Origin of the sequence: Rhodococcus sp. ARC_M6, from assembly GCF_022810305.1 — a bacterium.
Classification (GTDB): Bacteria; Actinomycetota; Actinomycetes; order Mycobacteriales; family Mycobacteriaceae; genus Rhodococcus_F.
This window is the reverse complement of sequence record NZ_JALGQH010000014.1, coordinates 56,716-112,600: the sequence shown is the minus strand read 5'-3', so window position 1 is coordinate 112,600 and position 55,885 is coordinate 56,716. Positions and strand designations below refer to the sequence as shown.

Here is a 55,885-nt window from a genome sequence, read left to right as displayed (position 1 = left end):
CAGGCGTGAACGAGGTCAACGTCGTCGTCGTGGCGTCGGAAACCTTCAGTCAGCGCAACCAACGCATGTCGGTCGCGGACTCGGTGCACATAGTGCGTGATCTCGTCGCCGATGCCCGGTCCGCCGGCATCGGGGTGTCGGCCACCATCGCCACCGCGTTCGGTTGTCCGTTCGAGGGGGAGGTGTCCGAGTCTGCGGTCCTTGCCCTGGCGGGGCAGATGGCCGAGTTGGGGGTGGACGAGATCGCGCTGGCCGACACGATCGGGGTGGGAGTGCCTGCCCAGGTAGCACGATTGGTCGCAGGGGCCGCGGCGATCGCGCCCGGAATTCGGTTGCGCGCCCATTTTCACAACACGCGCAACACCGGCTATGCAAACGCTGTCGCGGCAATCGATTCAGGTGTGACAGTGTTGGATTCGTCGATCGGCGGAATTGGCGGATGCCCCTTCGCTCCGGATGCCACCGGCAACATCGCGACCGAGGATCTGGTCTATCTCCTCGACCGCAGTGGAATCGCCACGGGTGCTCTGCTTCCCGAATTGATCACGGCGTCAGACTGGCTCGGCGGGGTACTCGGGGCTCAGGTTCCCGGCCAGCTCGCCCGCGCCGGCGGTTTCCCACGCTGAGACGCCGAACAACTCGTCCACCTCGTCGCTGCTGGTTACCGCGAGGTGGGCGAGAAGTACATCGCGGCCCTGAAGGACGTGCTCGTGCATAAGTGCGGACGCCCGGCTTCCATCGCCGGCGACGATCGCGTCGCGAATGAGCTGATGGAACAGGTGCGACCGCTCGGTCTGGGCGCGGTCGTACTGGCGGAATGCCTGGAAGACCAATGGAACGTCGGTGGTCCGTTCGAGCAGGCGACTCAGTCGCTCGTGCTTTGCACCGGCCATGATGGCTCGGTGGATCTGGCTGTTTGCCGTGTCGACCGCTCGAACTTGCTCGACAGGGTCAACCGAAGTGAGTGTCAGGGCGAGCGCAAAAGCTTCGATCCCCGCGTCGAGAACCTTCTGAGTGGCGGGGTCGATGCGCGAGGCAGCCAGTTCCGCGGCATACGCCTCGAGTCGGGCGCGAAGTCCGTACAGGTCCGAGACATCCTCCACCGACAGGGTTCGGACGATGGATCCACGGTTCGGCTCGCTGAGCACAAGACCTTCGGCCTCGAGTCTCCGAAGCGCCTCGCGCACCGGTGTGCGGGACAGCGAGAACTGCTCGGCGATCCGTTGTTCGATCAGACGCTGGCCAGGCTTGTAGCGTCCTTCGACGATCGCCTGACGGATCTGGGAGTAGGCGACCTGACCCGGTGCCTGCGGTGTGGTTGCCACGGTGCCTCTTCGTTTGATGTGGGTTTGATGCGAAACAAGCCTATCCCGACAGACTTTCTGTCTTTGTATGCAGGAGTGGCGTGTTTCAGGGATATTATCGAGCATTGTCGCCAGATTGTGTACAATTTCGCCATGACTACAACTTCCGGTCCGCTCAGCGGCCTGCGCGTGCTCGAACTGGGAAACTTCATCGCCGGCCCTTTCGCGGGCCAGTTGTTGGGCGATTACGGGGCCGAGGTGCTCAAGATCGAGGCGCCCGAATCTGGTGACTCGATGCGGCGGTGGGGTGTCACGGTGGACGGCGAAAGCCTGTGGTGGCCCTCGATTGCCCGGAATAAGAAGTCGGTGGCGATCGACCTGCGCCAGCCTGACGGGCGCGAATTGGTGCGCAAGCTGGTCGCCGAAGCTGACATCGTTCTCGAGAACTTCAGGCCCGGCACGCTCGCGAAGTGGGGGATGGACTACCCGACCCTCTCGGAAATCAACCCGCGCGTCATCCTCGTTCATGTCTCGGGGTTCGGTCAGAACGGGCCGCGCTCGACGGATGCAGGTTTCGGCAGCGTCGGTGAGGCGATGGGCGGAATCCGTCACACGACAGGCAATCCCGGACTACCTCCGACCCGCGTGGGCATCAGCCTCGGGGACTCCTTGGCTGCTCTGTTCGCAGTGATCGGAACCCTTGCAGCGGTCCATGAGCGGTCTGTCAGTGGCCGGGGTCAGGAAGTGGACGTCGCGATCTACGAGGCAGTGGCGGCCTTGATGGAATCAACGATGGCCGATCATGAAATCGGCGGAATCACCCGCGGGCGTACGGGATCGGTGCTGCCCCGCGTGGCGCCGTCGAATGTGTATCCCACGTCGGACGGAGCTGAGGTCATCATCGCCGCCAATGCCGATACCGTCTTCCGTCGGCTCTGCACTGCAATGGGTCGTCCCGAGTTGGCTGACGATCCGAAGTTCGCAACCCATGGCCCGCGCGGCGACAACATGGCTGAGATCGACGCCATCATCGGTGAGTGGACATCGACGATGAGCGGCGATGTGCTGTTGAAGACCATGGAGGACAACAGTGTTCCGGCCGGCCGAATCTACACGGCACCGGACATGCTCGCCGATCCGCAGTATGCCGCGCGAGACATGGTGGTCCGCCTCGTCAACCAGTTCGGGGTTGCAGTTCCCGCCGCCGGCGTCGTACCTAAGTTCTCCCGGTCGCAGCCGGCCACTCCGGTGCCGGGGCCTGGTCTGGGCGAACATACTCGGGAAGTCCTCGCCTCGCTGGCCGGTGTCGATGACAGTCAATGGGCTGACTTGGAGTCTGCCGGTACCGCCGTTCAAGCGACCAACTGACGTGACGACGAAGGCCTCCCGTCGTGACTGCGCGACAGGAGGCCTTCGTCTGAGCACGTTCGATCAGACCTGGGGGTCGACGGTTCCCGTCGTCAGAGACGGTGCACCGGCAAGTAGCGGTCCGAGGTCGGTGATAGCTCCCTCGCCGGCGCGGAACTTGCGGTATTCGGCGTCGTGCTCGGCCGATTCCCAGGTTTCGATGAATCGCCACGTGGTGGGGCTTTTGCTGTCGACGACCGTCGTCACGGAAATGCAACCGGGGAATGCTCGTGTTTCCTTGAGTACTCGCGTCATGACAGTACGTGCGGCATCGAGGGAATCAGGCTTGAATGAAAGTTCCAGGATGGCAACAAGTTCCATGTTCAGTCCTTACGTAGTGGGTAGTCTTCATGAAGACTAGCGGGTCATTCCCCGGAGAGGTCGGCGGACAGGTCGGCGACAACGACGCCGTCGGGAATTCGAACTTCCTCGATGAGTTCGGGGCGATCGTCGAATTCGAGTTTCAGAGCTCGGCAGATGGTGGCGTGCATGTCGTACATGCAGGTGATGTACGTCAGTTCCATGATCTGCTTGTCGGACAGGTGCGTTTTCAGGACTGCGAATACCTCGTCAGGTACGCGGCCGCCGTCGTAGACGAGTCCGTCGGTGTATGCGAGGACGGCACGTTCGATGTTGCTGAACAGGTCGCTGACCTGCCAGTGGGGGAGGGCCGCGATTTTCTCCTCGGTCATGCCCAGGGAGCGCATCTGCTTGCAGTGCTGGGAGAAGACGAATTGGCTGCCGCGTGCGTATCCGGCGCGGGCCTGGCCGAGCTCGCGCAGGAGTGGATCGAGGTCTGCATTGCGGTACAGAGCGAATCCCTTGACGGCATGGCGGAACACGTCGGGGGACTGAGCAAAGACGGACCACCAGTCGCCCGGGGTGCCGTGGATGGTGCCGTGATCGACGGCGGGGTCCTTGTCGGCGCCGAACAGACGGTCGTAGAAGAAGAGGATCTTCTCGTCGGTTACCTCGGAGCGGGGGATTTCGCGAAGACGCGGCATGCTGGTTCCTTTCGGGTTTTCAGAAATCTTTGGGTATCAGGAAGCGCTGGGAACGGTGCGGTCTGCGGCGGTCTTCGGTGTGTGTGCTACATCAGCCTCGGTGAATTCCTTGGTCCAGCAAGCAAATTCGAGAAGGACGCCATCGGGATCCTGGAAGTAGAAGGAACGGACGAAGGTTCCCTCATGGATCTCTCGCGACGCGCCCTCCGGGCTGTCGTCGTGGTTGAGGGTGATGCTCAGCGGCACGCCGTCGGCCTTGAGTCGCTTACGGTACTCGTCGAACTTCTCCGGCGGGACGGCAAACGCGACGTGATTCATCGAGCCGACAGCGCTGACGAGTTCGTCCCGGTCAGGCAGTCCGGCCGGTGCCGAGATTCCGGGAACTGCGTCGGGCGCATCCGCCAGCCAGAAGAACGCCAGCGTGTCTCCGTTTCCACAATCGAAGAAGAAATGCTGTCCGAGGTTGCCGGGAAGATCGAGCGTCTTGACGAGCGGCATACCCAGGGTTCCCGAGTAGAAGTCGACAGTGCGCTGCATGTCCGAGCACACGAGCGCGAGGTGATTGATTCCGCGGAATTCGAACTTCGGATTGGCGTTCATTGCGATCCTTTCGGGGGAATGGCATGGCGCGAAACGGGGCAAGAATGTGACTTGACAGTCATGTCATGTTCTTGGATAGTTTGTCCATACACACGTCATCTGTCAACACCCGGCTCCTTGCGGGCAGGGTCGGAGACAGTAGCTTGTGTGCTGTAACTGCCTTGAGGAGAAGCATTTTCGCATGAAGGACTTCGCAGATCGCTTCTTTGCCGCCGTCTCCGGTGGTGATGAAGCGACACTCACCGAACTGTATTCGCCGGACGCGCGCATCTGGCATAACGACGACGGGCTGGAGCAGACGGTTGCGGAGAATCTTCGCACCCTGCGCTGGCTATCCCGCACCCTCGAGAACTTCCGCTACGAAGACATCCGGCGCTACATGCTGCCCGACGGATTTGCTCAACAGCACGTCGTGCGCGGCACTCTTCCGGGACACGGCCCACTCGAGATTCCGGCCAGCCTGTTCGTCCGCGTCGAAAACGGACTGATCACTCGCATCGACGAGTACGTCGACTCGGCCGCCACCCGGCCCCTGCAACTTGCTGCTGCTACAAGGAGGCACTCATGACTGTGAACCAACCCGAAGGCGACATCGCCGAACTGCGTACCCGGTTGCGCGCTTTCATCGACGACGAGGTGATCCCGGTGGAATCCGTCCTCGCGAAAGAGGACGAGGCCGCCCACAAGACTCTCGGTCAACTGCGCTCGCGCGCAAAGGAACTAGGCCTGTGGGCGCTCGGGCACCCGGCAGACGTCGGCGGCGGCGGAGTTCCGTTCCTGGACTTCGTCTACCTCAACGAGGTCATCGGACGGTCCGAATTCGGCCAGCTGGCAGTCGGTTCGGTATCCATGCAGGACACCTTGATGTTGCGCAAGCACGGCACCGACGAGCAGAAGCAGCGGTGGATCCCGCCGATCGTCGCGGGAGAGTTCCTGCCGTCGGTCGGTTTGACCGAGCCGGATACCGCAGGCTCCGATCCCACGCTGATCGAGACCTACGCGGAACTCGACGGCGACACCTGGGTTATCAACGGGCACAAGTGGTTCACCACTGGTGTGGCGAACGCGGGGTACTGCTCGGTCTTCGCTCGCACGGAGCCTGAGTCGACGCCCCGGCACTCCCGGATCAGCGCGATCATCGTGCCGACCGACACCCCCGGGTTCGAAATTGTCCGGTCGATCCCGACCATGGGCCACGACCCCAGCGATCACTACGAGGTCCGGCTCACCGACGTTCGAGTGCCGGCGGCCAATCTCCTCGGCGAACGGGGCAAGGGCTTCGTCGTCGCCCAAGACCGTCTCGGACCCGGCCGCATCTTCCATTGCATGCGCTGGCTCGGTCAGGCGCAGCGCGCATTCGAGTTGATGTGTGAGCGCGCGAATACTCGCTACGTACATGGGTCGCTTCTTGCCGAGAAAGGCGAGATCCACCGGTACATAGCGGAATCCGCGGCACAGATTCAGGCAGCCCGTCTGATGACCCTCGACGCGGCCCGTGTGATGGATTCCGGCGAGGATGCTCGAATCCAGATCGGTCTCGTGAAGTTCTGGGGAGCCCGGATGCTGCACGACGTCATCGATCGCGCCATCCAGGTGCACGGCGCACTCGGACTGACCGCCGACACCCCACTCGAACGGATGTACCGCCAGGCGCGCTATGCGCGCGTCTACGACGGTCCGGACGAGGTACACCGCATGTCGACTGCGCGTCGACTGCTACGCGACCCCAGTGCCGCGCCATGGCTGTGACTCACGCTGCCGGCAGTCTCGGTGACGGAATCCTGCTTGCGCTCAGTGACGCCTTCGGCGCTGAAATGACCGTCGGCGAACCTCGTCAGCTCACCGGTGGCGCGAGCCGTCAGATCTGGGCGGTCGAGGTTTGCGATGTGGACGGCCGATCGCAGGACGTTGTGCTGCGACGGGATCCACCCGGGCACGGCGACGCCGACCGGATGCGAGCCGAGGTGGCATGCCTGCGGGCAGCCTCCGCAGTCGGAGTTCCTGTTCCGGCTGTCCTTGCATCGGGGGATACGGCACCGGGCATAGATGCCCCGTATCTGGTGATGGACATGGTTGTCGGTGAGTCGATCCCGCGTAAATTGCAGCGGGATCCCGAGTTCGACGAGGTGCGGACGCATCTCGCCGAGGACATGGGTTACGTGCTCGGACAGATTCACAGTGCCGACACCGGGACTCTCGGGATGCTCGACAGCAGCGACCCGTTGGACGCGCTCGAGGCTGTGTACCGGGGTATGGACCAACCTCGTCCCGCCGTTGAGGTTGGACTTCGATGGCTTCGGGACAACCGGCCGGCCAAACGTCCGGAGGCGTTGGTACACGGCGACTTTCGGCTCGGTAATGTGTTGGTCGACGGCGCCGGAATTCGCGGAGTGCTGGACTGGGAACTTGCTCACCTCGGTGATCCGATCGAGGATCTCGGCTGGCTCTGCGTGCGCGCGTGGCGTTTTGGCGCGCAGCTGCCGGTCGCGGGGATAGGTACCCGCGAACAATTACTCGATGGTTATGAACGCGCCACGGGCATTCGGCCGTCGGACACTGAACTGCACTGGTGGGAGGCGTACGGCACGCTGCGGTGGTTGGTGCTGAGTCAGTTCCAGTCGCAGCGGCACCTCGGTGGCGCCGAGGAGTCCATCGAACTGGCCGCGATCGGACGACGAGTGTGTGAGTCCGAGTACGACCTGCTTCTGATTCTCGGTCTGCTCGACGACGTCGCGTCGCTACCGGACGTGACGGCTCCGTCGTTGCACGACCGTCCGAGCCTGTCGGAGATTCTCGAACTCGTCGCCGACACTCTTCGCGATGATGTTGCTCCAGTGCTCGACGGGGTGAACGAACGCGAAAGGTACCTGCTGAGGATCTGCGTCAACCTGCTGGGCATAGCAGGACGGGAGCTCGGTGCCGGCGACAGCACGGGGGAGTTGGCGGACTTGCTCGCAGCTCTCGATTGCACATCCGAAGCTGACCTTGCCGATCGAATTCGGGTAGGCGTCATCTCGTACTCGGATGCAGCCGTTGGTCGGCTGATCTCGACCTCGGTACTTGCCCGGCTGCGCGTGGCGAATCCGCGGCACTTGCTTCGGCTGTCGCACAACTGATTTCGAATTGGACTCGACCCTTCCCGTGTGGCATGTCTACGCTGGAGGGGTCGAGCGCTTTGTATTCGCCGAGTTAACATGACTTGACAGTCATGTCAGTTTCTTGGAGACTCATGACGGTGAGTAAGTTATCTGCCGGCACACCCTCAGCGCCGCCGTCCGTCGACACCCTGACTGCGCGGGGTCGAAAGACGCGGGACAGCGTGCTCGACGCAGCGCGCAAGGTCTTCGAGGACGTTGGGTTTCTCGAAACCCGCGTCGAGCAGATAGCTCAGGAAGCGTCAGTCTCCTACGGAACCTTCTACCGGTACTTCGAGTCGAAAGACGACGTGTTCCAAGAGTTGAGCACCAGGCTCTTCGACGACGTGCATCGCCGTGAACCTCTCGATCCCGACCTGTCTCCCGCGGAGAGATTGATTGCCACCAACCGGCTGTACTACCAGGCGTACCGCCGCAATGCGAAGCTCATGGCCATTGTTGAACAGGTCGCGACATTCAACACCGAATTTCGCGAACTTCGCCACGAACATCGTCGCCAGCTGATCGATCGGACGGCCCGGGCTATCGCTCGCTGGCAGGAGCAGGGCGACGTCCGAGCATCCCTCGATCCGGTCATGGCTGCCCGCGCTATGGCGGCGATGGTCGACCACACCCTGTATCTGTGGTTGGTCCAGGGCGACGAGGCGGACGAGGTGAGCCTGCTCGATACTTTGGATCAGATGTGTATCGGCGCACTCGGTCTCGAACTTGGTGAGTCCGAGACCGAGCGCATCGGTCCGCTCGGCCATCAGTGACGTGAACGGCCTTGTCCGTCAATCCTGTTCAAGGATCTCGAGTCAGCGAAACTCGGCGGCGATGTCCCGGCCAATGATTTCCTTCATGATCTCGGTGGTGCCGCCGTAGATGGTCTGAATCCGGGAATCGACGTAGGCACGGCCGATCGGGTATTCCATCATGTAGCCGTAGCCCCCGTGCAACTGCACGCAGCGGTCGACGATGCGTTTCTGAAGTTCCGTCGCCCACCACTTGCTCATCGACGCATCAACTGCCGTGAGCTCGTCGGCATTCAACGCGATAACTGCACGGTCGATATGTGATTCGGTCACCTCGATTTCCGTACGCATTTCCGCAAGGGCGAATCGGGTGTTCTGAAGATCGCCGATCGGCTTTCCGAACGCCTTTCGTTCGAACACGTAGTTCTTGGTCCACTCGTAGGCCGCGCGGGCAGCCACGATTGCCGACACTGCGATGGAGATCCGCTCGAGCGGAAGGTTTTCCATCAGGTGCTGGAATCCCTTGCCTTCGGCGCCGAGGAGGTTCTCCGCCGGAACGCGCACGTTCTCGAAGACAAGTTCTGCGGTGTCCTGAGCGGCCAGTCCGACCTTGTGGAGCTTGCGTCCGCGGGTGAACCCGGGAGCGCCGCGTTCGACGGCAATCAGTGAGAAGCCCCTCGACCCGGCGTCCGGATCGGTGCGACACACGACGATCACAAAATCGGAGTGGATTCCGTTGGTAATGAACGTCTTCTGGCCGTTGATTACCCACTCGTCGCCGTCCCGAACTGCGGAAGTCCGAACGCCTTGCAGGTCCGAGCCGGCACCGGGTTCGGTCATGGCGATCGCGGTGATCACCTCACCGCTAGCCATTCGAGGCAGCCAGCGGGCCTTCTGCTCCTCGGTGCCGAGATGCAGGATGTACGGGACGACGATGTCGTCGTGCACACTCAGGCCGGAGCCGAACGACGTAGTGCCGGTGCGGGCGAATTCTTCGAACGCGACATGCCGGAACCGATAATCGGTGACGCCCGCGCCGCCGTATTCTTCGGGGATGTTGAGGCCGAGGATGCCGGCCGCGCCGGCAGCGACCCACGCCGTGCGGTCGACAAGCCGATCCTCTTCCCACTTCGCGTAGTGAGGTTCGATCTGACGGGCGAGGAATTCGCGGACGGTTGCGCGGTAGTCCTCGTGGTCGGCTTCGAAGTGCTTACGTTGCATCGGGTTTCTGCCTCAGGCTCGGTGTTCAGGCACGTCGGGTGGTGATGGGAACCCGGCGTGTGTAGGGCGATTGTCTTGGAGCGGAAGGTGACTCGATTGAGGTCAGCGTCCCTGCCATGCCGGTGGACGCTTTTCAGCGAAGGCCTTCGGGCCTTCCTGGGCGTCAGCGCTGGTGAAGACCACTTTCATGGCCTGAGCGTTCTTGTCCCACGCGTCCTGCTCCCAATCCGAAGAATTAGCAGTGCGGTGGATCATGGCCTTCGACTCGCGGACCGAGAGGGGGGCGTTCGCAGCGATCTGTTCGGCCAGTTCGAGGGCCAGTTCGAGGGCTGTACCAGCCGGTGCCACCCGGTTGACCAGGCCCAGGGCCAGTCCGTCGGCGGCACTGATGGGTTCGCCGGTGAGTGCGAGTTCGAGAGCGATTTTGCGGGGAATCTGCTGCTGCATGCGAATCACGCCGCCGGCTGCGGCAAACAGTCCGCGCTTGACCTCCGGCAGGCCCAGTTGTGCCTGCTCGTCGATGACGGCGAGGTCCGACGCAAGGACGAGTTCTGTGCCGCCGCCCAGCGCAAATCCGTTGACTGCGGCGATGGTCGGCTTGCTCACCCAGTGCTGGGCGTACCCCGCGAAGCCCCACTCCGGATGGCCGTCGGCATCGAGTGACGCGCCGCTACCGAGTGCTTTCAGATCGGCGCCCGCGCAGAAAGCGCGTCCGGCGCCGGTGATGACGATGACGCGGACGTCATTGTCCGTGTCGGCCTGCTCGATCAGTGTGCCGACGGCTGTCGCCAGCTCGCCGTTGACCGCGTTAAGCGCGCGTGGACGATTCAGGGTGATGATTGCGATTGGTCCTCGGCGCTCGTAGAGAGCGGCGGGCTCGGCAGTGATCGATTCGTCGGCCACAGGGACTCCTTAAATCTGTACTATGGTTACTTAACGCTCGCTAAATAGCTACCATCTGGGCGGCCGCAGGTCAAAAATCTGGTTCTCGTGTCCAGTGCTACGTAAAGGAATTCGCCATGACCACCGTCGATCCCGGTGTCGTTTGCACTGTCGAGGACAACATTCTTCGCGTCACAATCAGCCGCCCTGCCAGCATGAATGCCGTCAATGTCGAAACGCTCGACGCGATAGTCGATGCATTCGAGCGGCATTCGGACGACCCGCACGTACGGGTCGCAGTTCTCGCCGGTTCCGGGCGGGCCTTCTGCACCGGTGCCGACTTGGCGGGCGTGGATCTGTCCAGCCCGTCGTCGCCCGAGACCATCGACGCAGCCAATCGAGTCGTCGCCACCATTCGGGCGTTTCCGCGTCCGGTGATCGGGGCTGTGCGCGGTCCGGCTGCCGGTGTCGGAGTGTCGCTGGCGTTGGCCTGCGACCTCACGGTGACCTCCGAATCCAGCTACTTCCTGCTGGCCTTCGCCAGGATCGGGCTGATGCCCGACGGTGGTGCCACGGCACTGGTTGCGGCATCGGTCGGTCGCGCGCGAGCGATGCGGATGTCGCTGTTGGCTGAGCGGCTTACTGCATCGGATGCTTTGCAGGCCGGGCTCATTGCCCAGGTGTATGCGGACGGTGAATTCGATGCGGAGGTCGAGGTTCTCGCTCGCCGTCTGGTCGACGGCCCGGCAACTGCCTTTCATCGGACGAAAGACGCGATCAACGACGCCACGCTCGGTCAACTCGACGCTGCTTTCAAGCGCGAGCGATCGGGTCAGCTGGAACTGCTGGCGGGTGCCGACTTTGCCGAAGGTGTCAGCGCTTTCCAGAACAAACGTCCGGCAAAGTTCGGGCGGTAGTTGCGGGCATCTCCTGTGAGACGCTGAGCCCTAGCAGTGTTCGCAATGCGTACTGGGGTTCACAATACGCACGCTTCGCGCTACTGTCATAAACATGATGGACAAAGTCATTCCCACTGCAGCCGAGGCCGTCGCGGACGTGCCGGACGGCGTAACTATTGCTGTCGGAGGATTCGGGCTCGTCGGAGTGCCGGAAATCCTCATCAATGCACTGCTCGAGCAAGGCGCGACGTCGATCGAGACCGTGAGCAACAACTGCGGTACCGACGGCTTCGGGCTTGGTGTGCTCCTCGAACACGGGCGGATCCGCCGGACTATCAGCTCGTACGTCGGCTCCAACAAGGAGTTCGCCCGCCAGTACCTCGGCGGTGAATTGGAAGTCGAACTCACGCCGCAGGGAACACTCGCCGAGCGCATGCGCGCCGGCGGAGCGGGTATTCCGGCATTCTTCACTCCGGCGGGTGTCGGTACTCAGGTTGCCGACGGTGGCCTGCCACTGCGCTACGACGGTAATGGCGGCATCGCACTTGCCAGCCCGCCCAAGGAAACTCGCGAGTTCGACGGTGTTACTTACGTGATGGAACGCGGCATCGTCGCCGACTACGCACTCGTTCATGCGTGGAAGGGTGATCGCCACGGCAACCTCGTCTACCGCGCGAGCACACAGAACTTCAATCCTGCTGCGGCAACGTCGGGTCGGATCACCATCGCTCAGGTAGAGCACCTCGTCGAGCCGGGCGAACTCGATCCTGCCGAAATTCACACCCCCGGCATCCATGTTCAGCGAGTGGTCCACGTCGGCCCCGTGAACGTCGGCATCGAGAATCGGACGGTACGAGCATGACCGCAGTGACACCCACCAAACTCACCCGTGAAGAGATGGCGGCGCGAGTCGCACGCGAACTCGAGGACGGGCAGTACGTGAACCTCGGCATCGGCATGCCGACCCTGGTTCCGAATTATCTTCCGACTGACATCACCGTCGTATTGCATTCGGAGAACGGCGTTTTGGGTGTCGGACCGTACCCGACCGAAGATGAACTCGATCCGGAATTGATCAATGCAGGTAAGGAAACCATCACGGTTCTCCCTGGTGCGTCGTTCTTCGACTCCTCGGCCTCGTTCGGCATGATCCGCGGCGGTCAGGTAGACGTCGCGGTGCTCGGTGCCATGCAGGTCAGTGCAACTGGTGACCTCGCGAACTGGATGATTCCCGGCCACATGGTCAAGGGGATGGGCGGCGCGATGGATCTGGTCCACGGGGCAAAGCGCGTCATTGTCATGATGGAACACGTCTCCAAGATGGGTGAGCACAAGATCGTCGAAGAGTGCTCACTTCCGTTGACCGGCAAGGGTTGCGTTCAGCGGATCATCACGGACATGGCTGTTATCGACGTGACTGCCGACGGTCTGGCTCTGGTCGAAACGGCGCCGGGTGTGAGCGTCGACGACGTAGTTGCTGCGACCGGTGCGAAACTGATTCTCTGACGGAGGTTGATACGGCGCGGGTTCGCATAGTTCCCGCGCCGATCAGTCGAGGAATGCCAGATCGATTCTTCGTGAGATGCCGCGTGCCGCAGCAATCAATGCCGGGACCAGTGGAGCTGGATCATGCTCTACCGGAACGACAATCGACACGGCCGCGACGACGGACCCCCGACCTTTTCGGACCGGTGCGGCCAAGGCGAGTGTTCCGGCGTTCAAGTGCTCACGGCAGGTGACAAAGCCGGTGCGTCGGATGTCGTCGAGTTTGGTGCGCAGCACGTGTTCGGAGGTAATGGTTTGAGGGGTAAACGATTCCAGCCCTCGGTCGAGTACTCGATCAAGGAGTTCGGCACCGCCGTGGGCCAGCAGAATCAATCCTCCGCTTGACGCGTGGAGGGGCAACCTCCCGCCGGCTCTGCCGATCACCGAGACAGCAGAGTGTGCCGACAAGCGTTCGAGATACAAGGCCTCGACGCCCTCACGAACTACCAGTTGCACGTTCTCGTGAGTGGCTTCGTAGAGGTCTTCGAGGAAGGGCAACGCCACGTGCCGCAAACCGTGAGCGCCCGGCGCCAGTGCCCCGAGTTCCCAGAGGCGCACACCGATCTCGTACTTACCGTCATCCATTCGCTCGAGTGCGCGATGGACGATCAGTTGCCCACACAATCGGTGAACAGTCGGTAGCGGCAGACCGGTACGCCGACTGATCTCGGATTGGCTCAACCGGGGAGAGCCGGCGTCGAATGCGCCGAGCACGGTAAATGCGCGGCCGATCAGGGAACGGTCATCGACTGTCACCTCTTTATTGTGACTGACAGTCGACGACCATTCGAGCCGGCACTAGAAGATCAGGGGTGTGCCGACGTAGTTCTCGGCGATCAGTGTGCGGCCCGCGACAGAACGGGTCACCATGTCGAGTTCAGCCAACTGGCGGCGGTGACCGAAACCTGATTCGTCGGGCAGTCGATGGAGCATCGACGACATCCACCACGAGAAGTGCTGCGTCCGCCAGATTCGCGGAAGGACCGTCGCGGTGTAGGCCTCCAACAGCTTTCGATCCGAGTTCACGAAGAAGTGGTCCATCGCCTTCGAGAGCACAAAGACGTCTGCGATGGCAAGATTCATGCCCTTCGCGCCGGTAGGTGGCACGGTATGTGCGGCGTCGCCGGCGAGGAACAGATTGCCGTGCTGCATCGGCTCGCAGACGAAACTGCGGAACTGAAGAATCGACTTCTGAAAGATCTTGCCGTCCTTGATCTCTGCGCCTTCGCCGTCGACGCGCTGGTGCAATTCATCCCAGATTCGATCGTCGGACCAGTTGTCCACGGAATCGTTGGGGTCGACCTGAAGGTAGTGGCGCTGAACGTCGGGAGTGCGAGTGCTGATCAGTGCGAAACCGCGCTCATGATTGGCGTAGATCAGTTCGTCCGATGACGGCGGTGCTTCCGCGAGGATTCCGAACCAGGCGAACGGGTACTGGCGGAAATGATCGGTCCGTACCGTGGATTCGGGGATGAGCTTCCGCGTTTCGGTTCGAGAACCGTCGCAACCGGCTACAAGAGCGCAATCGAGCTTTTGCTCGTTTCCGTCGGAATCGACGAAAGTGATACTCGGGGTATCTGATTCGTGGCCGTGGACGCGGGCTTCGGAGACTCCGAAGCGAATGTCGCCGCCGTCTGCAAGGCGACGTTCGATCAGATCCTTGAGTACCTCGTGCTGGGGATAGACCGTGACCGCGCGACCATCTGTCAATTCGTCGAACGCGATGCGATGTCCGCGACCACCGAAACGCAATTCGATTCCGTGATGCTCCAACCCTTCTCGCTTCAACCGGTCACCGAGACCGGTGTCCACCATGAGATCGACAGTGTTCTGCTCGAGTACACCGGCACGGATCGTGCCTTCGACCTCCACGCGGGTACGGGATTCGAGTACCACGGAATCAATGCCCTGCAGGTGCAATAGGTGCGAGAGCATGAGGCCGGCCGGGCCACCTCCGATGATTCCGACCTGGGTGCGCGTGGTGGCCATGTGAAGACTCCTGGTTGTGCTGAGGATTGGTTTTGGCGATTCCCACTACCTTCGCCTCTCAGCTCATGGCCTAGCTAGTGTCAATTTCACTGAGTGAAAGTTTACTTTTTCACGCTCGCAGTATCGTCCTCGGCGTTTCGAGATATGTAGTGATTTCCTGAGGCTCTCGAGGTTGAATCTCGTTCGGATACAAGAAAAGTCGGTAGACGAGAATGTCTCGTCTACCGACTCTTGCCTACTGGTCCGGACGTCAGGGGGCGTCAGTACCGATGTTGCGGGTCGAGGAGATCGCAACCAGACCGATCAGGCCGACCAGTGCAAAGGCGTAGAAGCCCCACGGCACTGCGTATCCGGCACCGAGCAGTGCGCCGCCGAGGATCGGGCCGCAGATTGCGCCGAGACGTCCGACGCCGGCCGACCATCCGAGGGCCGTCGCGCGGATGTGCGCGGGATGGTTTGCGCTGGTGAAGGCATACACGAGCACCTGGGCGCTGAAGACGAAGCAGCCGGCCAGGAACACCATGACGTAGATGGCGCCGCCTGCCTTGACACTGAGCAGCGCCAGGAAGATGGCCGCACCGGTGAACCACACGATGGCAGCCGTGCGGGGGCCGACCTTGTCGGCAACGCGGCCCGCGACGAGCAGGCCGACGACGGCACCGGCATTGAGGATCAGCAGGAACGTCAGAGCTGCACCGAGTTCGTAGCCGGCCTCACGCATGATCGTCGGTAGCCAGGTGTTGAGGCCGTAGACGAGAAGCAGACCCATGAACGAAGTGACCCAGATAGCGATGCTGTTCCGCAGGAACTTCGGCGAGAAGAGCATCTTGACCGGGTTGGTTGCGCTTGCGACGGGTGCATCAGCGGATGCATCGGCGGCCGGCGCGGCCTCGAGTACGAGTCCGTACTGCGCGGCGATTTGTTCGGCCTCTTCACGACGGCCGTGGGCGAGCAGGTAAGCCGGCGATTCCGGCAAGTACTTGATCATCAACGGAATCAGCACCAGCGCCGGTGCTGCGCCGACGATGAACATCGAATGCCAGCCGAACGGGTCGATCAGCACGAGGGCGAGAGCTGCGGTGGCGACGGCTCCGACGTGGTAGCCGGTCATCAGCATCGTGGAGGCAGAGCCTCCGCCTTGCTTCTTCGAGAATTCGTTCACCAGGACCAACGCGGTGGGAAGTGCGCCGCCCAGGCCGATTCCGGCGAGGAAGCGGAGCGCTCCGAAGATGAACGGGTTGGGTGCAACTGCGCACAGCAGCGTCAACAGCGAGAAGGCCGCGACCGAATAGATCAGTGCCTTGCGTCGACCGATGATGTCGGTGAGGGTGCCGATGGTCAGTGCACCGATCGTCATGCCGACGAGGCCGAACGTCGAAATGATCGTGATCGCGCTTGTGCTCAGATTCCAGTCGCCGTACTCGCGCAGCGAGGGGATGACTGCACCCAGGACCACGAGGTCGAATCCGTCGAGGAGGACGGCGATCCAACACAGTGGGGCGACCCACATCGCGGCGCGAACGCGTGTCGCGGGTCGTTCGATAGTGCTCATTGCTTTCTCCAGGACATAGACGGAAGAGCCATTGTTCGTATAACGAACACATGTTCACGGGTTGTTCGCATGATTGTTGAGTGGCTCACATACGAATGTCAAACCGCCCATATGCAGGGAAACCGGTCAGTTTCCTCAAGGACGCCCTGGAGATGCGGCCGTCGCCGGCGTCCGGCAGCTGGCCTTGTGTGGTGACGGGGCCGGTCTGGATTGTGCCGTTACCTGACTCCGAGAGTGCGGAACTGAACGCTGATTCTGGGGCCGAGTGCGCGGGCGCTCTTGGGTACGCAGTGCTCCCACGTCCGTTGGCATGAACCGCCCATGACCAGAAGATCGCCATGACCGAGGTTGAAGCGGATCGATTCACCACCGCCGCGCGGCCGAAGCAGTAGCGGGCGGGCTGCGCCGAGCGACAGGATGGCCACCATCGTGTCTTCCGTGCGACTACGCCCGGTGTCGTCTCCGTGCCAGGCGACGCTGTCGGAGCCGTCGCGGTAGAAGCACAGGCCGGACGTGGTGAACGGTTCGCCGAGTTCGTCGCGGTAATGCCGGCTCAATGCGTTTTTCGCCTCGGCGAGTAGGGGATCCGGTAGAGGTTCGTTCTCGTTGTAGAAACGCACCAGACGGGGGACATCGACGACACGGTCGTACATCTGGCGTCGTTCGGCGCGCCAGGGTACGGAATTCTCGAGGTTGTCGAAAACTGCTGCCGACCCCGTCAGCCAAGCCGGCCGATGATCGACCCACGCGCCTGCTGTGAGGCGGCGTCGCTGCAGGGTGTGGTCGAGATCGGCCAACGAGACGCCGAGGTCACCGTTGTCGAAGAGCGACGGTTGCATCATGGCGGTCATAGGATCCACGGTACACCCGTTATCGAACATATGTTCTATAACTGTGGCGGAGCTTAGCCGCTTCAATGTCGCGGATTCTCTGCTGGAGGTGGAGGGCGGCCCACCTCCCGGCGAGTGACAGCCGGGCGGCAGACCTACTTTGCGGCAGACCCCTCGCTCCGAAATTGCGGCCGCTCTCGTTCTGTACCCACGAAGTTCGGCGGCGAAACCTACGCAGATTCAGCTGCCGCCGCAGATTGCGCTTGCCAACGCTCCTCGATACGGCCCAACTTCCATACCGCGACGGCTACGAGCCAGGTGACGACGAATAACCCCACGATGATGAAACCCATCGCACCCAAATCGAGATTTCCGACGGCACCCAGAATTCCGGTATCGATATCGAGTTTCTCGGTGAAGATCGAGATGATTTCCTGTGTTCCGATGAGTAGAGCGACTGCGACGGACAAGCCTGTGATCACCATGTTGTAGTAGATCTTTCGGACCGGCTGCGCAAAGGCCCAGCCATAGGCGAAGTTCATGAACGATCCGTCGATCGAGTCGAACAGAGCCATGCCTGCGCAGAAGAGAATTGGCAGGACCATGATCGAGTACCAGGGCAATCCGGTCACGGCGGCGCCGCCGGCTATCACCAGGAGTCCGACTTCAGTGACGGTGTCGAAGCCCAAACCGAAGAGCAATCCCACGGGGTACATGTGCCAGGGTTTGCGCACCATTTTCATGACCGGTCCCAGAATCTTGTTCAGGGCTCCGCGGTTGTCCAACTCCTTCTCGAGTTGCTCCTCGTCGAAATTTCCCGCCTTGTATTTGGTGTAGACGCGGTGAATCCCGATGAGCGACACAAGATTCAGGACGCCGATCAGGATGAGGAAGGTGCCGGAAATGGTGGTTCCAAATAGGCCGGTCCACTTTGCGAGATCGGAATTGTCGTCGGAGAGGCTCGAGGCCAACTGACGGACGCCCAGCGCAAGCAGGGCTACGAGAACGAAGACGATCGTTGAGTGCCCGAGTGAGAACCAAAACCCTACGGACATAGGTTTTTTACCGTCGGCCACAAGTTTGCGTGTGGTGTTGTCGATGGCCGCAATATGGTCGGCGTCGAATGCATGGCGCATTCCGAGCGTGTAGGCAGTGACGCCGAGTCCGATGCCGAAGACGCTGCCTTCGATCGTGTAATGACCAGGGACTACCAGGCCGAGGAGGACGCCCCAGCCGAGGGCGTTGAGCGCCACTACTGTGACAGTCATTCCGATGATGCTGCGACGCTGGGGGCGGTCCAAGCTCCGCCACGCGCCGATGATTCTTGTCCCTGTCGCGTTTGTCGTCGTCATCGAACACCGCCGATTTCGAGTTGTGGACCGATTTGCACCACTGAAATCGTATATGTGTTCAGCTGTTCAGATAAGGGTATTCAGGTTACAAATTGCCCATCTGGGAGTAAAGGTGCTTTGCTTCCGGATGGGCAGTGAGTCACGCAAAAACGGTATTGACCATGCCCACGTACAAGGCTGTGCCGACGACGATGCTCAGGACCGCATTCTTGCGCCACAAGTGGATTCCGGCGGTGACCGCGACGGCAACCAATTCCGGAATCCCGTGCGACGGGCCGGTGACCGAGACGTTTTTCAGCGAGTACATCACCAGGATCAGCATGATCCCGGCCGGCATGTAGATGCCGAGGTAGGCGACGAGCGCCGACGAACGGAGAGGTTTCAACACTGCAAACGGTATGGCGCGCAACGCGAATGTAACGATCGCCATCGTCGCGACGGCACTGAAGATGTACGTGGTGTCAGGCATCGGTGCTCGCCTTGTGCTGAATTGTTCGCTGGTTGACGACGTAACGGACGATCAGGAACGCAACAAACCCGCCCATTGCGATCGGCAGGACGTGCTCGGGTGCGATCAGACGAGCCAGCAGAGCGCAGGTTACTGCTGCCGCGGGAATCACGAATCCGCTCTGGGCGCGCATCGCCTCGATCGACAAGACGACAAACAGTGCTGTGAGCGCAAAATCCAGGCCGACAAGGGAATCGGGAATCCACTGCCCGGCCGTAGCTCCGAGAATTGCGCCGCCAACCCAGTAGCTGTGCAGGAAGAGTTGGGAGAAAACGATGACACGGCCCGACAGCGCTTTAGGGTCGGTGGTGACCGACATTGCGTAGGCCTCATCCGTGAGGGCGAACATGCTGTAGAAGCGCGCGAGAGGATTCTGCACCTTGTTCAGCGGAAAGCTCAACGCGTAGAAGACATGTCGAAAGTTGACCAGCAATGCCGTCAGTGCGATGTATGGCAGCGGGGTCATTGCGGCAACCATGCCGACCGCAATGAACTCGAGTGATCCGGCGTAGATCAACGAGGTGAAAACTATTGCCCACCAAGGATTCAGGCCCTGTTGTACAACAAGGACGCCGAGGGCAACGCCGAGCGGCAACAGGCCGATGCCGACCGGCAGTGACAGCTGAAAGGCGCGTTGCCACGCCGGGCTCTGAGAGTGGGCATCGACGGCAGTTGTGTCCGTCGATGTTGATGATTCGATCACCACGAAAATGTAGTACAAAATGCGAGGTTTACGATTGCCCAGAATGCGCAAATTTTGAATTCTGCGCAATAATATCCGCATGGATGCCATGGATGACGCAATTTTGTTCCACCTCCGTCAGGACTCCAGTCTGACCAACACGGAATTGGCTGATCTGGTGGGGCTGACGCCGTCGCCGTGCCTACGTCGGGTCAAGAAACTCGAGGCCGACGGTGTCATCACCGGCTACCGGGCTGTTGTTAGTCCGGAAGCCCTCGACCGGGGGTTTCAGGTGATCGTGACCGCGGAGATCAGCGTCAACGACCAAGCCACCATCGAGGATTTCGAATCGCGTGTGGCAGCCTTCGACGAGGTGATCGAATGTCGACGACTCTTCGGGATCCCCGACTACTTCATCCGCGTCGCAGTCAAGGATCTCGCGACCTACGAACAGTTCTTGGCCACCAAACTCAGCGGCCTGCCGGCGGTGTCGCGGGTGACCTCGCTCATCACGATGAAGACGATCAAGAGTGTGGACTGAAACGGAATGTCGGTGGGCAGCGTTAACGTCAGAACATGGGATATGAATTTCAAGTCACAGTAGATTCTGCACACCCGCATGAGCAGGCTAAATGGTGGGCTAGTGCACTCGGATGGGCAGTCGAGCCGAGCGATGAGGACTTCATCAGAGGCCTCGTCGCCGCTGGTCACGCGCAAGAATCCGACACCACGACGTTCGAGGGCGTGCTCGTCTGGAGAGAAGGCGCCGCTATCAGCGATCCGGAGCATTCGGAACGGCCACGGGTTCTCTTCCAACTCGTGCCGGAATCAAAAACCGTGAAGAACCGCCTCCATTTCGACATCCGGGTGGGGGACAACCGCGAGGATGTGGCCGCCCACCTGGAGACGGTTGGCGCGAAGGTTCTGCACCGTGGACAACAAGGCCCGAGTGTGTGGATCACCATGTCGGACCCGGAAGGCAACGAATTCTGCGTCAGCTAGCGGTAGGAGCTAGGAGTATCGCCGGTCCATCGCTTGAAGGCGCGACGGAAGGCGCTGGGCTCGGAAAATCCGAGGCGGGACGAGAGTAGTTCGACGGACTCGCCGCGTCCCAGTCCGGCGATCGCGATATCTCGGAGCACTTCTTCGCGCAATTGATTCAGTGACGTACCTTCGCGGCGAAGCAACCTTCGCAGATGAGGCACGCTGATCGAGAGCATCTCGGCAATCTCGTCTGCCGTCGAGGTGCGACCCTTCACGCCGAGTTCGATGACTCGACGCACTTGTGCTGATGCTCTGCTGTCGTAGTCGCGCTCAGACATCAGCTGAATCGGAGATTCGCGTAGATACTCCTCGAGGGATTCCTCAGTCTGGATTATCGGTGCCCGCATCGCGGAGTTGTCGAATTCCAAAGCTGCGCGCGATGCACCGAACGTGACGGGTGCACCGAAGATGTAGTCGTAGTCCTGAGCCAACCGGGCATCGGGGGCTGCGTAGGGGAATTCGACGGCGCGAAGTCGCACGCGTTTGCCGATCAGCCAGGCCGCAAAACGGTGAAGCAGGATGAGGACAAAATCGGTTGTAACACGTGCTGCCACATCCGGTTCGGAAATTTCAGCTCTTGGTTGGACGGAAAAACTGATGCGGGTGCTGTCCTCGCCGGTCTCGATCGACAAGGGTGCCAGACCGGGCAATGCGCGGATCACGTCAGCCATCCGGGCGAAGGCGGTACCGAGATCGCGGCAGTGAATCAATGTCAGGCAGATCAGCCGAAATGTTCCTCGTGGAACCGGAGCGCCGCCGAGGCCGAACAATTCGTCGTCGGTGAGTTGCCAGGTGGTTTGAACGAAGGTTGTCACCTGGGCGGGGGTCAGGCGTGCGCGCGGGTCGGACAGGGTGGCGAGGTCAATCCCCGCTGCCCGCAACGCGTTCGACAGATCGATGTTGTTGTCGGGCGAGAACATGAGGTAGCGCTGGACAAATGCTGTGGGGATGGTCCGGGCGCTCATGGGTGAGCGGCTCCCTGCAGCAGATGGAGGCGGCGTGCAGCTTCGGAGAGAATGTGGTCTTGCTTGCAGAACGCAAACCGCACCAGGTGTTTCCAGTTGTCACGGTTGTCGGCAAACACGTCCACCGGGACGGCAGCGACTCCGATGCGTTCCGGAAGCGCACGGCAGAAATCTCCGGCATCGGTTTCGCCCAGGGGGCGAATGTCCGCGAGGAGGAAGTAGGTGCCGCCGCCGGAATGCACGGTGAATCCCGCGTCGGACAGAGCGTCGCTCAGCACGTCACGCTTGGATTGCAGACTGGTTCGGAGGTCTGCGACCCACTGCTGTTCGTTGGTCAATGCGTAGGCCACCGCAGGCTGGAACGGAGCGCCGGCAACAAACGACATGAATTGTTTTGCTGCGCGTACGCCGTCGATGAGCTCACGTGGGCCGATCGCCCATCCAGTCTTCCAGCCTGTGACGTTGAAAGTCTTTGCGGCGCTGGACACTGTGACCGTTCGTTCGCGCATTCCGGGCAACGACGCCATCGGGGTGTGCGTGAGATCGTCGAACACCAGATGCTCGTAGACCTCGTCGCTCAACACGATCAGATCGCGTTCGCACGCAATCTCTGCGAGTGCCCGCAGTTCTGCCTCGGTGAATACAGTTCCCGTGGGGTTGTGGGGGCTGTTGACTACCAGCATCTTCGTGTTCGGGGTGATCGCGGCCTTGACCGCATCGAGGTCGACCACAAATTTGTCACCCGACGTGAGCAGCGGAACGGTACGACGCACGGCGCCGGCCAGGGCCACCGATGCAGCATACGAGTCGTAATACGGCTCGATGAGAACTACTTCTTCTCCCGGTTCCACGAGACCCAGGATTGCCGCGCTGATTGCTTCGGTGGCACCCACCGTGACCAGCACTTCGGAATCGGGGTCGAAACCCAGGCCGTAGCGCGCAAGTCTGTCGGCAGCGATTGCCTGGCGCAGGACGGGCATGCCCGGTCCGGGAGGGTACTGATTGACGCCCTCGGCGATTGCCCGCCTGGCTACCTCGAGCATCGCAGCGGGGCCATCGGTATCGGGAAATCCTTGCCCCAGGTTGACGGCGTCGTGAAGAGTCGCCAGTGCTGTCATCTCAGCGAAGATCGTGGACGCGAACGGCTGCAGACGCGAGACAGTGCGGTTGCGGGGCGTCGAAGGCATCCCTGCAGCTTAGTCGGCTGGAGTTGTATCTTCACATCGCCGCAGGAGGGCTGCCCTGTCACGTTTAGAACTGCTTCCTCGTCCAACTCTGTAGACGGCGTCGAATTACGGCGGCCGAGGAAATCTGGAGGTTTGTGATGACGCGCATTCCATCCGTGGCGCCGACTGATGCCGGCCCACTGATCAAAGTGGCTTACAAGTTCACCGCCCGACAGTTCGGTGAGGTCCCCGAACCTTTTGCAGTTCTCGCCAACCATCGGAAATTGTTTCTCGCCGCAGCCCGTCATGAAATGGCTGTGAAGAAGGCGTCGACGGTCCTACCGGTGAATGTCCGCGAACTTGCCGTCTACCGGGTGGCCTGGACGGTGGGTTGTTCGTGGTGCGTCGACTTCGGCACGATGCTCTCGCGCTTGGACGGCCTCGATGTGGCGAGGTTGAAAGAGATTGCCCATTACCAGGATTCGCCGCTCTACAGCGATGACGAAAAAGCAGCAATCGCCTACGCCGACGCGATGACGGGGGATCCGCACGGTGAGCACGGCGTTACCGACGAGCAGGTGGCGGATCTGGAGCGGCGGTTCGGAAAGGCGGGGGTGGTGGAGTTGACCTATCAGATCGGCCTGGAGAACATGCGCTCCCGGATGTACTCCGCGCTCGGGATTACCGAGCAAGGTTTCAGTACCGACTCCTGCCGTGTCCCGTGGGCGGAAGACTGACCCTGATATATCCGCAGGTGCGTTTCAATTTGCCTATTTGTCACGTATCTGCGGTTGTATTGTCTTGTTTCGTGCAGCGTCACACCCTACGATCACGTGGTGCCCAACATACGAATCCGGGAAGCGGCCGGCCTGCTCGGTGTCAGTGACGACACCGTCCGGCGCTGGGTCGACGGAGGTCAACTGAGCGCCTCGACGGACGACGCGGGCCGCAAGGTCATCGACGGCGCCGAGTTGGCTGTGTTTGCTCGCGCCAATTCCGCGCCCGCTCCGACCGATCCACTGAGCGGTGGGAGTTCGGCGCGCAACAGGTTTGCGGGCCTCGTCACCAAAGTTGTCACAGACAAAGTCATGGCGCAGGTCGAGATGCAATGTGGTCCGTTCACCGTGGTCTCGCTCATGAGTACCGACGCAGTCCGTGAACTCGGTCTCGAAGTCGGCAGCATCGCCGTTGCCGTAGTAAAAGCCACCACTGTCATCGTAGAAACGCCGTAAGGGAAACAATGAAAAGAATTCTCGGAATCGTTGCCGCCGGTGCACTCTCGCTTGCCCTGGTGACTGGATGCAGCAGTCCGGACAGTTCGACGACATCGACCGCGCCTGCGAGTACAGCCGAAAGCGTGACCGGCAACATCACGGTCTTTGCGGCAGCGTCATTGAAGGGAACTTTTACCGAACTCGGCAAGGAATTCGAGTCCGAGAACCCAGGATCCACAGTAACTTTCAGTTTTGCCGGCTCGTCGGACCTCGTTGCGCAGATCATCGCGGGCGCTCCGGCCGATGTATTTGCCTCAGCGGACGCCGCAAACATGAAGAAGGCCACCGACGCCGGCGTCGTAGAAGGAACACCATCGGACTTCGCGAGCAATACCCTCACGATTGTTGTTCCGCCCGGAAATCCGAAGGGCATCACGTCGTTCGCTGATTTGGCGCAAGAGGGAACACAATTGGTGATCTGTGCCCCGCAGGTTCCGTGTGGCGCAGCCACGACGAAGGTCGAAGACGCTACCGGCCAAGCACTGAGGCCGGTCAGTGAGGAATCGTCGGTGACCGACGTGCTGAACAAGGTCACCTCAGGTCAGGCTGATGCCGGAATCGTCTACGTCACGGACGCAAAGTCAGCCGGCGACAAGGTGGAGACCATTGCACTTCCCGAAGCCGCCACGGTGGTCAACCTGTACCAGGTTGCGGTGCTGAAGGATTCGAAGAATGCATCAACCGCAACAAAGTTTGTTGAACTTGTGAAGGGGTCGAAGGGCCTCACTGTTCTGAGTGACGCAGGATTTGCCGCCCCGTGATGCGAATCAAACCGGCAACTCGCGCTCCGCTCGGGTTGCCAGTCTGGATTTATCTCCCCGCGCTGATCGGCGGGGCTTTTGTCATAGTCCCGCTGATAGCGATGATGTCGACCGTTCACTGGTCGCAGTTCTGGCAACTCGTGACCTCGGAATCGTCGATTGCCGCGTTGAAGTTGAGCTTGAAGACGGCCGCTCTGAGCACGATTCTCTGCATTCTCTTTGGCGTCCCGATGGCTGTGGTGCTGGCACGCAGCAGTTTTCGGGGTCTGTCGGTTCTGCGGTCGCTGATCCTCCTACCTCTTGTTTTGCCGCCGGTCGTGGGCGGCATCGCATTGCTCTACACCTTCGGCCGTAAAGGGCTGATCGGTGAGCAGCTGGAGGTGCTCGGAATTCAGATCGCCTTCTCCACGACCGCTGTCGTGTTGGCGCAAACCTTTGTTGCGCTACCCTTCTTGGTGGTGAGCCTCGAAGGCGCGCTGCGTACGGCAGGAACTCGCTACGAGGCCGTGGCCGCGACGCTCGGGGCCAGACCGACCACAGTGCTTCGCAGAGTGACTCTTCCGCTGGTGCTACCCGGCCTCGTTTCGGGTGCGGTCCTGGCGTTTGCCCGAGCACTCGGAGAATTCGGAGCGACGCTGACGTTTGCCGGCAGCCTCCAAGGTGTGACCCGAACCCTGCCGCTGGAAATATATCTGCAGCGCGAGACAGATCCGGATGCAGCCGTGGCACTTTCGCTGGTGCTCGTTGTTGTCGCAGTGGTGATCGTCGTTGCAGTTCGCGGCCGCGGAACGGCGGGATCACTGTGAGCGGACTGCACATCGACGTCGAGATACCGGAACGCGACGTTATCGCCAAGTTCGACGTCGTGGCCGGGGAAGTGACAGCGATTCTCGGGCCCAACGGCGCCGGCAAATCCACAGTGCTGGCTGCTGTTGCAGGACTGCATCATCCACATCGCGGGATGATCGAGCTCAACTCGCGAGTTCTCACGGATACCGCAGCCGGAATCGCCCTGCCGCCGCACAAGCGCGGTACGGCGCTCCTTGCCCAGGACGCACTGCTCTTTCCTCATCTCAGTGCGGCGGACAACGTTGCGTTTGCGCCTCGCAGTGCCGGTCGATCGCGGCGCGAATCGGCGGAGATTGCCCGCCGCTGGCTTGACGCCGTTGATGCCGCTGAACTCGCAGACCGAAAGCCGTCGCAGTTGTCCGGGGGCCAGGCACAGCGGGTTGCCGTCGCGCGGGCGCTGGCGGCAGAACCGGAGTTGCTTCTCCTCGACGAGCCGATGGCGGCACTGGACGTGGCCTCGGCCCCTGCCCTACGGTCGTTGCTGCGCCGGGTATTGCGAACCGGCGAGCGCACAGCCGTTCTGGTGACACATGATGCTCTCGACGCACTTGCTCTCGCGGACGCAGTGGTGGTTATGGACGGTGGGCGGATAGTCGAACGTGGTGACGTACGCACGGTTCTTACGCGTCCACGTAGTGCCTTTGCCGCGAGGATTGCCGGAGTCAACCTCCGAACCGGAGACATGCTGGGGGGTGGCATGATTCGTACTTCGTCCGGTATCGACATTTACGGGATCGCCGAGATTGACGTGCCTCGAGGTAGTTCCGCCGTCGCCGTATTCGAGCCTCGAGCGGTATCCGTCTATCTCGAACCTCCACACGGAAGCCCCCGAAACGCGTTCACTGTGACGGTCGCGGAAATCGAGAACCGGGGAGCCAATGTTCGGGTGCGAGCCGAGGACGAGGCAGGGCAGCCGGGTCTGTCGGCCGATATCACCGCGACCGCAGCGGCCGAGCTCGATTTGATTCCGGGCTCAGCCGCTACGTTTGTCGTGAAAGCTACCGAAACGTTGATCTACGCGCAGGGCGCCGGTTCGTAGAAGTCGCCCGTCCTGGAATCCGTGTAGAGAACGGCGATTTCGACAGAGTACTTCTCCGCGATGGGCTTGCGGCGTAGCTTCATCGTCGGAGTCAGTTCGTCGCTTCCCGGCTCCCAGAACGTGGGCAGTACGCAGAAACGTTTGATCTGCTCCGCCCGCGACAGTCGTGAATTCCCCTCTCCGACAGCAGTAGCAATGGTGTCGACGATCCGGGAGTCCTTGGCCAACACGGCAGCATCTGCCGCCAGTCCCAGCGTGCGTGCGATATCCAGGGCAGCTTCCGCGTTGAGCGTGATCAGTGCAGTGTTGAACGGTCGGCCGTCACCGATTGTGACTACTTCGCCGATGAGCGATGACGACGTCTTGACGGCTGTTTCGATTGCGGCCGGGGACATGTTCTTGCCCGACGCGTTGATGATCAATTCCTTCTTTCGATCGATCACCGTCAGGTATCCGTCGGAATCTGCGGTGACGATGTCACCGGTCGAGAGCCAACCGTCGGAACTGAGTGCCTCAGCAGTCTTTTTCGGCTCGCCGCGATAGCCCTTCATCACCAGCGGGCCGCGTACGAGCAGTTCACCGTCGGACTCGATGCGCATGTCCATGCCGGGAAGAAGTTTTCCGACCGTCCCGAGTTTGGTGGGATCAGCCGGCGCGGTGCTGGCGATGCAGGTCAACTCGGACATGCCCCAGATCTCGGAAATCTGAATACCCAGTGCAGCAAAGAATGCCAGCGTGTCCGGTGGAATTGGAGCGGCACCGGAAATTGCCCATTTCAATTCGGCAAAGCCGAGTTTTGCGCGCAACGCGGACAGGACCATGGAATCTGCCTTGGCATACTCCGCTTCCAATTCCGGGGGAACAACGTCGCCGGTCCGCAACAGCGCGAGGCGCTTGCCTCCCACGGCCAGCGCCCACTGGAGCGCTCCGCGACGTGCGTCGTCGGGTTCGTTGGCCACCGCCAATTCGACTGCAACCTTAAGCTTTTCCCACACTCGGGGAACGCTGCCCCAGATGGTGGGACGGCAGTCCGGAAGTGCGGCCGCGACCATCGAGGGGTCGGGTACCACGGTGATTTCGGTTCCGAACACCATCTGCATGTACAGACACGTCATCCGATCCGCGATGTGCGCGGATGGCATGTACGACGTGATGCGGTCACCGAATTCGACGGGTAGGACTTTGCTGACCGCGTTGGTTTCGAACAACATGGCGGTATGCGTCGACTCGACACCCTTGGGGTTTCCGGTGGTTCCGGACGTGTAGATCAAGGTCGCGACGTCAGTGGGTTGTACTGCGTTCCATGTTGATTCGAAGTCGAATGTCTCAGGAGCCCAGGCCTTCAGCTGATCAAGCGTCAGGATTCCGTCCGGAAGATCGGCGTAATCGGCATCGATGACGACAATGGTTTCGACCGATGCCCCTGACTGCTCGACCTTCTCCACGTATTTCGCTTCGCAGATAAGAACCCGCGCACCCGAGTTGGTGAGAATGTGGCGGATGGCTTCGGGCGAAGATGTGTTGTAGATGGAAAAAGCGGTGGCTCCGACGTGCTGGGCACCCACGTCGATCGGATAGAACTCGATCCGGTTACCCATCATCAGGGCAACGGTGTCGCCCCGTTCGACTCCGATCCCGGTCAATCCCGCTGCAACGTCACGGACCTGATCGGCGTAGTCGCGCCACGTCAAAGTCTGGGTACCACCGATGGTTCTCACGGCGACGGCGTCGGGCGCCACGGCGGAGACTCGTTGGAAGGCTGAACACAGTGTGGTCATGAGGCGCTCCTGGATCTGGTGGTGTTGTCGGTTCTTGTCTCGAGTTCGCGAATGAGATTCTGTGTCTGCGTATCCCGCGCCAGATAGCTGTCGGCGAGGATGTTGATGAAGCCGCGGCCCCACGCCCACGGTTCCCAGGCAGCGGGCGCCAGCGTTCTGCCGGCGCGGCGCGCGATGGCGTCGGCGATCACTGTTGCCGCGCGCTCCGGGGAGATCCGGTGACGCAGTGGACCGGGAAGCATCGCGTCGAGCTTGCGTCCGATCTCGTCATCGTCGAGCGTTGCCCGCGCCAGTTGTGTATCGACCATTCCGAAGTAGGCAACTCCAGCAGTCGCGCCATGGCCAGCTACTTCCAAACGCAGTGCGCGGCCCAGAGCTTCGACACCGGCCTTGCTGATCATGTACGACGCGCCACCAACCCCGGGCGCAAACGATGCTGCCGACGACACGACAACGATGTGCCCGCGATTGCGAACGACCTCGTCGATCAGTGGATGCACGGTGTTGAACACACCGATCAGATTGACGTCGATGACCCGGTCGAATTCAGCCGGGTCGATCTGCCTCAATGTTGCCGGGGGAGGAGTGATTCCGGCATTGGCCACCACCACATCTACTCGTCCTTGTTGGTTCACGACTGAGTCCGCGGCCGCTCTCATGGCCTCGCGATCGCGAACGTCAGCTGTCACCGTCACCACGCGGTCCGAGCCCAACGCGGTCTTGGCCGCAGCGAGCGACGATCCATTCACATCGACGAGTGCCACAGTTGCGCCGCGCGAGTGCACTGTGCGAGCCAGGGCAAATCCGATGCCGTCCCCGCCCCCGGTGATCAGGACAACCTTTCCGGAGACGTTGTAGTCGACTCGCCGACCCGGCAACGGAATGCCGAGATCGCGGACCGTGCCCGTCACTGCTGACCAGCGTCCTGTCATCTTTTCAGTGCCTTCCGTGTAGTGCGCGAATGAGAACCCTGATCAGCGAATCGATTCGGGTGGTACGACGGAATGTCGTCAGCGGTAGCAACGAGGGGAATCGCTGGCGACTCAGGGCCCGAGCGTAGGTGAATTCCTTGAGTCCGTCGGCGCCGTGGACGCGTCCGAATCCGGACTCGCCGACACCACCGAGCGGAAGGTTGGGAATTGCGGCGTACATGACGTATGAATTCACCGAAGCGCCTCCGGAACGAATCCGGTCTGCGATGGCAACGCCGCTCTTGCTGAATACGCTGAGCCCTAACGCATATCGCGACGCGTTGGTGTGCATGATCGCCTCGTCCATGGTGCGGACTTTGGCGATGGTCATCGTCGGGCCGAAGGTTTCTTCGGTGACGGCAAGGCTGTCTTCGGGTACGTCGACCAGAATTGTCGGCTGTACGTATTGGCCTGAGATTGCATCCGGCCCGCCCAGGACTACTCGTCCACCCTTCGCAACCGCATCCGTCAGATGACGGCGGATGATATCCACTTGCGACGGCATCGTGATGGGGCCGATTTTGTCCTGCGCGCCCGAGCCCGATCGGATCTTCGACGCCAAAGCAATTGTCTTGTCAAGGAACTCGTCGTAGACGTCTTCGTGCACGTAGACACGCTCGACACCGAGACACGTCTGACCCGAGTTGGACAGTGCGCCCCAGACCGCGGCATCGGCTGCCGCATCGACGTTGCCAGTCGAGTCGAGAATCAACGCATCTTTCCCACCGCACTCCATGAGTACGGGAGTGAGAGTCTCGGCGCAGGCTGCCATGACCTTTTTGCCGGTCGCGGTGGATCCGGTGAAACCGATCTTGTCCACGCCGGACCGGCATAACTCTGCTCCGACAGATCCGTCACCGGTGATCACCTGCAGTGCCGAATGCTCGGGTACGACCTCCGCGAAGGCACGCCCCAACCACTCGCCGACACCCGGCGCGAACTCACTCGGCTTGTAGACCACGGCATTGCCGGCGGCCAGAGCAAACGAAATGGATCCCAGCGGAGTGAAAATCGGATAGTTCCACGGGCCGATCACCCCGACCACACCGAGTGGCCGGTACTCCAGGCTCGCAGCCTGATTGATCGTGAGCAAGCTCGATCGGACCGACCGTCGGCCGAGCACCTTGCCCGCATTCTTCGACGCCCAGGCGAGGTGCTCGAGAGCCATCGCAATTTCGAGCATCGCGTCGGGGCGCGGCTTACCCATCTCGAGATGAATGATCTCCGCTAGTTCCGGTGCTCGGCGTGCGATGATTCCGCGCCACCGGTCCAGACGTTGGGCGCGCTCGTCAAATGCCAGTCCGGCCCACCACGTAGCAGCGACACGAGCAGTGCGAACGGCGTCGGCCACATCGGTGCCGCGTTCGATAGTTGTCTTCATCTCCGGACTCCTTGGCGTGCGTGGTCAATGGCGCCCTGCGCCCATCCCTTGGTGACACGGTGGAGGACCGGCCGTGAGAGCGCGAGCGCCGGCGAGAACCATCGCTGTGGTTCTACGGCAAAGGTCCAGGTGAGGCGGCTTCCGCCCGGAATCTGTTGCACCAGGACGTCTTCGGCGAACTTGCGGAATCCGGGAAGCGAGGCAGCCTCGACATAGAATGACATCTGCGTTCCTTCGTCCCAGCGAAAGAACCTTTCCTTCAAGGAGGCAACACCGCCGGCGGCTTCGACAACGCGAGTCGAGCCCACCCCGAACGGCCTGGTGGAGGTCCAGTCTGCTCGTGTGAGTCCACGCGCCCAGGACACCAGTGCGTCATCGGCAGTCAATGTGCACCAGAGGTTTTCGGGATCCACGTCACTCTCGATCGCGTGAACGATCGTGATCGGTGCGGATTGGAAGAATGCGGCGTCTGCTTGTTCGAGGGCGTAGGAGCGCTTCACAGGTCCAACACCAAACTTCCACCGGTAGCGCGTGATCGGCAGGTCAGCATGAAATCACTCCGTTCAGTGTCGGTGAGTAAGGTATCGCGGTGATCGACGTTTCCGGAGAGAACGTGTACTTTGCATGTTCCGCAGAATCCCTGCTGACAGGAGTAGGCAACACCCGGGAGGACGCGTCTGACGGCTGCCAAGGTGCTCTCCTTGGTGCCCACGTCGACGGTCACACCAGTTTTGGCCAGGTGGACCGTGAACTCGTTTCCGTCCACCACTGGCAGCGGGGAGAAACGTTCGCTGTGTAGGGAACCGGTGGGGTTGACGGCCACCATGACTTCACGTGCCGAGGACATCAGCGGCGTCGGACCGCAGATATACACCGCAGCGCCCGGCGTGGAAGCGGAGACCATCGATGCGATATCGGGTATTCCGAACTCGTCGTCGGGTCGAATCGTGACCTGTCCGCTGGTGAAGCCCGCGATCTCCGCGAGGAACGGCATGGTGGCCCGAGTTCGGCCGAGATAGTCCAGACTCCAAGGTATTCCACGCTCGTGGCAGCGCCGAATCATGGGGAGAATTGGGGTGATGCCGATTCCGCCGGCAATGAACAGGTACGACGGTGCCTCGACGAGAGGGAAGGCGTTTCGTGGTCCGCGCACATTCAATTGCATGCCGGGCACAACGTCGTGGTGAATCTCGCGTGATCCGCCGTTGCCGTCGGCGATGCGCCGCACGGCAATTCGATAGCAGGACAGATCGCCAGGATCTCCGCACAGTGAATACTGCCGCTGCTTGCCGGAGGGCAGGTAGACGTCGAGGTGTGCTCCGGGAATCCACGCCGGAAGGGCTTCTCCGTCGGGGGCAGTCAGGGTAATGCTGACAACGTCCTCGCATTCCGACTGTACCGACGACACTTCGAGTATCATGTCGAACCCGCTGTAGCGAACAGGTTTCGGGCGGGAAAGCAGGGGCGCCGCAGCACTGGCGGCAAAGATGCGGCGGTAGGCGTCGGTCGCCTGAGCGGCCAGTCGAAACGACCGGGGTGGGTCGAAAGACGTGGCGTGGTCAGCCTTGGTCTTGTTCATCCGTAAGCCCTTTTCAGGAGGTGTGATTCGCGGCCGGCGAACGCGCGAGATAGCGCATCGCGACGTCCATGTCGCCGATCTGTGACGGGTGAAAACTCGGTCGCAGGTACGGAGGCATTTCGGTGATCAAGAACTTGAGATTGGGTACCAGGCCGCGACGCGTCGCGCTGATCAATTGCAGAGGCCAGAAGCGGCCCTTGGCTTTTGACGGATCCTGGCGGAACAGATAGTTCATCGATGCGCCGAACAGCACGATCAGGGTGAAGCTGGCCAGCAGTGCCGTTCGGACACGTCGCGCGTAGCTGCCGTCGACGTACATGTACGCGTCGAAAGCAACGTTCCGATGTTCCACTTCTTCGGCGCCGTGCCATTTGACCATGTCCAGCATCATCGGGTGCATGCCGGCGTTTTCCAATGCAGGATCGGTGAGGAGCCATTCGCCGAAGACCGCGGTGAAGTGCTCCATCGCAGCGAACAAGCCCAGGCGCTCACAGAGCCACGCGTGCTTGGCTTTTCCGCTCAAACCCTTGTCGCCCAGGATCTTGTCCACCAGCCAATCCATGCGGCTCGACATCGGTTCCATGTTCATGCCGAGTTCGGCAAGGTGCTCACGCGCGCCCTTGTGCGACGACGCGTGGGTTGCTTCCTGGCCGACGAAACCCACTACTTCCTCGTGTAGCCGAGGATCCTCGATGAGAGGTAGAGCTTCGGCGAGAGTCGCGGACATGGCGCGCTCGCCCTCCGGGAGGACCAGATGCATGAAGTTGATGACGTGGGTGACCATCGGTTCGTTCGGAACGTAGTGCAGCGGTACACCGTCCCAGTCGAATTCGACGTCACGGGCGGCGATTGCATGAGCCTCGTCGGTATAGCGGCGGGCCCCGGTCGCGGCTACGACGGGCTTGCCTCGAAAAGTATTGATTCCGAGCATCACTGGCTCCTCACGGATTCTCTGAAATTCCCCGTCGCTCCGCTCGCCCCGTCGACATTCCCCCTCGCTCCGCTCGCCCCGTCCTCAACACGAATCGATAATTCGACGACCGGCCACCGTCGCTCGTAATGCGTCAGATCGGCTCGTCGGGTTCGGGCGCGGAAAGAACGGTTGAATCCGCCGTAGAACGTAAAGTTGCGGCCGCCGTCGACGAGGTAGTAGCTGCTGCATCCGCCGGTGTTCCACACGCTGGTCGCGAGCCGCCGGTCCGTCTCGTCCACGAACTCCTGCTGAACGTCGGCACGTACCTCGATAGTGCGAATTCCCTGCTCGTCCATTTGTTGTACGCAACTCGAGATGTACTCGACCTGAGCCTCGATGGTGACGACCTGAGAGGTGTACACCACGGAGTTGGGGCCGAGGATCATGAAGAAATTGGGAAAACCGTTGATCGTCGTGCCGAGGAACGCCTCGCCACTACCGTTCCACGTCTCCGCGATGCTGCGTCCGTTGCGGCCTTTGATGATGCCGAACGACGGGTTGTCGCCCATTTTGAAGCCGGTGCCCATGATGATGGTGTCGACTTCGTGCAATTCTCCGTCGTCGGTGACGATTCCGTTCGAACGAACCCCGGCGATGCCGTCGGTCACGACGTCGACATTGCTTGAAGCCAGCGCGGGATAGTAGGCATTGGAGAAGGTCGGGCGTTTGCAACCGAATGTGAACTGGGGGAGTAGCTTTGCGCGCAGGTTGGGATCTCGGACTTGACGACGCAGATGTGCGCGGCCCAGGGCGCCCAAACCCTTCAGCAAAGCAGGTTTGTACACGAACCCCGGAACCATGGCTTCTTGCAACAGATCGAGGCTCTTACGGGCGATGCGCTGAGCAGCCGGCACTCGCTCGAAAAGCGTGCTGGGCCAACCGGTCATCGGCTGATCGGGATGAGGCAGGATCCACGTGGGTGTTCGCTGGAAGACGGTTAACGTCTGGGCGATCGGTTGTAGCCGCGGAATGATCTGAACTGCAGACGCACCCGTGCCGACTACGGCGATGCGTTCACCGTTCAAATTGTGGTCGTGGTTCCAGTCTGCTGTGTGGAACACCTGGCCTTCGAAGGAATCGAGGCCCGGCAGGTTCGGGACGGCCGGCGCACTGAAAGGGCCGGTGGCGCCAACCAGGAACTGCGCTTCCCAGATGCAGTCCTGAGTGTGGACCCGCCAGAGTTGCCTGTCTTCGTCCCACGATGCGTCGGTGACTTCCTGGCCGCAGTGCAGTCGGTCTTCGAGATCGAACTTCCGCACACAATCGCGGAGATAGTCGTAGATCTCCGGCTGCAGCGGGTACAGGCGGGTCCAGTGGGGATTGGGGGCAAACGAGAAGGAATACAGAATGGACGGGATATCGCACTGTGCGCCTGGGTAGGTGTTGACCTGCCACGTTCCGCCGGGTTCTTGGGCACGTTCGAGGATGACGAAGTCGTCGATCCCAGCCTGTGTGAGGCGAACGGCAGTGCCTATCCCGCCGAAGCCGGCTCCGATGACAACTACTCGGGTGCGGCGAGTTCTCGATTCATCTCGAGGAGTGGCTTGCTTCGCGGTTGTGTCGATCTCAACCATGTGTGACGCCTCCTGATTGGTGCGCGAACAACTGAACGAAGAGTAAGTCTGACATCAGATGATGTCAACAGCGGTTGATGTCAGAATTGGAATTGTTGACGGATGGTGATGTCAGTTATGGAATGGATAACCTGGGGCCCTGGCTATCGCGCCGGAGTGAGAGCATGGAGACATGACGGACACCGAGACTGCACGCAGTGGCCCGCGACGGTGGCGTGGTCTGGAACCAGAAGATCGACGCGCTGCCCGGCGTGCTCAGCTGATCGAAGCCGGAATGCAGATTATGGGCACCGAAGGCGCTGCTGCGGCCACCATGCGCGCGACGTGCCGCGAAGCTGCGCTGACCGAGCGGTACTTCTACGAGAGCTTCGGTAGCCGAGACGAACTGCTGGTCGCGGTACTCGACGAGGTTGTTCTCGGCGCGCGAGACACAATTCTGGCCGCCCTCGAAACCGCACCCGTCGAACCGCCCTTGCTGATTCGACATGTTGTCAAGGCCTTTACCGCCTACGTCACCAAGGACCCGCGGCGCGGCCGCATCATGTTTGTCGAATCCCAGGCCGAACCTGCCCTGTGGGACCGTGGCCGGGAGTTGATGGCAGAGTTCACCAACCCGATTTCCTTCGCGCTCGAAGCGATGTACGGCGGCGAGAAGCGCGATGCCGTCAACTCCGAACTCAACTCGGTCGGACTGTTCGGGGCACTCGCGTTCATCTATCAGGCGCACACTCAGTCCTCCAAGATCTCGCGCAAGCGTCTGGTGGAGCACATCTCGCTGATGATCGAGGCGCAGGCGAGGGTGAACAGCACTCCGGCGGGCAAGGCGTGACCGGAAAACGACTTGGCCCGCAAGATCGGCGCGAACAGATCATTGTCAGTGCCGCAAAGGTTTTCGAGAACAAGTCGTACGCCGACGTGTCGATGACGGAGTTGGCCAAGGCTGCCGGCGTCGGACGTCCACTGCTCAATCACTATTTCGGCTCCAAACGTGATCTGTACCTGGACGTCGTCCGACGGTTTGTCTTCATCCCCGAATTGGCTGTCGAACGCCTTCCACGCTCCGCGAGTGCCGAGAAGCGCATCGGTGCCGTGATCGATCGCTGGCTGGACGTTGCCGGGCGGCACCGCGGCCTGTGGATGTCCACAGTGATGTCCGACGATCTCCGACGCGACCCGGAAATGGACCAGATTCTGCACGATGCGGATTCTGTTGCGGCGCAGCGCATGATGGATGCCCTCGAGTTGCATCCGGGCGGCGAAGATGCGGCTACGGTTCACGCTGCCATCGTTGCGTACGGCGGACTGGCAAAGGCTGCCAGCAAGCAGTGGCTTGTAACCGGGTTGCTGGAGCGTGAACAAGTGCACACGTTGTTGGTGGTCAGCTTGCTTGCCATCGTCCGCGACGTAATCCCCACTCTGGCAACGGATAATGGGGCTACAACGACCTCGCGATGAGATCCTTCATCGTCTCGTTCGATCCGGCGTAGATCCGGGAGATGCGTGCGTCGGCGTACATCTGCGCGATGGGGTATTCGAGAATGTAGCCGTATCCACCATGCAATTGGACACATCGGTCGATTACCGCGCACTGCTGATCGGTGAGCCAGTACTTGGCCATTGCTGCGGTGGACGCGTCGAGTTGCCCGGCAAGGTATTTGACGATGCAGTCGTCGATGAATGTTCGGGAGATCTTGGCGATTGCTGCACATTCGGCAAGCTCGAACCTGGTGTTCTGAAGGTCGAAGAGTGTTTGCCCGAACATGTTTCGCGACTTGGTGTACTCGATGGTCAGTGTCAGAGCGCGTTCGATTGCAGCGGTAGCGGCCACACCGCAGATCAGGCGCTCCGGTAGCAACTGCTGCATTAACTGCACAAATCCTGCGCCCTCGCGGTCGCCGAGGAGATTGGCTGCCGGGACGCGAAGTTGGTCGAAGAACAGTTCGGTGGTGTCCTGGCCTTTCTGTCCGACCTTCTCGAGAATCCGGCCTCGTTCGAAACCTGGTGTGTTGTCGTCGACCTCGGCCACGATCAGCGATACGCCGCGGGCTCCGAGCGTCGGATCGGTTTTGGCGGCAATGATCACCAGATCGCAGTTGCGCCCGTTCGAGATGAATGTCTTTGCGCCGCTGATCAGGTAGTCGTCGCCGTCGCGGACGGCCCGGGTGGTGATGTTCTGCAGGTCCGAGCCGGTGCCGGGTTCCGTCATCGCGATGGCGCCGACCCACTCGCCGCTCGCCAGTTTGGGTAGCCAGTGCAGTTTTTGTTCCTGGGTGCCATAGGCATTGAGATAATGGGGGACGATTCCCGAGTGCACACCGAGTTGGAGTGAGTGGTCACCGGCCATTACCTGCTCGTGGAACAGCACGGCGTCGTGAGCAAAGGTTCCGCCTCCACCGCCGTACTCGACTGGAATGGACATGCTTGCCAGGCCCAGGGTTCCGAGTTCCCGATACACGGACTTGTCGGGAAATCCTTGATCGGCAAATCGCTTCTGATGCGGCGTGACGTGCTTGTCGAAGAAGTTTTGTGCCAGTTCGGCGACGGCGGCCAATTCGTCGTCCATCCACGGTGAACGGAATTCGTCCGTGCGGGTTGCTGTGGATCCTTGCGTCATCGTCGTTCTCCCGATCGGTGCAGTGCGACCCGTACGTGGGACGCTCCGTCAATCATCCACACTGTTGACGAAGTGTCAATAAGCCGTACGTGGCTGGACCCGCTGCGCGGTGGGCTGTACCGCAGGGCAAGAATGGGATGACACAGATAGGGATGCTCACCATTAGAGATACTCACCATTAGAGATACGACGGCACGAAGGACAGATAGTGGACCCCGACGAAGTACGACCAGGGGTTGCCGCAGTGCCAGTGCCGCGTCCGGCCCGTAGCGTCCTGTTCGGACTACCGCCGGTCGGAAACAGATTTCCCGGAGCAGTCCGAGTAGCGCTTGCGCTCGCGATACCGGCGACAATCGCGACGCTTCTGGGTTACGGCTCCGCCTCCCTGTTGGTCGGCTTGGGAGCCTTCGCGTCGATCTACGGTGAGGGTCGGCCGTACCGGAGTCGATGGAAGGCCGTCGGCATCGCAGCTTTGGCGTTGACGATCCTCTCGTTCATCGGTGCTTCGGTAGGCGAACCTGTTCATCGCGCGATTTCCGAGGGATCATCGGAGACGCTTCTCGTACTCGTGGTGCTCGTCATGGCTGTCGTTGTGTCGTCCTGTGCGTTCACCGTCGACGCACTTCGGCTGGGGCCGCCGGGATCGTTCTTTTTGCTGCTGACGACCGAGATCAGTTCCGTGATTGCCACGCCGGGGCAACCGCCCCGGGAAGTTGCCTTGTGGACTGCTGTGGGCGGGGTGAGTGCGGTGGTCGTGTCCATGGCGGGAATCCTGTGGGCGCCCCGAGCCGTTGAGAAAAGTGTCGTCCGGGCTGCCGTTGTCGCTGTCGACGAGTATGTTGCCGCACAACCGAATTACCGGTCGTCGGAGTCGGTGCGGGACAGCCGTCACGCTGCGGCACTGCGACTGCACGACGCCTGGCAGTGCTTGTACCGCGGCGGAATCGCCGGGACGCATCACCCTCTCGCTCGGGAATTGGAACACGCGCAGATAGTGATGGCGAGGACTATCTCCGGCGATCACGATCCGGAGTTGCTGACGGACCCCGCATTTGACGTCGACGACATCGGAGCGCACCCGCCGTTGCCGGATCCGACAATTCGATACAGATTCCTGCGCGCGTGCAATCCGTCGAGTCGTGCGACGATAACCGCTCTGCGTTTGTTGGTGGCATGTACTGCGGCGGGCACCTCCACCGTTCTGCTCGGTATCGACAGGCCTGATTGGGCTGTCATCGCGGCTGCGATGGTTCTCCATCAAGGACCGGATCGAATTCTGGGAACGTATCGCGGCATTCACCGAATCGGTGGGACCATTCTGGGTCTACTGGTGCTCGGCGCGGTGTACCTGTGGAGCCCGACGGGCCTCGTGATCGTCGCCGTATTCGCTGTTCTCATGCTGGGTATCGAGATGTTTCTCGTGCGAAACTACGGCGTCGCAGTCATTTTCATCACCCCGATGGCCATCCTTCTCGGTGCGGCCGGTGGTGCTCACGGAACAGTTGAGCACTTGATCCTGAGTCGAATGCTGGAAACTGCCATCGGAGTAGCGGTGGCGTTGATTGTATTGTGGGGCGTCGGCCGCCACGCGCATCGGCGAACCTTGACTTGGGTCGACGCCCGGGCGCGCAGTGTCCTGCACAAGCTGCTCACCGAGATCCGGGCAAGGCACTATGCGCCGCAAGCTAATTGGTCGGAACTATCCGAGTTACGTCGCGACCTGGATTTCGAACTGCGAGGCAGCGTGATGGCAGGAATCGATGCTGCACACAACGAGCCGGAGTGGGCCACGCAGCGGTGGGCGGAGCACACCGATCTCCATCATCTGGGATCCGATGTGCTGCACAGGCTCTGGTTCGGAACGCCGGTCTCCAAACCTCACCTCGAAGAATGGGAATCGCGCTACTTGCGCTTGGACTCTGTGTGATCGAATACTGATACGCCGCTGAGCTTGTCCGGATTCGCAAGATCATAGGCCGCGCACACGACACCGCCGCGAACCGTGAATCCTGCAACGCGCGTCGGGAACGGCGGATGGTCGTCGTCGCCGGGGGATCCGGCGATGAGGCAGCCGAGTTGACCGTTGACCAAGGCGGGAGAAATCGACATCACCGCGTTCAGTCCGTACTTGCGTACCAGTCCCAGGTAGAACCGTGCGACCCGATCACTGCCGCGCACGATGTTGACCGCGGTGCGGGTCTTGCCGTCGGCGTCGCCGATCAATACGGCATCCGGGTCGAGCGCTGCGATCACGTCATCCAAGTTTCCGCTGGCGATGGCCGCGACCAAGCGTTCCACCGCAGCCGAATGTTCCTCGCTCCCTACTGGTTCGGGAGCTGCGGATGCGGCCTTGCGTGCGCGTGACGCCAGTTGGCGAGCGGCAGCGACTTCGATGCCCAGGATTCGGGCGATATCGGCGAACGGCACGTCGAAGCCGTCGTGCAGGACAAACGCGACTCGTTGCGCAGGAGTGAGGGTATCGAGAACGATCAGTGCGGCTAGCCGGCTCTCTTCCTGCTGCACGACGTAGTCGAGTGGATCGGGAGGCGAGGTTGCCGAGGTCGACGTGACGATCGGTTCCGGAAGCCACTGTCCCACATAACTTTCTCGACGAACGGCCGCAGATTTCAGGCGATCGAGGCAGATTCTTCCGACCACGGTGGTGAGCCATGCGCGTAGTTCACGAATCTCGTGCCCGGCAGCCTTTTCGGATTCTGCATTCTGTAGCCGTATCCACGACTCCTGCACGGCGTCCTGGGCATCGCTGAAACTGCCGGTCAGGCGGTACGCGACGGCCATCAGATGGCCGCGGTGGGATTCGAAGGCCTGCGTAGTCGTCGGCATGTACATTCTTCGAGTCTAGTGAGATTCCGCGCGCGCAACATGGCGGTAGGTAGGTACTCTCGCCACATGCGATTCGGACTGTTCGTACCTCAAGGCTGGCGTCTCGACCTGGTCGGCATCGACCCCGCTCAGCAATGGGAGGTTATGCGCGACTTCACGCTGCGTGCCGAAGCCGGACCGTGGGAATCGGTCTGGGTGTACGACCACTTCCACACAGTCCCGGCTCCGACGGAAGAAGCCACGCACGAGGCGTGGACTCTGATGGCAGCGCTTGCCGCATCGACGTCGAGTATCCGGCTCGGTCAGATGTGTACCGCCATGGGTTACCGCAACCCGGCCTACCTGGCCAAGGTCGCCGCCACTACCGACTTGATCAGCGGTGGGCGCGTCCAGATGGGTATCGGCGGCGGATGGTACGAGCATGAGTGGAATGCCTACGGTTACGGGTTCCCTTCCGCCGGTGAACGTCTCGGTCGGCTTGACGAGGGCATTCAGATTTTCCGTCAGGCATGGTCCACGGGCAGTGCGACGCTGGACGGCAAGTACTACCAGGTCGACGGCGCCATCTGCCGTCCGCTTCCGTTGCAGGAGGGCGGAATTCCCTTGTGGATAGCCGGTGGTGGCGAGAAGGTCACGCTGAGGATCGCGGCAAAGTACGCGCAGTACACCAACTTCGACGGCACACCTGAAGTTTTTGCCCGCAAGTCGGAGATCCTGAGGAAGCACTGCGACACAGTGGGGACCGATTTCGACGCCATCGTGCGCTCGGCGAACTACAACGTCGCCATCGGTGCAACGGAAGCAGAAGTGACGCAGCGACTGGAAACGCTGAAGTCTCGTCTGACGCCGCTGGTCGGTGAGGCCGCGGCCGACGCGTCGCTGGACGCCTTCCGTGGAATGCCGGCAGTGGGAACCCCCGAACAGATCATCGAGAATCTGTCGGCACTCAAGGTACAAGGGCTCGAATACGGAATTTTCTACTTCCCCGAGGCTGCCTACGACACGTCGGGCATCGAATTGTTCGAACGCGAAGTACTGCCGGCTCTCCGCTAAAGGGAATCGCGTCCGCGAAGGCCGCTAGCCCAAAACTGCGTTAGCGCAGGTTGTCCGGGAGGTCGGCGGGATCGACCAGGACGCGGCGTTCGGGGTGGGTGCGAATTTCCTCGGAATCAGAGATTCGGCTCTGGAGGAATTTCCACTCGCTAGCGCTGATTGCGGCTACCGCTCGGGCGAGTACTGCGGAGTCTTTGGTTCCCCATTCGATCGGCATGGGGCTGACCATCTCCCAGACGTCGGACTTGCTCCGAGTGGAACGATCCGAGCGCAGGGCTACCGACGGAATGCGATCGCCGACTTTCCACTTCGGGTTGAGCCGGACATTGCGGCTGACCAGTGCGTACTGGGGGGCTTTTGCAGACGGTTTCGCGATTTCGATCAGTGCGGTCAACGTCGCAGCTCGGGGGTGGATTTCGCTGACGATTGCGGGAACCAGCGGATTCTCGCGATACAACTTTTCGGCGTTGCCGACCTTACGTGGTGCCCACAGCGCGACGCCCAACGAGCTGAGGGCGCCGATGACCAATACAGCGCCGACGATGATGGACCAGACGTCTCCGATGAGGATCAGCCAAGTTCCTCCGGCAGCCAGCAACACGGCGAAGATCACCGCAGAAATCTGCAGACGACGAACGTCGGCCAACGTGTCGTTGACGGACCTCGCGTGAGCTTTGTCGACGGTGAACTCGAAATCAGCCACTGATGTATTCCTTCGAAGGTGGAACGGCGGTGGTGGTCCCCGAGGTTTTCAGGGGCCACCACCAGCGTAGCTAGTTCCGCGCTCGCTCCCACATCTGCAGGTAGGCCTCGGCGCCGCGGCTCATGTCGTCGATGATCGCGTCACCGTCAGGCCCACCCGCGATACGCATGTCGGCAATCCAGTCGGGAATCAGTCCGTACTGCGCAACGCCGTCGGTATTGACGTCGAAGACGCGGGTTCCGGCATGCTGCTTGTCCATGACGGTGCCGTCGAATGCGGTGTACGGGTACTGAAGGGGATTGACGTCCGCATCGCCTCGGGGCGCGGCCTGGGGTCCGAATCCGTTGGTGTCGGCGCCGTATCCGAAACCGAAGTAGTAGTCGTCACTGCGCATTTCCCGAGCTTCTCGCCACGCCTGGATGAAACCCTTTTCCTTGGGTTTGCCGTCGGTCTCGGATGTGCCGTCGGACGATTCCAGTTGACCGGCATAGAGCGCCACGAACCCGCCGAGTGCGTAGATCCTCTTGTAGTAGCTGGGGTCACTCCAGCTGTGGCTCGACACGACGCCCGAGTACTGCGCAGCTTCGAGGATTGTGAGGGCTTCGTCTGCAGCCTTGACACTCAGATGGTCGATGTCGACGATCATCCCGCGGTCCATCAATCCCCGGATCATGTGCTCACCCAAGGAAGACAGTCCGCGTGTATTGCATTGCGGCCCGGCCGGGTACACCGGGAGTGTCACGCCGAGCGGAAGCATCCCGATCAGATTCTGGGCGCCGTCAACCTTGGTGGGTAGCTCGTTGTCCTCGGCGATGCCTTGGCAGGGCTCGGACTGCCAGAACTCTCCGGTACCCAGGTAGTTACCGATATTGACGGCAACTCCGGTAATGCCTCCGTCGAAACGTGTACCACCGAGTGCATTGTCGAATTTGTGCGTCACGATCATCTGCCGGACGCCCAGATCGTAGAGTTCGTCCAAGCCACGGTCGATGTCATTTTCGTCGCACTGCGCTACACCGTTGCGGAGGGAGCAACCGAAGGGCTCCGAAATCTCGACGCCCAGTGTGACGGCAAGCTTTCCGTCGGCGGCAACCTGCCGGGCCTCGGCGGGGGAGCTCACGATACGGAACCAGCCGCGTCCCGGCCCGCCGTACTGCGCGTCGATGTAGTCCTCGAGTTCACGGGTCTGCTCAGCCTGAATGCGTACCGTTTCCATCTCGTCGCACGGATTGCGCTTACTGGGGTGCAGCTCACACAGAATGCGGTTGGCTACAAAGAGATTGGTGAAAATACGGAGTCCGCCACGCCACGCCCGCTCCACCCACTTGTAGTACGTCTGCTCGTGGGTCAGTGAGTCCTGGGCCGGCCAATCCGCGAAGGTAGGCCAACCGGTGGTGTCGTGGGTTTCGAACGGGTTGCCGTAGGAGAGAACGTTTTCCAGGAGAGCCGGCATGCCGTTGGGCTGGTGGTCCGGGCAGTCGACCAGTGCCGCGGTAACGCCCTGAGGATCGAAAGGCCTTCCGCAGTGCAGGTTTCCGCCCATGAACTCGGAAGCATTCATGTGTACGTGTGTGTCGATGAATCCGCGTACTTCGCCGCCCAGACCGATCTCGGTCGGATTGCCGGTGGCATTGACTTCGGATTCCGGGAAATCTGCACAGCCGGTACGAGGAACCAGGGTGAACGAACCGGCATCCGGTTGGCTGCCGGGTTCGGCCATCGCCAAGGATGCGTCACGGGTGACCAACTGTCGGCCGTTCGTGGTGGCGGTGAGGACGAAGTTTTCGTCGCTGGACATCACAGTCCAGTCCGTCAACGGAGTTGCGACCGCAGTGGCGACCACAGCGTCGGCGCCGTCGTGGGCCAGCATCGATCCGTCGGTGCCGTACAGCATGAACCGTCCGAGTTGCGCAGCGTGGAGTCGAAACCCCTCAGCTTCGTCTACCGATACTTGATCCGTCCGGTAGCCGGCGGCGTCGCGTCGTACGAAGTCGCCGGACGCACTCTGCACGGCGTAGCAACCGTTGGCCAGCTGATACACGGTGTTGTCCGGGGCGCTCGGGGCTGCGGTGCCGACGCCGGTGACCGCGACGAGCAACGTCGTGGCCAGCAGCGAAGTCGTCAGAAGTGCAACGACTCCGCCCGGTCGTCGACCACGTAGACGTGAAATTGAGCGCATGCATGACTCCCGGCCGTTGGACACAACTGTGACACGGGACACCATATCGACAAATGGACATACGTCCAACTAATTGCTGAAACTTGTTACAAAAACGTGTTTAGCCGATGGCGGGGCCAAGCAGGTCGTCTGCGTCGGTGATCCGGTAGGCGTAGCCCTGCTCCGCGAGGAAACGCTGACGGTGCGCTGCATACTCGGCGTCGAGAGTGTCGCGTGAGATCACCGAATAAAAGTGAGCCTGTCCGCCGTCGTGCTTGGGACGCAACAGTCGGCCGAGGCGCTGGGCCTCTTCCTGTCGTGATCCGAACGTCCCTGAAACCTGGACGGCAACAGACGCTTCCGGAAGGTCGATCGAGAAGTTGGCGACCTTGCTCACCACCAGGGTCTGAATCTCCCCGTTGCGGAACTGGTCGAAAAGGATCTCGCGTTCCTTGTTCTTGGTCGAACCCTTGATCACCGGTGCGTTCAATTCCTCGCCCAGTTCGTCGAGCTGATCTAGGTACGCACCGATCACCAATGTCGGCGCATTCGGATGCTTGGCCAGAATCGATTTCACGACAGCAACTTTGGTGTGCGCCGTCGAGCACAGCTTGTACCGTTCTTCGGGCTCGGCGACCGCATACGCCATACGCTCGGCATCAGTCATGGTCACACGGACCTCGACGCAGTCAGCCGGAGCAATCCACCCCTGCGCCTCGATGTCCTTCCACGGAGCGTCGTACCGCTTGGGGCCGATCAGTGAGAAGACGTCGCCCTCGCGGCCGTCCTCACGCACCAACGTCGCGGTCAGGCCGAGGCGTCGACGAGACTGTAGATCCGCCGTCATACGGAACACGGGAGCCGGGAGGAGGTGCACCTCGTCGTAGATCACCAAGCCCCAGTCTCGGGAGTCGAACAGTTCGAGGTGCTTGTACTCACCCTTCGTTCGACGCGTGATGACCTGGTACGTCGCGATCGTGACCGGTCGAATTTCCTTGCGCTCGCCCGAGTACTCCCCGATTTCTTCTTCGGTGAGTGACGTCCGTGCGATGAGCTCACGCTTCCACTGACGCCCGGCGACGGTATTGGTGACCAGGATGAGAGTGGTTGCCTTGGCCTTTGCCATGGCGGCCGCGCCCACCATCGTCTTGCCGGCGCCACAAGGGAGTACGACGACACCCGAACCTCCGGCCCAGAACGAATCCGCAGCCATCTGCTGGTAGTCGCGCAGCTCCCAATGGCCTTCCTCGAAGGCAAGATCAATGGGATGAGCCTCGCCGTCGACGTAACCGGCGAGGTCCTCGGCGGGCCAGCCCACCTTGAGCAACATCTGCTTGAGACGGCCACGTTCGCTCGGATGGACGATGACGGTGTCGTCGTCGACCTTCTCGCCGAGCATCGGCGCAATCTTCTTGTGTCGCATGATCTCGGTGAGAACAGCACGGTCCAGGCTGATCAGGATCAGGCCGTGGACCGGGCTCTTCACCAACTGCAGTCGGCCGTACCGGGCCATCGTGTCGACGATGTCGACGAGCAGTGGCTGGGGAACCGCGAAGCGGGAGAACGACACGAGCGCATCGACAACCTGCTCGGCGTCATGGCCGGCCGCGCGCGCATTCCACAGCGCCAGGGGAGTGATGCGATAGGTGTGGACGTGCTCGGGGGCTCGCTCGAGCTCAGCGAAGGGCGCGATAGCCTGCCTGGCCTCGCCCGCGCGCTCGTGATCGACCTCCAAGAGCAGAGTCTTGTCGGATTGGACGATCAACGGTCCGTCGGTCACGAAATCCTCCTGGTGTAGCGGATGTGGCGGTGTCGCGATTGCGGCGCGCGGCACGTACTGCGCGCGGCAACCCTGCCATTGTCCTGGTAACGCAGTGAATACGCCAAGTGGCGGGCAAAACACCACGCGAAATAGGGGTGCCCGTTTCGGGGCACCCCTACGTCAACGTGGCACAGTTGACGACTATTCCTGGCGGAGGAGATTAATTATTTCTGGGCCACTGCTGTCTTTCGCATTTCCATGACGTGAGTTATCGCCTCCGAAATTCCAGATCGATAACCGATATTCTTTTCGCTGTCGCCTGGCGTCGAATCAAGTTCTGATTCGAGTCGAGTTTGAATTCGATCGAGGGCGTGGATAGTTCTTTTCACAGCAGAAATCCTTTGTGCTACGAACGACCCGATAACAGGATTCCGGGCCGACGAGCGTGCTCGTCGAGGACGCAGACCGCAGCCAGTGTCATCCCGGCAGCATATCCACGTGACCTGGGATCTGCGCCGCGGCTACTGGACCTGAACTGGTCGAACGTTTCGTGTAGGTGGTTGAGCGTGTCAGTTTCGGAATGCATGATGAAATCTGTCGTCAGTGAAAAAGAAGGCTTTTTTCTCAGCTCCGCTTTCTTTTGCGAATCAATTCCGAAGAATCCGCAGCTTTTTCGCGCTTTTCTGCGCGGCGTTCCTTGATCGACTGGGCGGGTTTCTTCATGTTCTTTCCCGGCGCCTTGTCAGCCATTGTCGCTCCTCAGTTTTTGAAGTGTGGCAATCACAAACTGACCACGACCATACTTCATTTACAGAAAAAAGCCAGTCACGACTTTTTTTCGTCGATCGGGGTCACCGAAGTTATCCGGTGAAGTGTGAACCGGCGCACTGCGCCGCTCGCCGGATCGAATGCATCCAACTGTCCACCGCCCACACTGACGGGATCGACGATCCGATGTGTAGCCACGCCTTGGGCGTCGACGTAGCCGATGTTGACGCTCTTGCCCGCTCTCGCGGCCGAGGACAACAGCGCGATGGCGGCGGTACTGCTTTCCCTCGATCCGTCTGCGCGAACACCGCCGCGACCGGGGCTGGATGCACGGTCGCCCGCGCGCATCGTTCGTATCAACGAATCGAGTTGTTCCGGCGATGGGCTCGACTGCGTGCGCGGCGTTTGCCGCAAGCGGCGATTCTGTATCCGCGCGCCGCGTGGTCGCAGATCGACCAGGGCTCCGGACGAATCCTCACCGGCCGGCGCAAATCCGGCGGCTCGCAGCTCCGCGAGTACTTCTCGCAGTGGAGCTTGGGAGACAGCGACGGTGGGCGCAAGCGACCGCAAGGCCAACGATTCCGCGACAGCGGACGCCAGTACTTCAGCCAGGAGGGAGGGATCCTCGCATCGAATGAACGACGCCGCGACTCCGGCACGCAATCGGCCGTGTCGACGCGCAACATCGTCGATGAGGTATGAAAGTGATTGAGGGACCGGTGTTTTGGATTTGGTGCTGAACATCGTCTGTAGTTCTGTTGCAGTCAACCCGGCATCGAGTGCCCGACGGATGCTGCCCTCGGTGATGCGATACATCGATGCCGAGCCGGCCGATTCGATATCCGCCACCAACGTCACCTGCTCGAGCAGATCCGGTACCAGCGGGCCGGGAGCCACCAAGGTCAGGTCGGCCTGGACGAGGAAGTAATCGATGGGCTTGGGCAACACAGCCGCCATCTCGGCTTCGGCGTCGCCGCCGTGGAGCATTGCGCGGCCGGGCGAACTCAGGGCACCCCGGGCAACCAATCCGAGTGCCGACGCCTCGGCCAGTGTGTTTTCGACGGCCAACGTCCGAAGGCGTCCGATCCGCCTCGGATGCCGCCACGCCAGCAGACGGCTGACCTCGGCGGGCGACGCACTCTGGCCGCTGTCGAGTTCGGCCAACAACCCCAGAATTGACGCACGGTCGCGAGGCGCGGAAGGCGCGCGGCCTTCCTCGGCCAGTGCCGCTATCGGTTTGTCGGACGGATCACGCATCCCGATCATCCAAGGGACCCGCGGAACGTCGATCCAGGCAGACGCCAGGACCTCCCACCGGCGTGCCGTCGTAGCGTTGAGCCAACCGTCCACAGCGACGGTCGGCGTCCAGTAGTCGTCCGCAGTGTCGACGCTCGGAGTCGGGTCGGGCGTACCGCTGGCGATCAACCCGGCCGCCGAGAGAAGCTCGACCAGCAAGTTGACGCGGCTCTCGTCGAGTTCTGCAGCCTTCGCGATGCGCCTGAGTTCCCGTACGCCTAGCCCACCGGCCCGCAGTGCGGGAGCGGGTGCGGCGCCGAGCACGGCAATAACCTTTTCGCTCTGGCGAACCAGTTCGAGGGCCTCGCCCGCTGCCGCGGCATTGACGTCGGCCGGCTTGAGCTTGTCTCCCGTGATGATCGGTGCGGTGAGGGTGGTCGGATCGAAGACAGGTTCACCGCGGATCGCTTGACGCACAGTTGCCGGTAGCTCCACAGTCTGTTCGTCCAGCCAGCGGAGCAAGCCGGATGCAAGCAACTTCTGCACCGGGCGGTCTGCCGGCGTCTCCGGAGCGGCGTCGCGGGTTCTGCCGATGGGGCTGGAATTGGCCAGAGTCTCGAGCAGATCACGCTCACGCTTTTCGAGCGCGTTCAGTGCTGTGGTGATTTCGACTTCCGACATGGACTCGACGGGTTCGAGAGCTCGGCCGACCCTCCACGGAATGCTGTCGATGACAGCCGGCACCATGCTGATCGGATCCGTGCCCCAGATCAACGCAGCCGCACGCATCTTCGCGAGAGACGCGTCGACGGCCTTCTTGGTGACCTTGCCCTTGCCGGTGAGGGCCCGTTCGGTGAGAGCGTCGTTCAGCTCCTTGCGCGATATCGGCGTTTCCTCGGCCCCGGCCAGTGCCATCAGCTCGAGGATCCCGAAATCGAGCGTGTCCAGCTCGTCAGCGGCCCGACTGACCGATGCGCGCTGCTGAGCACGGCCGCCGAGAACCACCATTGTGCTGGGCGGCGGTACTGCGAGGTCGGGCCGCAGACGCAGCAGTTCCGTCAACTCGGCGTCAGTGCGGGCCGACAGCCATTCGGTCAGACTGTCAGCTCGGGAATTGCCCGTCGAGGTGCCACGTATTTCGGTCATCGCCTATCAGATTAGAGACCTGGTATGTACTGCGTAACGGCGTCCTGTCAAAATGGCTTCGTGGCCAACAATTCGAAGCAGCACTATGTAGATCCAGGATGGCCGGAAACTGCAGACGGAGATCACGCAGTGACCGAATTGTCATCGACCCGCTCAGGTGGACTTTCACCGTTCGGCGACGACACCACCTTCCCCGTGCCGGTGGAGTCACTTCCTTACATACATCCGTACACCGTCATCAACCGCTAACTACCAACAACGAAGAAGGCCCGCACCAATCGGTGCGGGCCTTCTTCGTATGTTCTTTTGCTGTGCGTTCGAGGGGAACGCGAGATCGCGGTCCTACTTGAGGAAGGACTTTGCGGTATCTGCAGCTGCGAGGATCTGAGGATCGATGACGACGCCGTTGTCCTTCGCGAATGCGATGGCCTGATCGATGGCCTCGGAAACCGGGTGTGCGACGGCCTGAGCGACCTGTGCCGGAGCGGGTGCCGGGGTGGCCGGTGTGGTTACGGTGGCCGGAGCGGAACGCTGCGTTGCGCCGCTGTTCAGGCCGAGGCTCGAGGAGCAGGACGGCCAGGCGCCCCATCCCTGATTGGCGAGAACGCGCTCGGCAACAACGATCTGCTGCTCGCGGCTGGCGTTGTTGGCGGTGGCGGCATATTCTCCGCCGCCGTGTGCGTTCCAGGTGCTGGGGGAGAACTGCAGTCCACCCTGGTAGCCGTTGCCGGTGTTGATTCCCCAGTTACCGCCGGCTTCGCACTGTGCGAGGCGATCCCAGTCGGAATCAGGCGCTGCGCTGGCGGTACCTGCGGCTGCGAGTCCTGCTACGCCCATGATGGCGCCGGTGACGGCGACCTTGGCGACAGTGCGGCCTGCAGTGGTGGGTTTGCGATGGCGTCCGCTCATGATGGTGAATTCCTCTCCACACGCGCCTGCGAGGTCAGCTGTCGGGTTCGGGCTGAGAGGTTGCCCGGCCTCGCCTTTCCTGGCTGGAAAGGGTCTGGCTTCACCCCAAGATTCGACTGGTTAAACAACCGAACCGGTGTCCGAGAGGACTTTGGGTCCCCCGTCCTCGTCCCTGGAATGTCTGTTTAGGAAATTCCGGTACCCGCGGGACAAGGCTTGGCGCGGCGGGCCGGAGGTGGCCGAGTTTCCCGGCCGAAATTCACGGTAACGGCTCCGCTCGTCCGTGTCACCATTTGATAACGCGGCGCGTCGAACGGGATACAGAGCGTGGGGCAAATGAGCAGGAGACTCTGCCCAGGTAGCGGGGTGTTCTGCAGTGACAGCTCTCCTGTGGCTGTTCCGTTATCGATCCGTAACGTGATTAAGGTCACACCGTTATCTGGAACAGCTGTGGAGCTTATGCGTAGTTGACGCGGTCTACGTCGACGATCTCCTTGCCCAGGGGCATCAAGCAGATCGGAATCATCTTCAGATTCGCGATGGCCAGGGGGATTCCGATGATAGTGATCGCCATCGCGACAGCCGTGACGATGTGGCCGATGGCCAACCAGATGCCGGCGACGATGAACCAGATGACATTGCCGAGCATCGAACCGACACCGGCCGTCGGCTTGTCGACAACGGTCTTGCCGAACGGCCAGAGTGCGTAGATGCCGATACGGAAGGCCGCGATGCCGAACGGAATCGTGATGATGAGAATGCAGCAGATGATGCCGGCGATGAAATACCCCAGCGCCAGCCACAGACCACCGAGGACCAACCAGATGATATTCAGAATAAATCTCATGGTCAGTGACCTTTCGGTAGGACGTGAGGGAACTCAGCGAGCGCGTCGACCGGACCTCAACGTGTAGACGATGGCCAGAAGGAAACCGATCGGGCAGGCCAACGCGAACAGATACAGCACCAATCCCGGAGGCGTGTCGCTGAAGATCTTGACTGCGAAGATAGCGACGATACCGAGCAATCCGACAAGAAACAGCCCGATTGCGATACGAAAGAGACCGTTTCCGGTTCCGGAAGTGCTCGGGTTCGGTTGAGAGTCCACAGGTACAAGGGTAGTGCCCGTAAATGCGAGTGCCGATACCGGTTGGTCACAGGTAGACTGTGGAGTGATTGCGCGTCCCGTCAAGCAAGTTCGGGGCGCGTTCTTTTGCATTCTTCGGTCGAACCTCTCGATCGAAGCTGAGCAGGACCATGGGGCTCGTACTCGAGCCTCCCGAGAATATTGGGGCGACAAGCCCCAGTCGAGTGATGAGCGGGTGAACGCGGTGCCGACCGGCAAGGTGAAGTGGTACGACGTCGAAAAGGGTTTCGGCTTTCTGTCGCAGGAAGAAGGGGAGGACGTCTACGTACGGGCCTCTGCCCTTCCGGAAGGTGTTGAGGGCCTGAAGGCGGGCCAGAAGGTCGAATTCGGCATGGCGGCCGGCCGACGCGGCCCGCAGGCACTGAGCCTGAAGGTTCTCGAGCCTGCCCCGACTCTGCGCGGTGCGTCGACGCAGCGCCGTGAGCCGATTGTCCGCAAGCACACGCCGGACGAACTGCACGGCATGGTCGAGGACATGATCACGCTGCTCGAAGCCAAGGTTCAGCCTGACCTGCGCAACGGAAAGTACCCGGACCGCAAGACTGCTCAGCGGATCTCCGAGGTTGTCCGCGCGGTGGCCCGCGAGCTCGACAGCTGACCTGCCTGAGAACAAAGAAATGCCCGGCACACCGAATTGGTGTGCCGGGCATTTTCTTCTGGATCAGCTGGTCTTGATCGACCAGATCAGGAGTCCCTGTTCGCTGCCTTCACCGACAGCAAGGTGAATCTCCACTCCCACAAGTTGCTTCTCCGGCTGCGCTTCGACGGTGACTGCCATCGCCTCGTCAGCCTCGAAGAAACGAGGTTCGCCGGACTGATTGCCGTCGGCGTCTTCGTAGACGGCGAGCATCGCCCATTCCGCAGACGAGACGTCCTTCGACAACGACAACTGCAACGCGGATCCCTGCGGCACGTCGAGCTCGTAGATATCGCCGATCTGAGCGCACTGAGACAAGTCGATCGTGCAGAAGCCCGCCGGCTGGGTTTCGATGGTCCGACCATGAGCGTAGGCAGTGATCTGCGGGAGCTTGTCGGGCTCGTCGTTGATGTTCTTGATGATCACGAACAAAACCGAGGCGTAAACAGCTAGTGCCACCACCATCAGGACACTGATGGCAGCCACGATCTTCTTTGTTCTTGCACGCATGATCACTGCGGAGTACTTCCTTGTCCTCGATCGGATTTGCCGGTGTAGATCACTTCTGTCACTTCTTGCTCGGCCAGGTCTGGTCGCTTGCCGCCCAGTCCGGGCAGAAGTGAGCTGCCTCGGTAACACAGGAACGTCTGCAGAAGACCGATCGTCAAGAACACGGAAACGACAGTGAACCCGATCCAGTATTCAGTAGGTAGCAGAACGCCCAGCGCGCCACCCAGTACCCAACTCAGCTGAAGGACGGTTTCAGATCTACCGAATCCGGACGCGATCGATTCCTCGGGCAGATCGTGCTGCAGTGACGCGTCGAGTGAAACCTTGGCCAAAGCGCTGGCAGCCGACGCGATCAGAGTGGCCAGAGCGGCTGTCATCAGGTTGTCGGTCAACGCTGCGATGACCGCGATGATCCAGACGGATGCGGTGCATCGAAGAACGACGACGGCCGGTCTACCCAGTTTGAGTCGCGCGCCGGCCGCGTTGCCGCCGAAGTTGCCCAAGCCTGCAGCGGCGCCGACCAAGCCGAGCATCATGGCCTGCTGGAGAGGTTCGTGGTCTGTTCGGGATTTGGCGACGAACGCGATGTACAGCGTGAGGAAGCCGGTCAGGACACGAATTGTTCCGTTGCCCCACAAACCGATGATGACGGCGCGTCCGAGTGGCTGGCGAACCTTGGCGCTCTTGATGCCAGGGGCACGTCCACCGCCGGCGCGATGTGCCTCGTCCGGGTGGTAGGTGATGGTGGCGGGAACTTCACCTTCGGTGACTTCGACCCACGACGGAATTCGCATACTCAGATACGCGCCGAAAATCGTGACTACCACGGCGAACCACAGCGCGCCGGGAGATTTGAACGCCAGTGCCAGTGCGCCCGCGACGGCGCCGGCGCAGATGGTGCCACCGATCAATCCGAAAACCGTGAGTCGAGAATTGACTCTGACCAGGTCTATCTCGGGCGGGAGCACACGTGGAGTGACCGCGCTCTTGAGTACCGAGAACGATTTACTCAGAACCATCATTCCGAGCGCGGCCGGATACAGGATCCAACTGTCGAAGTTGAACACCAGGATCAGGGCTAACAACGTTCGAATGCCGAACGACGACGCCAGCGCGATTCTGCGCCCGCGCTGCAACCGGTCCAGCATCGGTCCGATGAGAGGTGCGATCACCGCGAACGGAGCGATGGTGATCAGGAGGTAGAGCGCGACCTTCGTTTTGTCTTCGCCGGTGGCTGCGGAAAAGAACAACGTATTTGCCAGGGCCACAGCGAGAGCAGCGTCGGTCGCGTTGTTGGTCATCACCGCGTAGGTCAAAGCAGTCAGGCCGGACTTGTCGGCGCCGTCGGCCTTGGCTGCACGCTGGAACGTCGCAATACCTTTGTTGGTCAGTTCCCGACTGCGCATTGCCGCGACTCGGGTGACCGTGAGCTTGCGCGGCATCGGCGGCGCCTTCGGGGCGTCGGCAGGATCGCCTTTCGAGCCGGGACCCTTCGAATCGGACGTGTCCGGAGCTTCGTCACGGGACTCGGGAATGGGGTGCAGCGGAGGCAACGGAGCACGTCGGCCGGACGGACGCGCGGCCGGTGGGTAGTTGTCGTAACCCGGGTGGACTGCCTGACCAGAAGAGTCGGTCTGCCCCGCAGACTCGTTCGGAATTCGCCGAGTATCGGGGTCGTAGGGTTCGCGCGGTCCGGTCACCACTCAATTCTGTCCTAGTACTGCGGAGGCGACCACGCACACCCCTGACGAGTTGGGCGGCCAAGTCGATTCAGGCCACAAATCGCACGTCGAATATCTGTGGCCAGTACTTACCAGTGAGAAGAAAGCGGTCGGTTCCCGGTATCTGTGCGATTCCGTTGAGAACGTCGACGGTGTGAGTGGATCCATCGGTGTTCAGCCGGGCGCGCAGAGGCGACGCGTCGATCACGCTGGTCACCTGGCCATCTTCCGGATCGATCGACACAATCGTGTCCGTCTGCCAGACGTTGGCGTAGACCATTCCGTCATCGGTGCATTCGAGTTCATTCAGATTCGAGAGTGGTTTACCGTCGCGAGTGACGTCGACGGAACCGGTCGCGTCGAAGGTATCCGGATCGTGGAACGTCAGGGTGGAGGACCCGTCGCTGGTTACCAACCGATCCTCGAGCGCGCAGATGCCCCAACCTTGAGTGGTGAGTGGAAATGTGTCCCGTTCGACGAGAGTGTCCTTGTCACGGACGATTGCGACGCCGTTCTTCCACGTCAATTGCCACAGTGAGTTTCCGAAGACGGTAATGCCTTCACCGAACAACGGTGGCGCCAGATCCGCTCGGGCGATTTCGGGGCCGGAACCCGGGACGCTACCGAGCTCCGTCGAACGCACCCATGACTCGCCGACTCGCCCGGTACTTTCGTAAAGTCTGTTGCCGTCGATCTCCAAGCCTTGGGTGAAGGCGTCGGCGTCATGCGGATGGACGTCGACGACCTCGACGGACAAGGTCGGTACCGGCCCGTTGTCGTCTGCAGCAGGGGTTCCGGGACCTGTCGGAGAGCAGGCCGTCACGACTGAAGTGATCACTGCGAGCGCCGAGACGACAGCTGCGGAACCGGCGCGTGACCCACTCATCTGTCCAGCATTGCAGCCCAGTGCGTTGCGGACTTCTAGTGGTGCGGCAAACTGGAGGAGTGAGTGTTGCTACTTCTCCAGAGCGTGCAGTGCCGCGCCCCGTACTGGCCGATGCCGTCGAGCTTGCCCGAGCAGCTGTTGTCGAGCTGCACGAGGGTGGCGTCGGTGCATACCTCGGCGTCACGTCGGAGGATGAATTTGCCGCTACCCATCGATTCGCCGCAGATATTCCCGGTTACGACGGGTGGCAGTGGGCCGTTGTCGTAGCGGCCGGGCCGAACGATCACCGGGCCACCATCAGCGAACTCGCTTTGTTGCCCGGCCCCGATGCATTGGTGGCGCCCGCGTGGCTGCCCTGGGATCAGCGGATTCGTCCCGGCGACTTGTCGGTCGGCGATCTGCTGGCTCCGCCGGCGCAGGATCCACGTCTTGTCCCCGGATATGTCGCCACTGGTGACCCCGAGGTCGACGACGTTGAATTGGAACTCGGTTTCGGACGCAAGAAGGTCATGAGTCGCGAAGGTCGGCTGGAGGCGGCTCAGCGCTGGTTCGAGGGAGACTTCGGGCCTGAATCGGAAATGGCGAAGGCAGCTCCGTCCACGTGTGGGCTGTGCGGCTTCTTCCTTCCGCTGGCAGGATCGCTCGGTGCTGCATTCGGCGTCTGCGGCAACGAGCTTTCCGCTGACGGCCGTGTTGTGCACGCCAATTACGGCTGCGGCGCGCATTCCGACACCACCCTCCCTCTCGGTGCCGGTTCACCGGCGTTCGACGCC

The 55,885-nt window shown here is 61.3% G+C and carries 58 protein-coding genes and 1 riboswitch (2 of these 59 running past the window's edge); of the genes, 23 read left to right on the top strand and 35 right to left on the bottom strand.

Translation table 11 applies throughout. The features are described 5' to 3' along the window. On the top strand, positions 1-626 hold the 3' portion of the coding sequence (locus MTX36_RS16460) for a hydroxymethylglutaryl-CoA lyase (RefSeq protein WP_243620803.1). Its footprint begins 244 nt before the window's first position; 626 of the gene's 870 nt are visible here — the last part of the coding sequence; its start codon lies off the left edge, out of view; the stop codon is at positions 624-626. On the opposite strand, the gene MTX36_RS16455 is transcribed toward MTX36_RS16460, so the two are convergent. After that, on the bottom strand, positions 552-1,325 hold the full coding sequence (locus MTX36_RS16455) for a GntR family transcriptional regulator (protein WP_169634112.1): 774 nt from the start codon (positions 1,323-1,325) through the stop codon (positions 552-554). The two genes, MTX36_RS16460 and MTX36_RS16455, sit on opposite strands and share 75 nt — an antisense overlap. A gap of 132 nt (positions 1,326-1,457) precedes the next feature. On the opposite strand from MTX36_RS16455, the gene MTX36_RS16450 reads away from it, so the two are divergent. Then, positions 1,458-2,672: a CaiB/BaiF CoA-transferase family protein gene (locus MTX36_RS16450; protein WP_243620802.1), complete on the top strand. Its 1,215-nt coding sequence runs from the start codon at positions 1,458-1,460 to the stop codon at positions 2,670-2,672. Positions 2,673-2,735: 63 nt separating this feature from the next. Here the strand turns inward: MTX36_RS16450 and MTX36_RS16445 are convergent, their stop codons facing one another. From MTX36_RS16445 to MTX36_RS16435, 3 genes are read right to left on the bottom strand one after another with little or no spacing between them, the layout of a single operon-like run. Next, positions 2,736-3,032, bottom strand: coding sequence for a putative quinol monooxygenase (locus tag MTX36_RS16445; protein WP_243620801.1), 297 nt, complete (start codon positions 3,030-3,032; stop codon positions 2,736-2,738). 44 nt (positions 3,033-3,076) lie between these two features. Then, a complete protein-coding gene (locus MTX36_RS16440) occupies positions 3,077-3,715 on the bottom strand; it encodes a carboxymuconolactone decarboxylase family protein (protein ID WP_243620800.1) in 639 nt (212 codons plus the stop codon). A gap of 36 nt (positions 3,716-3,751) precedes the next feature. Beyond that, entirely contained in the window at positions 3,752-4,315 is a 564-nt protein-coding gene (locus MTX36_RS16435; RefSeq protein WP_094271385.1) for a VOC family protein, read from the bottom strand. A gap of 181 nt (positions 4,316-4,496) precedes the next feature. On the opposite strand from MTX36_RS16435, the gene MTX36_RS16430 reads away from it, so the two are divergent. From MTX36_RS16430 to MTX36_RS16415, 4 genes are all read left to right on the top strand, one after another. Further along, positions 4,497-4,883, top strand: a complete 387-nt coding sequence (locus MTX36_RS16430) for a nuclear transport factor 2 family protein (protein ID WP_243620799.1) — start codon at positions 4,497-4,499, stop codon at positions 4,881-4,883. Beyond that, entirely contained in the window at positions 4,880-6,064 is a 1,185-nt protein-coding gene (locus tag MTX36_RS16425; protein ID WP_243620798.1) for an acyl-CoA dehydrogenase family protein, read from the top strand. Before MTX36_RS16430 ends, MTX36_RS16425 begins: the two co-directional genes overlap by 4 nt. Continuing rightward, the gene (locus MTX36_RS16420; RefSeq protein WP_243620797.1) at positions 6,055-7,431 is read left to right on the top strand and encodes a phosphotransferase family protein; all 1,377 of its coding nucleotides are present in this window, start codon (positions 6,055-6,057) and stop codon (positions 7,429-7,431) included. The genes MTX36_RS16425 and MTX36_RS16420 overlap by 10 nt, the downstream gene beginning before the upstream one ends. A gap of 113 nt (positions 7,432-7,544) precedes the next feature. Continuing rightward, entirely contained in the window at positions 7,545-8,225 is a 681-nt protein-coding gene (locus MTX36_RS16415) for a TetR/AcrR family transcriptional regulator (RefSeq protein ID WP_279394693.1), read from the top strand. Between the two features lie 42 nt (positions 8,226-8,267). On the opposite strand, the gene MTX36_RS16410 is transcribed toward MTX36_RS16415, so the two are convergent. Both MTX36_RS16410 and MTX36_RS16405 read right to left on the bottom strand, forming a co-directional pair. Next, entirely contained in the window at positions 8,268-9,425 is a 1,158-nt protein-coding gene (locus MTX36_RS16410; protein WP_243620795.1) for an acyl-CoA dehydrogenase family protein, read from the bottom strand. A 102-nt stretch (positions 9,426-9,527) separates the two neighbouring features. Beyond that, entirely contained in the window at positions 9,528-10,328 is an 801-nt protein-coding gene (locus tag MTX36_RS16405; protein WP_243620794.1) for a crotonase/enoyl-CoA hydratase family protein, read from the bottom strand. Between the two features lie 116 nt (positions 10,329-10,444). Between MTX36_RS16405 and MTX36_RS16400 the strand changes: the two genes are divergently transcribed. The 3 genes from MTX36_RS16400 to MTX36_RS16390 all read left to right on the top strand — a co-directional run bounded on the left by MTX36_RS16400 (position 10,445) and on the right by MTX36_RS16390 (position 12,712). Then, positions 10,445-11,224, top strand: a complete 780-nt coding sequence (locus tag MTX36_RS16400) for an enoyl-CoA hydratase (RefSeq protein ID WP_243620793.1) — start codon at positions 10,445-10,447, stop codon at positions 11,222-11,224. Positions 11,225-11,321: 97 nt separating this feature from the next. Beyond that, positions 11,322-12,068, top strand: coding sequence for a CoA transferase subunit A (locus MTX36_RS16395; protein ID WP_243620830.1), 747 nt, complete (start codon positions 11,322-11,324; stop codon positions 12,066-12,068). After that, entirely contained in the window at positions 12,065-12,712 is a 648-nt protein-coding gene (locus MTX36_RS16390) for a CoA transferase subunit B (RefSeq protein WP_243620792.1), read from the top strand. The genes MTX36_RS16395 and MTX36_RS16390 overlap by 4 nt, the downstream gene beginning before the upstream one ends. 42 nt (positions 12,713-12,754) lie before the next feature. Here MTX36_RS16390 and MTX36_RS16385 read toward each other — a convergent pair whose 3' ends face one another. From MTX36_RS16385 to MTX36_RS16355, 7 genes are all read right to left on the bottom strand, one after another. Then, complete coding sequence (locus tag MTX36_RS16385) at positions 12,755-13,507, bottom strand: IclR family transcriptional regulator (RefSeq protein WP_243620791.1); 753 nt, start codon at positions 13,505-13,507, stop codon at positions 12,755-12,757. Between the two features lie 42 nt (positions 13,508-13,549). After that, positions 13,550-14,740: a 4-hydroxybenzoate 3-monooxygenase gene (locus tag MTX36_RS16380; RefSeq protein ID WP_243620790.1), complete on the bottom strand. Its 1,191-nt coding sequence runs from the start codon at positions 14,738-14,740 to the stop codon at positions 13,550-13,552. Between the two features lie 250 nt (positions 14,741-14,990). Next, positions 14,991-16,292, bottom strand: coding sequence for an aromatic acid/H+ symport family MFS transporter (locus tag MTX36_RS16375; protein WP_243620789.1), 1,302 nt, complete (start codon positions 16,290-16,292; stop codon positions 14,991-14,993). Between the two features lie 218 nt (positions 16,293-16,510). Continuing rightward, positions 16,511-17,143, bottom strand: coding sequence for an alpha-ketoglutarate-dependent dioxygenase AlkB (locus MTX36_RS16370; protein WP_243620788.1), 633 nt, complete (start codon positions 17,141-17,143; stop codon positions 16,511-16,513). Between the two features lie 209 nt (positions 17,144-17,352). After that, positions 17,353-18,423, bottom strand: a complete 1,071-nt coding sequence (locus MTX36_RS16365; RefSeq protein ID WP_243620829.1) for a HoxN/HupN/NixA family nickel/cobalt transporter — start codon at positions 18,421-18,423, stop codon at positions 17,353-17,355. 190 nt (positions 18,424-18,613) lie between these two features. Then, positions 18,614-18,943, bottom strand: coding sequence for a branched-chain amino acid transporter permease (locus MTX36_RS16360; protein ID WP_094271398.1), 330 nt, complete (start codon positions 18,941-18,943; stop codon positions 18,614-18,616). Beyond that, positions 18,936-19,688 carry an AzlC family ABC transporter permease gene (locus MTX36_RS16355; protein ID WP_374230495.1) on the bottom strand — a complete coding sequence of 251 codons (753 nt, stop codon included), beginning with the start codon at positions 19,686-19,688 and terminating at the stop codon, positions 18,936-18,938. The genes MTX36_RS16360 and MTX36_RS16355 overlap by 8 nt, the downstream gene beginning before the upstream one ends. 76 nt (positions 19,689-19,764) lie before the next feature. Here MTX36_RS16355 and MTX36_RS16350 point away from each other — a divergent pair, with 76 nt between their 5' ends. Beyond that, positions 19,765-20,205: an Lrp/AsnC family transcriptional regulator gene (locus MTX36_RS16350; protein ID WP_094271399.1), complete on the top strand. Its 441-nt coding sequence runs from the start codon at positions 19,765-19,767 to the stop codon at positions 20,203-20,205. A 35-nt stretch (positions 20,206-20,240) separates the two neighbouring features. Further along, on the top strand, positions 20,241-20,666 hold the full coding sequence (locus tag MTX36_RS16345) for a VOC family protein (protein WP_243620786.1): 426 nt from the start codon (positions 20,241-20,243) through the stop codon (positions 20,664-20,666). On the opposite strand, the gene MTX36_RS16340 is transcribed toward MTX36_RS16345, so the two are convergent. Beyond that, the gene (locus MTX36_RS16340; protein ID WP_243620785.1) at positions 20,663-21,673 is read right to left on the bottom strand and encodes an AraC family transcriptional regulator; all 1,011 of its coding nucleotides are present in this window, start codon (positions 21,671-21,673) and stop codon (positions 20,663-20,665) included. The two genes, MTX36_RS16345 and MTX36_RS16340, sit on opposite strands and share 4 nt — an antisense overlap. Beyond that, positions 21,670-22,860, bottom strand: a complete 1,191-nt coding sequence (locus tag MTX36_RS16335; RefSeq protein WP_243620784.1) for a pyridoxal phosphate-dependent aminotransferase — start codon at positions 22,858-22,860, stop codon at positions 21,670-21,672. Before MTX36_RS16335 ends, MTX36_RS16340 begins: the two co-directional genes overlap by 4 nt. A 137-nt stretch (positions 22,861-22,997) precedes the next feature. Here MTX36_RS16335 and MTX36_RS16330 point away from each other — a divergent pair, with 137 nt between their 5' ends. The 5 genes from MTX36_RS16330 (at position 22,998) to MTX36_RS16310 (ending at position 26,762) form a co-directional block, all read left to right on the top strand. Further along, positions 22,998-23,576 (top strand): carboxymuconolactone decarboxylase family protein, encoded by a 579-nt coding sequence (locus MTX36_RS16330; protein ID WP_243620783.1) that lies wholly within the window; start codon positions 22,998-23,000, stop codon positions 23,574-23,576. Positions 23,577-23,675: 99 nt separating this feature from the next. Further along, complete coding sequence (locus tag MTX36_RS16325) at positions 23,676-24,071, top strand: molybdopterin-binding protein (RefSeq protein ID WP_243620782.1); 396 nt, start codon at positions 23,676-23,678, stop codon at positions 24,069-24,071. An 8-nt stretch (positions 24,072-24,079) separates the two neighbouring features. Next, a complete protein-coding gene (gene modA, locus MTX36_RS16320; protein WP_243620781.1) occupies positions 24,080-24,874 on the top strand; it encodes a molybdate ABC transporter substrate-binding protein in 795 nt (264 codons plus the stop codon). Next, positions 24,874-25,680 (top strand): ABC transporter permease, encoded by an 807-nt coding sequence (locus MTX36_RS16315; protein WP_243620828.1) that lies wholly within the window; start codon positions 24,874-24,876, stop codon positions 25,678-25,680. The genes modA and MTX36_RS16315 overlap by 1 nt, the downstream gene beginning before the upstream one ends. After that, the gene (locus tag MTX36_RS16310; RefSeq protein ID WP_243620780.1) at positions 25,677-26,762 is read left to right on the top strand and encodes a sulfate/molybdate ABC transporter ATP-binding protein; all 1,086 of its coding nucleotides are present in this window, start codon (positions 25,677-25,679) and stop codon (positions 26,760-26,762) included. The genes MTX36_RS16315 and MTX36_RS16310 overlap by 4 nt, the downstream gene beginning before the upstream one ends. Here the strand turns inward: MTX36_RS16310 and fadD11 are convergent. From fadD11 to MTX36_RS16275, 7 genes are read right to left on the bottom strand one after another with little or no spacing between them, the layout of a single operon-like run. Further along, positions 26,738-28,540, bottom strand: a complete 1,803-nt coding sequence (gene fadD11, locus MTX36_RS16305) for a fatty acid--CoA ligase FadD11 (protein ID WP_243620779.1) — start codon at positions 28,538-28,540, stop codon at positions 26,738-26,740. The genes MTX36_RS16310 and fadD11 overlap by 25 nt on opposite strands. Beyond that, the gene (locus MTX36_RS16300) at positions 28,537-29,472 is read right to left on the bottom strand and encodes an SDR family oxidoreductase (protein ID WP_243620778.1); all 936 of its coding nucleotides are present in this window, start codon (positions 29,470-29,472) and stop codon (positions 28,537-28,539) included. The genes fadD11 and MTX36_RS16300 overlap by 4 nt, the downstream gene beginning before the upstream one ends. A 4-nt stretch (positions 29,473-29,476) precedes the next feature. Further along, the gene (locus tag MTX36_RS16295; RefSeq protein ID WP_243620777.1) at positions 29,477-30,892 is read right to left on the bottom strand and encodes an aldehyde dehydrogenase family protein; all 1,416 of its coding nucleotides are present in this window, start codon (positions 30,890-30,892) and stop codon (positions 29,477-29,479) included. After that, entirely contained in the window at positions 30,889-31,392 is a 504-nt protein-coding gene (locus MTX36_RS16290; RefSeq protein ID WP_243620776.1) for an SRPBCC family protein, read from the bottom strand. Before MTX36_RS16290 ends, MTX36_RS16295 begins: the two co-directional genes overlap by 4 nt. Further along, the gene (locus MTX36_RS16285) at positions 31,389-32,471 is read right to left on the bottom strand and encodes a PDR/VanB family oxidoreductase (RefSeq protein WP_243620775.1); all 1,083 of its coding nucleotides are present in this window, start codon (positions 32,469-32,471) and stop codon (positions 31,389-31,391) included. The genes MTX36_RS16290 and MTX36_RS16285 overlap by 4 nt, the downstream gene beginning before the upstream one ends. A 13-nt stretch (positions 32,472-32,484) precedes the next feature. Continuing rightward, complete coding sequence (locus tag MTX36_RS16280; RefSeq protein WP_243620774.1) at positions 32,485-33,402, bottom strand: metal-dependent hydrolase; 918 nt, start codon at positions 33,400-33,402, stop codon at positions 32,485-32,487. Next, positions 33,402-35,018: an NAD(P)/FAD-dependent oxidoreductase gene (locus MTX36_RS16275; protein ID WP_243620773.1), complete on the bottom strand. Its 1,617-nt coding sequence runs from the start codon at positions 35,016-35,018 to the stop codon at positions 33,402-33,404. Before MTX36_RS16275 ends, MTX36_RS16280 begins: the two co-directional genes overlap by 1 nt. 172 nt (positions 35,019-35,190) lie before the next feature. Between MTX36_RS16275 and MTX36_RS16270 the strand changes: the two genes are divergently transcribed. Beyond that, a complete protein-coding gene (locus MTX36_RS16270) occupies positions 35,191-35,847 on the top strand; it encodes a TetR/AcrR family transcriptional regulator (RefSeq protein WP_094271413.1) in 657 nt (218 codons plus the stop codon). Further along, entirely contained in the window at positions 35,844-36,473 is a 630-nt protein-coding gene (locus tag MTX36_RS16265; protein ID WP_243620772.1) for a TetR/AcrR family transcriptional regulator, read from the top strand. Before MTX36_RS16270 ends, MTX36_RS16265 begins: the two co-directional genes overlap by 4 nt. Here the strand turns inward: MTX36_RS16265 and MTX36_RS16260 are convergent. Beyond that, positions 36,454-37,632, bottom strand: a complete 1,179-nt coding sequence (locus MTX36_RS16260; RefSeq protein WP_243620771.1) for an acyl-CoA dehydrogenase family protein — start codon at positions 37,630-37,632, stop codon at positions 36,454-36,456. The two genes, MTX36_RS16265 and MTX36_RS16260, sit on opposite strands and share 20 nt — an antisense overlap. A 208-nt stretch (positions 37,633-37,840) precedes the next feature. On the opposite strand from MTX36_RS16260, the gene MTX36_RS30270 reads away from it, so the two are divergent. Then, positions 37,841-39,559: an FUSC family protein gene (locus MTX36_RS30270; RefSeq protein WP_243620770.1), complete on the top strand. Its 1,719-nt coding sequence runs from the start codon at positions 37,841-37,843 to the stop codon at positions 39,557-39,559. On the opposite strand, the gene MTX36_RS16250 is transcribed toward MTX36_RS30270, so the two are convergent. Further along, positions 39,535-40,482 (bottom strand): sigma-70 family RNA polymerase sigma factor, encoded by a 948-nt coding sequence (locus MTX36_RS16250; protein ID WP_243620769.1) that lies wholly within the window; start codon positions 40,480-40,482, stop codon positions 39,535-39,537. The two genes, MTX36_RS30270 and MTX36_RS16250, sit on opposite strands and share 25 nt — an antisense overlap. Before the next feature lie 60 nt (positions 40,483-40,542). Between MTX36_RS16250 and MTX36_RS16245 the strand changes: the two genes are divergently transcribed. Then, complete coding sequence (locus tag MTX36_RS16245; protein ID WP_243620768.1) at positions 40,543-41,529, top strand: LLM class F420-dependent oxidoreductase; 987 nt, start codon at positions 40,543-40,545, stop codon at positions 41,527-41,529. Positions 41,530-41,569: 40 nt separating this feature from the next. On the opposite strand, the gene MTX36_RS16240 is transcribed toward MTX36_RS16245, so the two are convergent. The 5 genes from MTX36_RS16240 to MTX36_RS16225 all read right to left on the bottom strand — a co-directional run bounded on the left by MTX36_RS16240 (position 41,570) and on the right by MTX36_RS16225 (position 49,302). Continuing rightward, positions 41,570-42,232: a DUF3239 domain-containing protein gene (locus tag MTX36_RS16240; protein ID WP_243620767.1), complete on the bottom strand. Its 663-nt coding sequence runs from the start codon at positions 42,230-42,232 to the stop codon at positions 41,570-41,572. Positions 42,233-42,302: 70 nt separating this feature from the next. Next, on the bottom strand, positions 42,303-44,411 hold the full coding sequence (locus MTX36_RS16235) for a membrane dipeptidase (protein ID WP_243620766.1): 2,109 nt from the start codon (positions 44,409-44,411) through the stop codon (positions 42,303-42,305). 100 nt (positions 44,412-44,511) lie between these two features. Further along, positions 44,512-46,170: a DNA repair helicase XPB gene (locus MTX36_RS16230; RefSeq protein ID WP_243620765.1), complete on the bottom strand. Its 1,659-nt coding sequence runs from the start codon at positions 46,168-46,170 to the stop codon at positions 44,512-44,514. A 606-nt stretch (positions 46,171-46,776) separates the two neighbouring features. Then, positions 46,777-46,902, bottom strand: a complete 126-nt coding sequence (locus tag MTX36_RS29890) for a hypothetical protein (RefSeq protein WP_254922770.1) — start codon at positions 46,900-46,902, stop codon at positions 46,777-46,779. 75 nt (positions 46,903-46,977) lie between these two features. Beyond that, complete coding sequence (locus MTX36_RS16225) at positions 46,978-49,302, bottom strand: helicase-associated domain-containing protein (RefSeq protein ID WP_243620764.1); 2,325 nt, start codon at positions 49,300-49,302, stop codon at positions 46,978-46,980. Between the two features lie 60 nt (positions 49,303-49,362). Here MTX36_RS16225 and MTX36_RS16220 point away from each other — a divergent pair, with 60 nt between their 5' ends. Further along, a complete protein-coding gene (locus tag MTX36_RS16220) occupies positions 49,363-49,551 on the top strand; it encodes a hypothetical protein (protein ID WP_094274801.1) in 189 nt (62 codons plus the stop codon). A 93-nt stretch (positions 49,552-49,644) separates the two neighbouring features. On the opposite strand, the gene MTX36_RS16215 is transcribed toward MTX36_RS16220, so the two are convergent. From MTX36_RS16215 to MTX36_RS16205, 3 genes are all read right to left on the bottom strand, one after another. Next, positions 49,645-50,211, bottom strand: a complete 567-nt coding sequence (locus tag MTX36_RS16215; RefSeq protein ID WP_243620763.1) for a transglycosylase family protein — start codon at positions 50,209-50,211, stop codon at positions 49,645-49,647. Between the two features lie 7 nt (positions 50,212-50,218). Beyond that, a riboswitch (cyclic di-AMP (ydaO/yuaA leader) is annotated at positions 50,219-50,404 on the bottom strand. A 264-nt stretch (positions 50,405-50,668) separates the two neighbouring features. Beyond that, positions 50,669-51,058: a YccF domain-containing protein gene (locus MTX36_RS16210; RefSeq protein WP_243620762.1), complete on the bottom strand. Its 390-nt coding sequence runs from the start codon at positions 51,056-51,058 to the stop codon at positions 50,669-50,671. Between the two features lie 33 nt (positions 51,059-51,091). After that, entirely contained in the window at positions 51,092-51,319 is a 228-nt protein-coding gene (locus tag MTX36_RS16205) for a hypothetical protein (RefSeq protein ID WP_243620761.1), read from the bottom strand. 223 nt (positions 51,320-51,542) lie between these two features. Between MTX36_RS16205 and MTX36_RS16200 the strand changes: the two genes are divergently transcribed. Further along, entirely contained in the window at positions 51,543-51,956 is a 414-nt protein-coding gene (locus MTX36_RS16200) for a cold-shock protein (RefSeq protein ID WP_169634150.1), read from the top strand. A gap of 63 nt (positions 51,957-52,019) precedes the next feature. Here the strand turns inward: MTX36_RS16200 and MTX36_RS16195 are convergent, their stop codons facing one another. The 3 genes from MTX36_RS16195 to MTX36_RS16185 all read right to left on the bottom strand — a co-directional run bounded on the left by MTX36_RS16195 (position 52,020) and on the right by MTX36_RS16185 (position 55,112). Further along, complete coding sequence (locus tag MTX36_RS16195) at positions 52,020-52,505, bottom strand: DUF2771 family protein (RefSeq protein ID WP_243620760.1); 486 nt, start codon at positions 52,503-52,505, stop codon at positions 52,020-52,022. 2 nt (positions 52,506-52,507) lie between these two features. Next, positions 52,508-54,205 carry an MFS transporter gene (locus MTX36_RS16190; protein ID WP_243620759.1) on the bottom strand — a complete coding sequence of 566 codons (1,698 nt, stop codon included), beginning with the start codon at positions 54,203-54,205 and terminating at the stop codon, positions 52,508-52,510. A 70-nt stretch (positions 54,206-54,275) separates the two neighbouring features. Next, a complete protein-coding gene (locus MTX36_RS16185) occupies positions 54,276-55,112 on the bottom strand; it encodes a glutaminyl-peptide cyclotransferase (protein WP_243620758.1) in 837 nt (278 codons plus the stop codon). 38 nt (positions 55,113-55,150) lie between these two features. Here MTX36_RS16185 and MTX36_RS16180 point away from each other — a divergent pair, with 38 nt between their 5' ends. Then, a protein-coding gene (locus MTX36_RS16180; RefSeq protein ID WP_243620757.1) for a DUF3027 domain-containing protein crosses the window boundary here: on the top strand, positions 55,151-55,885 show its 5' portion. It continues 84 nt past the right edge of the window; 735 of the gene's 819 nt are visible here — the first part of the coding sequence; the start codon lies at positions 55,151-55,153; its stop codon lies off the right edge, out of view.

Bases quoted from the DNA above. Each gene is read 5' to 3' on its own strand.
- MTX36_RS16450 (WP_243620802.1), top strand. From the start codon at position 1,458: ATGACTACAACTTCCGGTCCGCTCAGCGGCCTGCGCGTGCTCGAACTG.
- MTX36_RS16295 (WP_243620777.1), bottom strand. From the start codon at position 30,892: ATGAAGACAACTATCGAACGCGGCACCGATGTGGCCGACGCCGTTCGC.
- MTX36_RS16215 (WP_243620763.1), bottom strand. From the start codon at position 50,211: ATGAGCGGACGCCATCGCAAACCCACCACTGCAGGCCGCACTGTCGCC.
- MTX36_RS16260 (WP_243620771.1), bottom strand. From the start codon at position 37,632: ATGACGCAAGGATCCACAGCAACCCGCACGGACGAATTCCGTTCACCG.
- MTX36_RS16420 (WP_243620797.1), top strand. From the start codon at position 6,055: ATGGCTGTGACTCACGCTGCCGGCAGTCTCGGTGACGGAATCCTGCTT.
- MTX36_RS16445 (WP_243620801.1), bottom strand. From the start codon at position 3,032: ATGGAACTTGTTGCCATCCTGGAACTTTCATTCAAGCCTGATTCCCTC.
- MTX36_RS16440 (WP_243620800.1), bottom strand. From the start codon at position 3,715: ATGCCGCGTCTTCGCGAAATCCCCCGCTCCGAGGTAACCGACGAGAAG.
- MTX36_RS16430 (WP_243620799.1), top strand. From the start codon at position 4,497: ATGAAGGACTTCGCAGATCGCTTCTTTGCCGCCGTCTCCGGTGGTGAT.
- MTX36_RS16185 (WP_243620758.1), bottom strand. From the start codon at position 55,112: ATGAGTGGGTCACGCGCCGGTTCCGCAGCTGTCGTCTCGGCGCTCGCA.
- MTX36_RS16210 (WP_243620762.1), bottom strand. From the start codon at position 51,058: ATGAGATTTATTCTGAATATCATCTGGTTGGTCCTCGGTGGTCTGTGG.
- MTX36_RS16425 (WP_243620798.1), top strand. From the start codon at position 4,880: ATGACTGTGAACCAACCCGAAGGCGACATCGCCGAACTGCGTACCCGG.
- MTX36_RS16225 (WP_243620764.1), bottom strand. From the start codon at position 49,302: ATGACCGAAATACGTGGCACCTCGACGGGCAATTCCCGAGCTGACAGT.
- modA (WP_243620781.1), top strand. From the start codon at position 24,080: ATGAAAAGAATTCTCGGAATCGTTGCCGCCGGTGCACTCTCGCTTGCC.
- MTX36_RS16380 (WP_243620790.1), bottom strand. From the start codon at position 14,740: ATGGCCACCACGCGCACCCAGGTCGGAATCATCGGAGGTGGCCCGGCC.
- MTX36_RS16285 (WP_243620775.1), bottom strand. From the start codon at position 32,471: ATGAACAAGACCAAGGCTGACCACGCCACGTCTTTCGACCCACCCCGG.
- MTX36_RS16345 (WP_243620786.1), top strand. From the start codon at position 20,241: ATGGGATATGAATTTCAAGTCACAGTAGATTCTGCACACCCGCATGAG.
- MTX36_RS16195 (WP_243620760.1), bottom strand. From the start codon at position 52,505: ATGCGTGCAAGAACAAAGAAGATCGTGGCTGCCATCAGTGTCCTGATG.
- MTX36_RS16330 (WP_243620783.1), top strand. From the start codon at position 22,998: ATGACGCGCATTCCATCCGTGGCGCCGACTGATGCCGGCCCACTGATC.
- MTX36_RS16270 (WP_094271413.1), top strand. From the start codon at position 35,191: ATGACGGACACCGAGACTGCACGCAGTGGCCCGCGACGGTGGCGTGGT.
- MTX36_RS16280 (WP_243620774.1), bottom strand. From the start codon at position 33,402: ATGCTCGGAATCAATACTTTTCGAGGCAAGCCCGTCGTAGCCGCGACC.
- MTX36_RS16275 (WP_243620773.1), bottom strand. From the start codon at position 35,018: ATGGTTGAGATCGACACAACCGCGAAGCAAGCCACTCCTCGAGATGAA.
- MTX36_RS16350 (WP_094271399.1), top strand. From the start codon at position 19,765: ATGGATGCCATGGATGACGCAATTTTGTTCCACCTCCGTCAGGACTCC.
- fadD11 (WP_243620779.1), bottom strand. From the start codon at position 28,540: ATGACCACACTGTGTTCAGCCTTCCAACGAGTCTCCGCCGTGGCGCCC.
- MTX36_RS16250 (WP_243620769.1), bottom strand. From the start codon at position 40,482: ATGTACATGCCGACGACTACGCAGGCCTTCGAATCCCACCGCGGCCAT.
- MTX36_RS16415 (WP_279394693.1), top strand. From the start codon at position 7,545: ATGACGGTGAGTAAGTTATCTGCCGGCACACCCTCAGCGCCGCCGTCC.
- MTX36_RS16360 (WP_094271398.1), bottom strand. From the start codon at position 18,943: ATGCCTGACACCACGTACATCTTCAGTGCCGTCGCGACGATGGCGATC.
- MTX36_RS16315 (WP_243620828.1), top strand. From the start codon at position 24,874: ATGCGAATCAAACCGGCAACTCGCGCTCCGCTCGGGTTGCCAGTCTGG.
- MTX36_RS16375 (WP_243620789.1), bottom strand. From the start codon at position 16,292: ATGAGCACTATCGAACGACCCGCGACACGCGTTCGCGCCGCGATGTGG.
- MTX36_RS16300 (WP_243620778.1), bottom strand. From the start codon at position 29,472: ATGACAGGACGCTGGTCAGCAGTGACGGGCACGGTCCGCGATCTCGGC.
- MTX36_RS16410 (WP_243620795.1), bottom strand. From the start codon at position 9,425: ATGCAACGTAAGCACTTCGAAGCCGACCACGAGGACTACCGCGCAACC.
- MTX36_RS16435 (WP_094271385.1), bottom strand. From the start codon at position 4,315: ATGAACGCCAATCCGAAGTTCGAATTCCGCGGAATCAATCACCTCGCG.
- MTX36_RS16340 (WP_243620785.1), bottom strand. From the start codon at position 21,673: ATGAGCGCCCGGACCATCCCCACAGCATTTGTCCAGCGCTACCTCATG.
- MTX36_RS16370 (WP_243620788.1), bottom strand. From the start codon at position 17,143: ATGACCGCCATGATGCAACCGTCGCTCTTCGACAACGGTGACCTCGGC.
- MTX36_RS29890 (WP_254922770.1), bottom strand. From the start codon at position 46,902: ATGGCTGACAAGGCGCCGGGAAAGAACATGAAGAAACCCGCCCAGTCG.
- MTX36_RS16235 (WP_243620766.1), bottom strand. From the start codon at position 44,411: ATGCGCTCAATTTCACGTCTACGTGGTCGACGACCGGGCGGAGTCGTT.
- MTX36_RS16390 (WP_243620792.1), top strand. From the start codon at position 12,065: ATGACCGCAGTGACACCCACCAAACTCACCCGTGAAGAGATGGCGGCG.
- MTX36_RS16335 (WP_243620784.1), bottom strand. From the start codon at position 22,860: ATGCCTTCGACGCCCCGCAACCGCACTGTCTCGCGTCTGCAGCCGTTC.
- MTX36_RS16245 (WP_243620768.1), top strand. From the start codon at position 40,543: ATGCGATTCGGACTGTTCGTACCTCAAGGCTGGCGTCTCGACCTGGTC.
- MTX36_RS16400 (WP_243620793.1), top strand. From the start codon at position 10,445: ATGACCACCGTCGATCCCGGTGTCGTTTGCACTGTCGAGGACAACATT.
- MTX36_RS16395 (WP_243620830.1), top strand. From the start codon at position 11,322: ATGGACAAAGTCATTCCCACTGCAGCCGAGGCCGTCGCGGACGTGCCG.